The following is a 57,671-nucleotide window of genomic DNA, read 5'->3' as shown; positions in this document are numbered from 1 at the left end:
CCGCCAGCGCGCCACCGGCAATGCCGAAGGCGAGGGCCGTGTTGCTGATGCCGCTGTTCGCCACAGCCAGTCCGCTTAAACCTGTCGCCTGCTGGCTGCTCATCACCAGCGTATCGCTGCCACCATCGGTCAGCATCAGGAAGGCTTCACGGTTGCTGTTGCTCTCGACATAAGTGTGATAGCTGCCATCAGATGACATGCCGACTAATTCACCCTGATTATCGTAGAAACCATCAATAACCACTTCCGGCGTTTCATCACCTTGCTGGGTGAAAATCAGTAAATCTTTTCCTACACGTTTAACCACGATCTGTTGCGGTGCAGTTTGATGTTGATCGGCCACCAGCAGGTATTTCCCTGCGTGAACCGCTTTAATGTGCACCGCTTTACCTGCCGCTTGCGTAGGCAAATTCGCTGTATTAACAATGGTTTTGCCCTCAACGGTGAGGATACTGATCGCGTTAGTCATCTTTTATTTCCTGATTGAGCCAAGTCTTGTTGCCATTAAGCGCAGGCGGCCTAATGGGGATTTTTTGATTTTGTCAGTCAGAAAAACCTTGGTCTCCAGGCTGGGTCTTGGATTGTTATAAATAGAGGTTCCAGAAAATGAATGCAGCCAGAGTTTTTGGCAAAAATGCTAATTAAGTTATACTGTTATCGATGAATAAAAATATTGGAAAAAACGCGAATATTTCCGGAATACTTGTTATCTGGAAAAAATAAGCATAAGTAATTTCCTACAGACCGTTCTGTAAAAACGGGCTAGTGTAGCCGGCCCTGCGAACACATTGATAACCTGCTCAGCGTAGTCATCAGGACTCCATTTCCATGAAAAAAGTGATCATTGTTGATGACCATCCGGTTATCCGATTTGCAGTAAAAATGTTGCTGGAACGCAATGAGATGGAAGTTGTAGCAGAAACCAATAATGGCGTGGATGCCATTCAGAAAACGCGTGAATGCCTGCCTGATTTGGTGCTGTTGGATATTGGTTTACCGAAAATTGATGGATTTCAGGTGCTCGAACGTCTGCGAACCTTAAATCTCCCGCTCAAAATCCTGGTGCTCACTTCACAATCCAGTAGCCATTTTGCCCAACGTTGCAAGCAGGCGGGCGCGGACGGTTTTGTCACCAAATCCAATGATATGAGCGAATTGTTAGACGCGATCAAAATGGTGATGCGCGGTTACAGCTTTTTCCCACAGCCTAACCATCATTCCTATGATCAACCAATCAATGATCATGATGACGCTGGATTACTCGAACAACTCTCCGATCGTGAACTGAGTGTCTTGATCAGCATTGGCAAAGGATTGGGCAATAAGCAGATCGGCGAACAATTATTGCTGAGCGAGAAAACCATCAGTACTTATAAGCATCGCCTCAAACAAAAACTCAATGCGCAATCGCTGATCGATTTAATTGATTTTGCGCGCCGCAATAATTTGACCAAGTAATAAAGGCTATGCGTATCCTCCGTTATTTTTTGCTGCTACTGATCTTAACGCCATTGCTGACAGCACAGGCGAAAGAGCTGCGTTTGCTGACGCGTGCCGCTAATGTCGAAATGGCACCGCTGGCGATTTCTGCCGCAGAACGTGATTATCTGCATAACAAGAAACAGCTGGTTGTTGGTAGCTTTGCCAGCGAATCCCCGCCGTATGGCATGACCAACGTACGGGATGAATATGAAGGATTAAGCGCTGATTACGCCGGATTGCTGGCACGCGAGTTGGGGTTAACCCTGCGTATTGAGCAGTTCGACTCTCTCAATCAAGCGTTGGCCGCGCTGGAAAAAGGCACGGTTGATGTGGTGCCATCACTCAGCAAACAAGATGGTGGTGAGCTGTTTTATACCCAACCTTATGCCAGCGAGCAGCCGGTGCTCGGGATGCGCGCCAGTGATAACGATCCTTTCCCCAATGATTTAAGCAATGTCGATGTCGCAGTAGTTAAAAGCTATCTGCCACTCAGCGTGCTGCGTGAATATTATCCGCATGCCAATTTCCGCATGTACAACACCTATCAGGATGCGCTGAGCGCAGTCTCTTTTGGGCATGCACGGGTTTACCTCGGCAACAGTTATTCGTTAAGCCAAAACTTCCTCAATAATTTGCGCATGGTGCGTTTTAGCCAATTACCGCCGAAAGAGATCAGTTTCGTGCTTGCACCGGCTTCAAGCGAATTGCTGCAATTAATTGATCGGGCGATAGGTAATGTGCCGCAAAGCGAAAAAACCGAACTGTTGCGTATCTGGCAACCCGATCGTGTCGGCATCAATCAATCGCTAAGCGCGCCGATCTTCACTGAAGAAGAACGTAAATGGATGACAAAACATCCGATAGTCAAAATGGCGGCGTTTAGCAATGATTTGGCCGCGCCGGTCACTATCATTGACCAAAACGGCACTCTGCGCGGTTTAGTCAGCGATCTTATCGCGCTGGTGACACTAAAAACGGGTTTACATTTCAGTTTTGAAACGGCAGATAACGCACAAGAATTAGTCAATCGAGTTAATAGTGCTGACTTTGATATGTTTGCTTCGATGACGCCGAGCCCACAGCGCGAGCAGCAAATTCTGTTTACCCGCCCTTATCTGCGCAGCACCTTTGCATTGACTACGCGTGCAGATGATAAAGAGATAAATTCGCTGCCCGATCTACGCGGCAAACGTCTGGCGATGGTGGCAAACACCAGCGTTGAAGGTCTGGTGCGTGCGCGTTATCCCGAAATCACCATCATTACGGCGCAAAATGCCAACGATATGATGGAGATGGTGGAGCAGCGTCGTGCCGATGCTGGCGTGGGAATTTTGGTGATGGTGGATTACCAAATTAAAACCCATTTCCAGAACAAACTGAAGTTGGTTACCGCGCTCGGCAGCTCGCCGGCTTGGGTGTCTTTCGGTGTTGGGCGCGCCGATCCAGAACTTCGCAGCATCCTCGACAAAGTGTTGCTCAGTATTCCGCCCGCCGAGATTGAAGAGTTGGCGAACCGTTGGCGTCCCAGCGATTTAGTGGTGTATGACAGCTTTTGGCAGCGTTACGAAGATGTGTTGATCGCCGCGATCATCTTGATCGCACTGATCATCGCGTTAGTGGTGGGCTGGGCGCTGTATCAGCGCCAAATCATCCGGCGTAAAGCGGAACTGCGTCGCCAGTTGAATGTGCAGTTAGCCCAACTGCGCGCTTTAGTGACCAGCATGCCGTTCCCGGTTTCTCTGCGCGATCAGGAAGGACGCTTAACCTACTGCAATGAGCGCTATCTGGTGGAAACCGGCGTGCAGTATGAGGAAGCGTTGGGTAAAACCATGCGTGAACATCCCGGTTTGCGCACGCCAGAACAGGCGGCGTTTTATCACAATCAATTAATGGATGTAGTGAAAACCGGCGTGCCGATTGTTGAAGATCGGCGTTATGATCTATGGGATAACCCGGATTCGTCTATTGGCGTCACCGTGTATCAGTGGATTCAGCCATTTATGGACAGCGACGGCAAAGTGGTGGGTGTCATAGCGGGTTGGATGGATATCTCCGAACGCGAAGCGCTGTTTGCCGAATTGCGTGAAGCCAAAGAGCGGGCGGAAGATTCCAGCCGCGCAAAATCAGTATTCCTTTCTACCATGAGCCATGAAATTCGTACGCCGATGAACGCGATTATCGGCATGCTGGATATGGCGCTGAAAAAAGGGCGCAGCGGTGAGCAAGATATTCAAGCGCTGGAAGTGGCGTTTGAATCGGCGGAAAGCTTGGTCGGCCTGATCGGCGATATCCTCGATATTTCGCGCATTGAAGGTGGGCAACTGGAATATCACCCGGAAACGGTTCATCCGGGCAAATTGATCGATAACCTGATGAAAGTGTTCCAGGGATTGGCCATCGATAAAAACATCACGCTGAGCCAACACATTCCCGAAGAGGGATTGGAGCAGGTGCTGGCCGATCCGCTGCGTATCAAGCAGGTGCTGTCCAATCTGCTGAGCAACGCGATCAAATTTACCGATCACGGCGGTGTCTCGCTGACCTTAACCCAGCAAAAAGATCTGGCGGCGGGTCGGGTATATCTCACCATTGAAGTACAAGACAGCGGCATCGGTATCGATGAAAAACAGCAGGCGGCGCTGTTTAAACCGTTTAGTCAGGCCGACAATCGTCGCGCGGGCACCGGCTTGGGGCTGTATATCAGCCGTACCATCTGCGAAAAAATGGGCGGTACCTTAACGCTGACGAGTGAAAAGGGTGTTGGCACTTGCGCGCGCGCCACGTTGGCGTTGCCGATTGCGGAAAGCCTGGCATTTGAGCAGGAAGATAAGCACGAAGAGGGCGATAAACTGCCAATTCGCAATGTGTTGGTGGTGGATGATAACGCTGCCAACCGCATGTTGCTGGCACGCCAGTTAGATTGGTTGGCGCAGCAAGTCGATGTCGCGGCGGATGGACATGAAGCGTTGAGCATGTGGCAGCGCAGCCATTACGACGTGGTGATCACCGATTGCAATATGCCGGGTTTAAATGGTTATCAACTGACTGAAATTATCCGTGAATCGGAACAAGATTTGGGACGTACACCAGCCTGGATTATGGGCTTCACCGCCAACGCGATGCATGAAGTGATTGAGCGTTGCCTTGATGCGGGTATGAACACCTGCTTATTTAAGCCGTGTTCGATTGGCAGTTTGGCAGCGGCGTTACGCGCGATCTCTGCGGAACACGATGCTGAGGGCGATATTGTTGTTGAGGTTCCTGAACCGCCGGAAATGAGCGATGCCGATCGTGAAATGGAAGCGGCGATGCGCGATTTGATGGTGTCGACGTTGGCAGAAGATCTGATTGAATTGGATGGCCTCAATCTGACAATGCACCGCTATGAAATTGCCCATGTAGTGCATCGGATTGCCGGCAGTGTGCGTATCGCTCAACAACATAAACTGGCGGATGCCTGTCTGAAACTAGAGATTGCGTGCCGTGATGAGCATCAAGATGCTGCTGCGTTGCAGCCAGCCTTGAATCAATTAGTTGTGCGTTTACGCCAATATGAAATCAAGTTGGCAGACGTAGCTATATTGAGTGAAATTGCGGAAGAAGAGTAACCCGGTCACCATAAATGGCGCCCCTACAAAACGCGCCAATCCATTGTAAGGTCGCCATTGATGGTGACCGCTTAATAACTGCTGCGCCGCGCCAAATCCACCACATCACACACCTTACGCGTCTGCATCTTTTGCATAATGCTGCGCTTGTAGGTGCTAACCGTTTTGGCACTGAGTTTTAGCTCACCAGCGATCACACTATTGGTTTTACCGGCACCTAATTCATGCAAAATCTGACGTTCGCGATGGGTAAGCGCGGCAATCAAGTCGCTGTCCTGATGGTTGCGCGCGGCGGGATCGCTATAACGCACCATCACTTTCTTACCTTGTTCAACGTCATTCAATACCGAATGAAACAACTCCGGGCCGCAGCTTTTGTTGAGATAGCCTTGCACATCTAACTTCAAGCGCTGAATCGCGTGCCAACTGCTATCGCAACTGGCAAAAACCAACCATCTGCAAGCCGCCGTATGTTTACGACCTCGCTTCAACTGTTTGAGATGTTGTTCGCTCAAACCTTGCATATCCATAATCAGCAGCGAGGGGATATCTAACACCATGGCGCGCATCAATTCTTCCGGATCGGAGATCGCCCCGGCAATGGTATTACCGCGCTCAATCATCACTTGCGATAAACCCTCCACCATTAATGGATGATTATCATAAATAATCACGCGGTTGCGCATGCTAACTCCTCACACTTGAGGCATCGGTTTAAAATCTCACGCAGTTCGACAGGCGTTATTGGCTTGGTCAAACAGGCATCAATGCCTGCATTGATACAATCTTCAGCGGCATCAAAGCTGCTCATCGCGGTTAACGCGTAAATCGGCGTTGGCGTCAGTTGTTCCTTACTTTCTACTGCACGAATCGCGCGGCTCATTTCGAAACCATCCATTTCAGGCATGGTGCAATCGGTGATGATTAAGGCGATATCCTGCTGATGTTGTTGCCACAAGGTTAATCCATGGCGTCCGTGCACCGCGCTGATGGTTTCATAACCGGCTTTTTTCAGTTGTTGTGTTAATAGCAGGCGGGCAGGCGGATAATCATCCACGATAAGAACCTTCGCGGCACTTTTAACGCTGTGCTGCTCAACGCTTTGCACTGCATTCATCGGCACCGCCGAGAAGTGCAGGCTTACGGTATTGCTTTCGCCCGGCACGCTGGTCACTTGCAGCGATGCGCCGGCATCCTGTGACATGCGTTGGCAGGCCGCCATACTGAAGCCGCTATCCGCCCAAACACGCTGATCGTCTTCGGGTGTCGGCCTGTTTTGCAGCGCTTCCCAACGCGCAGCAAGTTTGCCGTCGCCGGGATTGTGCACCTCAATGGTCAGCGGCAAATGACCACTTTCCTGCGGCGCATCAACGCGCAACAGCACTTGAATCTCACCTTGATGGCTGTGTTTAATCGCATTGCGCAGCAAGCTGGAAACAATGCGAATAATTAACAGCGGATCAAATTCCACTCGCGGCGTGGCAGGATCAACCGTGACATTCACGCGCAAACCTTTCTCTTCCGCTTGCTGCTGGAACAGTGCCACCGTGCTGCGCAGCAACGAAGGCAGATTCACCACACGAATACGGCTCTGTTCGTCGCGCGCTTCAGCGCGGAAGATATCGAACACATCACCGGTAATGGAAAGCAGGGAACAAGCCGATTCGTACACGGTTTGCAGGTTTTCGTTGTGCTGATTGCGACTGTGCAGGCGTTCCAGCTCCAGCTCGAGCAAACCGGTAATCGCGTTCAACGGCGTGCGGATTTCGTGTCCCATGCTTTTCATAAACGTGTTGCGGGCTTCCAGTACGCGATCGTTCTCGGCTTTGGCTTCCTGCAACTGACGGATCAAGGTCTGATTGCTGTTCAGACGTTCGCGCAGGGATTCGAGTGACTTAATCAAGCGACCAATCCACCAGCCAATCAGCAGCACTAAAATCAGCGCGACTAACATGCTGATGGCAATGAGGGTTGGAGAAAAATAGCGTTCGGATTTTTGTTCCGGTGCCATTAAGGTGTCACGCCACGAACCGGCCAGTGTCATCAGGCGCTGCGGCTCAATCTGTTGCAGGGCTTTATTCACGATGGCGAGTGCGGGCACATCTTCACGCTGCGCCGCGAAACCAATGCTGTACGGTTTTACCGGCAGTGAAAGCGACTGATGCAGTTGCTGGAACGGGTAACGCTTGAGCTGATATTGCACCGCAAACTGCGAAGCAATCGCGCCGTGTGCTTCATTATTCTTCACCATCTGTAACGCCTGATTAACTGAATCAGCCAACGTCAATTGCAAGGTGGGATACCAGGTTTCCAGCCACGGAATTAACGGACTATCACGCTGGATGGCAATTTTCTCACCAGAAAGTTCATGCAACGAGGCGGGTTGGATGGTGTTGCGCTGCATTACCAGCACCGCAGGTGTCACTAACCAGGGATCGCTCTGCGCCAAAGTGGGCGCAGCCGCTTCAGTTTCGCCTGGCACGGCCAGGTTACTGGCAAGCAAAGCTTGCGGATGTTTGACCATCAATGCAGTCAGTTGGTCTTCATCGTTTGCGACTTCGTAGTGGAATTGCAAACCAAAGCGGTCGCTGATTTGTCGCAGTACATCAATCGCTAATCCCGTCAGTTCACCTTGTTGACTGACAAAACTTAATGGTTCACGGCGCGCATCGACCACCACTGTCATGCTCGGATGCTGTTGGAGCCAGGCGCTTTCGGCGGGCGTCAATGAGAGCGATGGATAGCCGGTTACCGCTTCGCTATCCATTCCCCATCCATGTGCAATGCGCAAGCGACTCACCAACGGTAAATGCGTCAGCACATTGTTGATGGCACTGAGCAGTTGCGGTTCGCCGCTCGGCACGCCAAAGGTCAGCTTAAATTCACCCAGCGAAGGGTGCGGCAACAGCCAGAGATTCTCCAGCTGATTGTTGCGCGCCAGATAGCTGGCGGTGGCATGACTAAAGCCTTTGGCGTTGGATTGGCCAAAGGCGACGGAATTGATGGCGTGATAATAATCTTCGAAGGCGTCGGGCGAATATTCGATGCCCGGCATGCTTTGGCTATCTAGCGCCAGCAGCGGCAAATTGCCGCCGGGTAAACGCTGCCCGGCACGTGTCACCACCACCGCGCGATCGTTCAGCCACGGCAAAGAAGCGTAAACCGAGGAGTGTGGCGTGAGTTCTGGCGTCCACACCGCCAGCATGCACACGTCGCCCTGATTCAGTGCCTTGATGGCTTCTTCGCGGCTGGAGTAGTGAATCAGATCAAAATGCACCTGTAAGGTGGATTCCAGCAGCGAAAGATAATCCGCATCAATACCGGCTAATTGCCCGCGCTCAATCCCCAGACTGACCGGCGGCTGTGAAGCGCCCCATACACCGACACGAATCACCGGATGAGTTTGCAGCCAGGCGCGCACCGGGGCGGCAAACGTGACTTGTGGTGGATTGACTTCGATGCGTGGTGCCAACGTCAATGCTTGTTCGCGCGCATGCAGCAGCGCTGGCAATAAAACCAGAGCCAGTAAAGAAAGCTGCAAGAAGCGAAGCAAAGCGTTTTTCATTGTCATCCATTCGGTAGCGAATCTGCCGAATATTCTGACGCACATCGTGAAATTAATAGACAGGACGGGTCTTGGATTGTGGAACTCAGCCCGCCAAAGAAGACCATAAGCATTTTCCTACATCCGCCTAAGTAATCGTTGATTAAGACATTTCTTGGATTTCCCTATCCTTGCGCCACGATTTCGACGAAATGCACATCCGGCTACAAGCTTGGTCTTGATTTTCGTCCTCCTGAACTTTTCACCCTGACCTGTTTACGGGCTAACCACGGGACGTCACTGATGAATGCAGGCTTAACCACCCAAGCAGAGCTGGAACAACTTGCTGGCAGCCACTCGCGTGTGGACGATACCTTGCTGCAAAGTGTCGCATGGATGTGCAAACACTATAAACGCGGCCGCAGCCAGGACGTGCTGGTTGCCGAATTACCCAAGGAAGCGCTGCTTTCTCCTTCGCTGGCATTGACGGCATTTGAACACGCTGGATTTTCCGCTGGATTGGTAGAACGCCCGTTGTGGGAACTGCCGATGCAGGTAACACCATTAATTTTGGTGCGCAAAGGATCCGGCGGGGCGATTCTGCTGGATCGTAAGTCACGCAAAAGTGACGACGGCAAAATGGCCGACTTTTACACGGTAATTTTGCCGGAAATCAGCCCGCAACCGGTTGAGTTGGCTGCCGCAGAAGTTGAAGCCTGGTACAGCGGCTTTGCCATTATGGCGAAACCCGGAGCCAAGCTTGATCGCCGCGTCGAAGAAGCCTTGCCAGAAAACCAAGCGCATTGGTTGTTCAGCACTTTGTGGCGTTATCGCCGCTATTACCGCAGCGCGGCTGTGGCTTCCGTGATCGTCAACATTCTGGCGCTGGCCAGCATCTTCTTTACCATGAACGTCTATGACCGTGTGATCCCTAATCAGGCCTTCACCACTTTGTGGTCGCTGGCGATTGGCGTCACCCTGGCGATGCTTTTCGAAGCGCTAACGCGCTTTATCCGCGCTCACTTATTAGATGGTGCCGGTAAAAAAGCCGATTTGATTGTCGGCTGCTTGTTATTCCGTAAAGCGCTGGCGGTGCGCATGGAGCACAAACCGGCTTCGTCCGGTACCTTTGCCAGCCAGCTGCGCGAATTTGAATCGGTACGTGATTTCGTCTCTTCCGCCACGCTGGCAACGCTCGCCGATCTGCCTTTTGTGGTGTTGTTCCTGTGTGTGATGTTCTCGATTGGCGGCGCGCTGGGTTGGGTACCGCTGCTGATGCTGCCGCTGATTCTGCTGGTGTGTATCGCCATTCAATGGCCGCTGGCGAAGATCATGAAAGCCAATCTGCAAGAAGCCGCCTTGAAGCAGGGCGTGCTGGTGGAATCGGTGGAAGGGATGGAAACCCTGAAAGCGGTCAACGGCCAGGCGCATATGCAACGCCGTTGGCAAAGTGCCAGCGCGTTGCAAGCTGCCAGTGCTTCCAAATCCAAACGTTATGCGTCGCTTGCTACCAACGCAGTGACGTTCCTGCAACAGTTTCAGGCAGTGATGTTGATTGTGGTTGGCGTGTACATGATTGACGCTGGCGTGCTCTCCATGGGCGGCCTGGTCGGCAGCGTGATGCTGGCGAGCCGTGCCACTGCGCCTTTAGGGCAGGTAATTGGCCTGGCGGTGCGCTATCAATCAGCCAAAGCGGCGTTGGCTTCGCTGAATAAATTGATGGCGATGCCGGTGGATCGTGATCCGCAGCAAGAGTACGTCGCCGAGCCGGAACTCAACGGCAACATGGCGCTGAAAGCGGTTGGATTTAGTTATCCTGCGCCGCCAATGCGCCCAAACCCGCCAGTTTTGAGCAACATCAATCTCAAGATCAGCAGCGGCGAGCGTATCGCGATTCTCGGCACTATCGGCAGCGGCAAATCCACCTTGTTGCGCATCCTTGCGCGCCTGTATATGCCTACCCAGGGCCAGATGTTCAGCAGTGGACTTGATGTTAACCAAATCGATCCTGCCGATTGGCGTCACGCCACCGGTTTTGTCAGCCAGGATGCACGCCTGTTCTACGGCAGCCTGCGCGAAAACGTGATGTTGGGCATGCCGGATGCCTCCGCCAGCGAATTTATGCGCGTGCTGAAACTCACCGGTTTAGACCAGATTGCCGCGCGACATCCGCAAGGCATCCATCTGCAAGTGGGTGAGCACGGCGGCAACCTTTCCGGCGGTCAGCGCCAGCTGGTTGCTCTGGCACGCACCTTGATCGCCCGTCCGCCGGTATTGCTGCTCGATGAGCCAACCAGCGCGATGGATGCTCAAACCGAACAGCAGTTCATCAAACACCTGCGCAGCGCCACTTCAGATCAAACGTTGGTGGTGGTTACGCACCGTCCTTCACTGCTGGCGCTGGTGGATCGTGTCATCGTGCTGGATGACGGCAAGGTAATCATGGATGGCGCGAAAGACCACGTTTTAGCCCGCTTACGTGGCGAACAGCCAATAACACCTAGGGAAGCCGCCAACCAGGCCGCTCCAGCCACACAGGAGCCCGCATAATGAAAAACAAAAAAGCCATCAGCGCCGGTGATGCCGCCTTTATGAATGATATTCAGGCATCGCTGCTCAGCCAGAAAACGCCGGGTTCGCATCTGGTGTTGATCATCCTCGCGACAATCATTGTGGTGTTCTTCACCTGGGCGCACTTCGCGCGCGTCGAAGAGATCACCAAAGGCGAAGCCAAGATCGTTTCTCGCAGCCACGAACAGGTTATTCAGAGCCTGGAGGGCGGCATTCTCTCGGCGATGGATGTCACTGAAGGCCAGGAAGTGAAGAAGGGCGAGGTGTTGTTAAGAATTGATGCCACGCGTGCTGAATCCAGCTATCGCGAAGCATTAAAGAAAGAGATTGGCTTGAAGGCCAGCATCGCACGTCTGCGTGCGGAAGCTTACAACAAGCCATTGGAGTTTGACGCGCAAGTCAGCGCTGATCCAAAAGTCGTGGAGCAAGAAACCGATGCCTATAACGCGCGTAAGAAAGCGCTAAACGATGCGGTCAACGCATTGCAGCACAGTTATGACTTATCGATGCGCGAAAACAATCTGGCGGAAAAACTTTCCGCGCGCGGCTTACTGTCTGAAGTGGAAATGTTACGTATGCGCCGTCAGGCCAACGATTTGCAGTCGCAGATTGTTGAACGTCGCAACCGCTTCCAGGCCGATGCCAACTCAGAGCTGAATAAACTGGAGCTAGAACTGGCGCAAACCACTGAAAACCTGGTGGGCCGCGCGGATATCCGCGATCGCACCATTATCACTGCACCGGTTAACGGCACGGTGAAAAACATCCGCGTCACCACGCTGGGCGGTGTGATTCAGCCCGGCGAACACATCCTGGAAATTGTGCCGAGCGAAGATCAGTTGTTGGTTGAAGCCAAAATTCGTCCTTCAGACGTGGCGTTCCTGCATCCGGGCTTACCGGCGACTGTCAAAATCACCGCTTACGATTACGGCATCTACGGTGGTTTGAAAGGCAAAGTTGAGTTGATCAGCCCGGATACTTTGAAGGATGAGAGCAAAACCGCCAGCGGCCGACCGGATGATACCTATTACCGCGTGATGGTGCTGACGGACAGCAGCACCTTAAACGTCGGGGCGAAAGCTCTGCCAATTATTCCAGGGATGATCGCTTCGGTCGAAATCCGTACCGGTGAAAAAACCATTCTTGATTATCTGCTTAAGCCGGTGTTCAAGGCGCGTGAAGCATTCCGTGAACGCTAACAGCAGATAGGAACAGAGTGATGAAACATAAAAAATTATTCCCGCGTCAGCTGGCGATGCTGGTGGCGATGCTGTTGCTCGCCCCGGCTGCATCAGCCGCCGACAGCGACTTTTACGCGTTGCCTGAAAACACCAGCACGGCGATGCAGGTGGATAAAAGCAGTGTCAGCAGCGAGCAACTACGCCAGATTTTTTCTGGCGCGGTACAGACGGCTTTGCAACGCAATCCACAATTACTCAGCGCGCAATACAGTGCCGAAGCGGCGCGCGAAGAGGTGAAAGCGGCTAAGGGCGCACGTTTGCCGCAGGTGGATGTCAGCACCGGATCGCGCCGCGTTGAGTTCGGCGGCGGTAATCGTGGTAAATACGGTGACAACAATACGCCTGCCGTAGCGGTCACGGCGTCCACCACGTTGTATGATTTCGGCCAGACCTCGAACACCATTCGCAGTAAAGAGCAGGGCGTGAAGGCAGCTGATTTCCAGTTTGCTTCGCAGCAGGAAGATCTTGCCTGGCAGGTGAGTAGCGCGCTGGTAGAAATTTCTAAGCAGCGATTGATCATTGAAGCCAGCGAAGAGTACGTGGCGCGCATGCAAAAGCTGGTCAACATGTTAAGCGCCACGGTGCAACTGGATGCCGGACGTCGTAGTGAACTGGCTCAAGCAAAGGGCCGCTTTTTGCAAGCGCAGTCAGCATTGGACAATGCACAATCGAACCTGCGCGATAGCGAAATTACGCTGCAACGCTTAGTCGGTGATAAGCGTATAAACTTGCCAAAAAGTCGCAGCTGGAATTTGCAGCCTGGTTCGGTGAATGTGTTGTTGAAACAAGCAGAAAGTCATCCAACACTCAATCAGGCCAGAGCGCAGGCCGCCGCTTCACTGGCGGATGCGGAGGCGCTAAAAGCGTCGAATCTGCCAAAAGTGAATTGGGTGGTGAGTAAAAGCACCGCTAAAGATTATTACGGGCGCGAAGATGCATGGCAAACCGGCGTTAACGTCAGTTGGGGCGTGTTCCGTGGCGGTTCCGCCAGCGCGTCTGAACGGGCAGCGGTGCAGCGTGCCGAAGCGTTACGTGAAGAAGCTGAAGAGAATCTTGATGATTTACAGCAGCGCGTACGCGCCGCCGATCAGGATGCACGTTCGCGTTTGGGTCGCGCCGATTTGTATCGCAATCTCGGTGTTGAATCCGACCAAATCCGTAAAGACTTTTTTGATCAGTGGTATCACTTAGGGAAACGCACGCTGCTGGATGTGCTCAGCGCGGAGTCGGATTATTACAACAATCGGGTGGAAGAGATCGCTAACCGTTATGACGGTTACAGCGCGATTTTCCGCGGTTATGCAGGTTCTGGTATGCTCCTGAATTGGCTAAATGGCCGTATCAAGTAATCCGGCAGATTGAGGTTGATGATGACGCTTTTGGACGATAAAAAAATTGCGGTGGTGATGCTCGATGATCATCCGATGATGCGCTTCTCTTTTGAAGTCGCCGCCACCCGTGAGCCGGATATCAGCATGCTTGCCACTTTTGGCAACAGCAAAGATTTGCTGGACTGGTTGCGCATCAACCATGCGGATGTGCTGGTGCTGGATTACATCCTCGGCAATGACGAGTTGGATGGCTTATCGCTGATTAAGCAGATCTTATCGCATCATCCGCAATTGAAAATTCTGCTCTCCTCTTCAATGGAGAGCGTGGCGGTGATTCACGCCGCGTTGCAATTGGGGATAAAAGGTTACATCACCAAACGCGAAGAGACGCCGCGCTATTTTGCCGCAATTCGAACCATTGCTGCCGGGCAACGTTCACTGCCGGACGACATTGCCAATGAGTTGGACCAGTTGCCGATTCGTAAGCGCGAACGTAATGCATTGTTGCAGCAGCAGAGTGAAGCCTCAACTGATGACGCGTCGCGCATGGCGCATTTAAGTAAGCGTCTGACACCGCGTGAAGCGGAAGTGATTCGTTGCTTTATCGATGGTATGCAGGTGGTGGAGATTGCGATTAAGCTGAAACGCAGCCGTAAAACCATCAGCGGACATAAGCAGACCGGTATGAAGAAATTAGGTCTGACGTCTGATTTGGAATTATTTAAATATCGCGACGATTTGTTTAAATAAAATATCGTGGTCACCATAAATGGTGACCTTCTTTTGCACAATCGCTGCGCAATTTTTCAATAAAATGTTTTACCGTGGTGCGCACCATAATCTGATTTCCTTCCTAACCGGCGCCATTGCTTAAATCCCCCATCTGGCACATTGCTTGCATTATTTATTATCCTCCAGCGGAAATATTTTCACAGTGTGATTATAAATAATGGGTCGCCAATGAGCCGTTTCACCCTTAAGCAGCTTAAATATTTTGTCACCGTGGTGGAAACTGAAAGTTTTGCCGAAGCCTCACGACAACTGCATATTGCCCAGCCGTCCATTTCTATCGCGATAAAAAATCTTGAAGAGACCTTCGAGCAGCAACTATTGCTGCGCCATCATGCTCAGGGCGTTTCATTAACACCGGGCGGCAGGCGTTTTTATGACAAAGCTAAAGAGCTGCTGCGGCTGTCGCATGAATTCGAACAAAACTCACGTGCCGACAATGAAATTACCTCCGGAACCATTGCTATCGGCTGCTTTGAATCTGCCGCACCGCTGTATATGCCGCGTTTGATCGCCGGGTTCAAAAAGTTGTACCCCGATATCACGCTGCAACTTTATGACGGCGAACAGCATGAAATCATGCACGGGCTGCATCGCGGCCGCTTTGATTTGGCCTTTCTTTATGACCTGGAACTGGACAATTCGATCTATAAAGAGAAACTCAACGCGCCACATAAACCTTATGCGTTACTGCCCGCGCGTCATCCGTTGGCACAGCAAACCAGCGTCACCTTGCAGCAATTAAGCCGCGAGCCGATGATTTTGCTGGATGCGGTGCCAAGCAAAAACTATTTCATCAGCATATTTAAAGCTAAAGGCTATCATCCTGAAGTGGCGTACAGTTCGCCATCAATAGAAATGGTGCGTTGTATGGTGGGGCAAGGATTAGGATTTTCTGTACTGGTAACTCGGCCCTTTACCCATTTCACTTATGACGGTGAACAAGTGGTGCAACTGGATATTGATGACGAAATGGAAGCCTCAACCTTAATCATGGCCTATCTGGAAAATAATGAACCGACGCAACCGGCCAAACTGTTTATGGAATATTGCCGGACGGTAGAATTAAGACCAGTTTAATTTTTATAGAAAAGCAATTGCCGCACCTATCGTAGCGGCGCGATTTATCGCGCAATAAATTGCGCCGCTACGACATATGCGAACAGTAATATTTTTTATATAGCTTGTGTCGTTTTTAAATATTGTAAAGCGTATTACGCATCGCATAGGCTCAAATTAACTTATCCGTTTTCTCTTAGAATTATTTCCAGGAGGATCTATGACGTTTTCGATTACCGCCCGCTGTCCGGAATCGGGTCAGCTTGGCGTGGCAATCAGCTCTTCAAGTATTGCTGTTGGTGCGCGCTGTCCGTGGTTGCTGGCCGGTGTGGGCGCAGTGTCCAGCCAGAACATTACCTTACCGCTATTGGGGCAACAGGTGCTGGCGCATTTAGAACAAGGACAATCCGCCGAGCAGGCGTTAGCACTCGCGATGGCGGAAGATCGTTTCAGTGATTATCGCCAGGTGACGGTGATTGATGCCGCCGGCGCAACGGCCCATTTCAGCGGCAGCCAAACCCTGGGGACATGGAACGTGGTGAGCGGGGAAAATTGCGTCGCCGCTGGCAATATGCTGGCCGACCGCGCGGTGATTGCGGCGATGGTGAAGACCTTTGAAGCCACATCCGGTGAATTAACCTCGCGCTTAGTGGCGGCATTGCAAGCGGGCGTTGTAGCTGGCGGTGAGCAAGGGCCGGTGCACTCTGCGGCAGTCAAAGTGGTGGATGATTATGCCTGGCCGCTGGTTGATCTGCGGGTAGATTGGTCGGAACAGGATCCGGTGCAGATCCTGGCGCAGTTGTGGCTGGACTACGAACCGCAGATGGAAGCGTACGTGACGCGCGCGCTCGATCCGCGTGAAGCGCCCAGCTACGGTGTACCCGGCGATGAGTAGCGCGGCAAAAACCTTATTGGTTAACTTTGTACCGCCGGATGAATTGCCGCAGTGGCGCGATTTTTTTGGTCGCGCGTTGCCCGATTTGCACGTGGCATTGTGGGACGATCACACGGTTGAACCCGAGTCGGTACAGTATGCATTGGTGTGGAAACCGGAACCGGGCAGGTTGGCGCGCTTCCCTAATTTGCGGGTGATTATCAGCGAAGGAGCCGGCGTTGATCACATCACTGGCGATCCGCTGATTCCACCGCATATCCCGGTAACACGCATGGTGACGCATGAAACTTCCGCGCGCATGGCGGATTACGTCACCATGGCGGCTTATATGCTGTTGCGCCAAATCCCCCAAATCATCGAAGCGCAGCGCCAGCGACAATGGGCCAATCATCTGACCGGACGACTGGCCAGTGACACGCGCATTGGCATTCTGGGTTTGGGTAACCTCGGCGCAGTGGTAGCGCAACGTTTGCTGGCGAATGGCTTTACGGTCAACGGCTGGTCGCGGCGCGAGAAGCGCGTGGCGGGTGTTCATGGTTTTAGCGGCGCGCAGCAACTCAATGCTTTTCTGCACAGCAGCGATATTTTGGTTAATTTGCTGCCCGATACCCATGAAACCCGCGGCCTGATTAACCATGAGGTGTTGAGCCAACTGCCGCGCGGTGCGGGGATGATCAATGCCGGGCGTGGCCCGCAGCTTGATAGCGATGCGTTGTTACGCGCGCTGGACAGCGGGCAAGTAGAGGCGGCGGTGCTTGATGTGTTTGTGCAGGAACCGTTACCGCCCGATCATCCACTGTGGCAGCATCCGCGCGTGATCGTCACCAGTCATGTCGCTTCTCTGATTTCCAGCCAGGCTAAAGCGCAACATGCGATTGCGGTGATTAATGCCGATCGCGCCGGATTGCCGTTGCCATTACTTTATAATCGTGAACAGGGATATTAATATTTTACTGTAATTAATCACTCTGCACGCAAATAATCCCTTTGCATCATTATGGCGCTTAAAATGCGCCATTTTAATGCATGAGATATTGCACGTTAATATCCGTTATTGAGGTGATAATATTTTTATATGTCGCACTTTTAACGCAAGACTTCATTCTATCCATATGTAATTAATGGATTTTACTAAGCATAGTTTTTTTAAATCAGCTGGCAACATAATAACTGGTTGCACGAAATTCGTTGCTGTATGCATAGTGACTTCACACAAAAACGGATGTCCAAATCCGTAATAACTATTCAACATCGCTATTAACGCTCGCGTTAAATAATAAAAGAGACGTTCAGTCCAATCACCTGCATCGGGAGTGCAACATGTCTTATTTCGCTCATCAGGATGAAATGCATTCTTCTGCGGTTGTGCCGGAAATTAAAATGCGCAGCGCAGGTTTAACCAAAAATTACGGTGCCACCACCGCGTTGCATCCGGTCGATCTTGAGGTGCGCAGCGGCGAATTACTGACGCTTTTAGGCCCGTCTGGCTCCGGCAAAACCACGCTGTTGCAGCTGATTTGTGGCCTGGCGGAACCGACTGGCGGCGAGCTTTATATTGATGGCGTCAATAAAACCCACGCGCCAACCCATCAACGGGATATCGGCGTGGTGTTCCAGAACTACGCGCTGTTCCCGCAAATGACAGTGCAAGAGAACGTGGCATTCCCGCTGCAAATGCGCCGCATCTCGCGTGCCGAAAGTCTGAAGCGTGTGACTCATGCGCTGGAAATGGTTGGCCTGGCACATTTTGGTCACCGTTTCCCGCGTGAACTCTCCGGCGGCCAGCAGCAACGTGTGGCGCTGGCGCGCTGCCTGGTTTATCAACCGTCGCTGATTCTGATGGATGAATCACTCTCCGCGCTCGACCGTAAATTGCGTGAAAGCATGCAGGTCGAGATCAAGCGCATCCACCGCGAAACCGGCGCCACCATCATCTTCGTCACCCACGATCAGGAAGAGGCGCTGGCGCTGTCCGATCGCGTCTGCCTGATGAACGCCGGTCGTATTGAGCAGATTGGCACGCCAGAAGAGATTTATGAGCGTCCGGCCAGCGCCTTTGTCGCCGACTTTATTGGTATCTCCAACATGATTTCCGGCGTGGTCAGTGCCAGCGGTGAGTTCACCAATGCCGATGGCGTGATGCCATTACCGACCGGTTTATCCGCCACGCAAAATCAGCAACAGGCCACGATGGTGATTCGCCCGGAATATATCGAACTGCACGACGCGCCAGGCGGTTATCTGCATGGTGAAGTGGTTGAGTCGATTTATGTCGGTTCCGAAACTCGCTTGCTGATCAAACTCGCCAGCGGCGCATTACTCACCGCCCGGCAAAGTGCCGGACAGAAAACGCGTCAGTTAGGGGAACGTGTTTCCCTAAAATGGCACACCGCACATGCGCGCCTGATTAGCGGCTAAACGCACGTTTCGCTTGATCCTGTCTTTATTATCAATTGCATAGGGAGTCATGAGTCATGTTTAAGAAACCAGCCAGTCGGCGAGACTTTATTAAAACCGTCGCCGTGACCGGTGCGGCATTGTCTGCCCCTTCGTTGTGGATCCCACGCGCCTTCTCCGCCGATAACACACTGATTGTTGCCGACAACGGCGGCGCGATTGCTCCTGCGCTGCGTGCGGCATTTTACGATCCGTTTGAGAAAGAAACCGGTATTCGCATCACCAACGTGGCGCATGAATCTGACCCGGTTACGCAATTCAAAGTGGCGGTGGATGCCGGTTCGCATATCTGGGATTTGGCGATGGTGACGCCAGACAACGTGCAACGTCTGACGCAAGACAAAAACTACGTCGCGCCGCTGGATATGGCGGAAAACAGTGATGTGCTGCCGGGCATGATCACCGACAACTGGTTTGGTTTCTCGGTGTGGGGAACGGTGATGGCGTATCGCACCGACAAGTTTAAAAACGGTGCGCCAACCGGTTGGGCGGATTACTGGGATACCGAGAAATTCCCAGGCCGTCGCGCGCTGTATCGCTCGCCAAGTGGCACGCTGGAAATGGCGTTGCTGGCTGATGGTGTTGCGCCGAAAGATCTCTATCCGCTGGATATCGAACGCGCCATGAAGTCGATGGACAAGATCCGCAAATCGGTCAACGTCTGGTGGTCGAACGGCGCGCAAAACACCCAACTGCTGCAAAGCGGCGAAGTGGATATGTCCGATACCTGGAACGCGCGTGCGATTGCGGCGATTAAGTCTGGCGCGCCAGTGAAGATTGATTGGTCAGGCACTTACAGCGTGGATGGTTGGTCGATTGTTGCTGGCACACCGAAGCTGAAAGAAGCGCAGCAGTTTGTGCGTTTCTGCATGCAGCCAGAGCGTCAGGCGGTGTACTCGGCGATGACCAGTAACGGCCCAAGCAACAACAACGCCCTGAAGATGATGGAGCAGAGCAAAGCCGAACTGCTCACTACCTATCCGAAAAACCTCGAAGGGCTGCAACGCCGTGATGAAGGTTGGTGGTCGAAAAACTACGACGCCGTTAACGAACGTTTCCAGGAATGGCTGCTTGAAGGCTAATCCCGTTATCACTCGCTGGAGAATTGCATGAGTAACCGACAAATTCATCTGGGCCTGTTGGCCCAGCCGCAGGGCGATCATCCGGCCTGCTGGCTGAAAAGCAGCGCGCCTCTGGATGCCGCCACCGATATCGATCATTACCGTTCTGTCGCGCAGTTGGCGGAAAAGGGCTTGTTTGACCTGTTCTTTATCGCCGATACACCCGCCACGCGTACCGATAATTTGCATGTGCACAGCCGCAATCCGGAATACAACAACCGTTTCGAACCGGTCACATTGCTGTCGGCAATTGCCGGTGCCACCAGCCGCATTGGCCTGGGCGCGACTGCATCAACCAGTTTCTATGAGCCGTACAACATTGCGCGCTTGTTTGCTTCGCTCGACCATATTTCGCATGGTCGCGCCGGTTGGAACATTGTGACTTCGGCCAACGATTACGCCGCGCGGAATTACGGCCTCGACAAACTGCCGCCTCACGACGAGCGTTACGTTCGCGCGCATGAATTCTACAAAGTGGTCGAAAGCCTGTGGGACACCTGGGAAGACGACGCGTTTATTTACGATCGCGAATCGGTGACCTATTACGATCCGGCCAAATATCACGTCACTGACCATGAAGGGAAATACTTCAAGCTGTTTGGTGGTCTGAACATACGCCGTACGCCGCAGGGACGCCCGGTGATCATCCAGGCCGGTTCGTCCGAAACCGGCAAAAACTTCGCGGCAGAAACCGCCGAAGTGGTGTTTGCTTCCGATCCAACCTTAGCGGCAGGCAAAAAGTTTTATGCCGATTTAAAAAGCCGTCTGCCGAAGTTTGGCCGCACGCCAGACGATCTGAAAATCCTCGCCGGCTTGTCGGTGATGATCGGCGAAAGCCAGGCTGAAGCGGAAGATAAATATCAGGAAATTCAGCGCCTGATCCATCCGGACGTCGGCATTATGCGTTTAAGCGCCGATCTGGAAACCGACCTCAGCGGTTTGCCGCTGGATGAACCGGTGCCGATCTCAATGATCCCGGCCAAAGCCAATTTCCACCAATCCTACTTCAACATGATCGCCGAGATGATCCGCGAGCAAAAACTGACGCTGCGCCAGCTGTATGCGGCTTATGAGCGCGGCAAAGTCACGCTGTGCGGCACGCCACAAACCATCGCCGATCACATGATGGAGTGGATGGAAAGCGATGCGGCCGATGGCTTCATGATGAGTTTCCATGTGGTGCCTGACGATCTCGCCGATTTCATCACCCATGTGGTGCCGGAGTTGCAACGTCGCGGCGTGTACCGCAAAGCCTACAGCGGCAGCACCTTACGTGACCATCTTGGGTTAGCGCGTCCGGCTAACCGTCATAGCCGTTAAGTTGGGAGGATGAAACCCGTGACCAGCCTGATTGAAATCAGTAAAAAAGAACGCAGAACGCTGCAATGGCCGCGCTTCGGTGCGTTATGGCTGGCGCTGCCCGGCGTGTTATTTCTGCTGCTGTTTCTGATCTGGCCGTCGCTGCGCATCTTCAGCCTGAGCCTGTTTGATCGCAGCGGCCAGCTGTCGTTTGCCGCGTTTGCGCGCTTTTTTGGTACTGGCGTGTATAACCGCGTACTGCTCAACACCTTCAATATCGCTTTCTGGACGACCGCGTGGTGCTTGCTACTGGGTTATCCGCTGGCGTATTGGCTGGCGGGATTGTCGAAACGCACGCAGCAAGTGGTGTCGCTGCTGGTGCTGCTGTCGTTCTGGAGCAGCACCTTGGTGAAAAACTTCACCTGGCTGATCCTGTTGGGGCGCAACGGTTTTGCGGAAAACATCATGCAGGCGCTGGGTTTCTCCAGCCTGCATTTCCTGTTCAATCGCGACATTGTGATTTTCGCCATGGTGCACACGCTGCTGCCGCTGGCGGTGGTGACGATGTTGCCGGTGATGAATCAGCTGGATCGCCGCTTAACACTGGCAGCGGCTACCTTGGGTGCTGACCGCGCGCAGGCCTTCTGGCGCGTCTATTTCACCCAATCGATGCGCGGCGTGGCGGCGGCGGGATTGCTGGTGTTTATCAGCAGCCTCGGTTTCTTTATTACGCCCACTTTCCTCGGTAGCCCGCGTGAAATGATGCTGGGCCAGATGATCATCATGCAGATTAATGAGCTGCAAAACTGGCAGCTTGGCAGCGCGCTGGCGGTGGTGCTGGTGTTGGCGGCGCTGATCAGTTGCGCGGTGTATAACCTGATTTTTGGCTTGTCGTCGCTGGCCGGTGAAAGCCAACCTTCGCGTTCCTCACACAGCCGCGTGTTGCGCTTGATGGGATTAGCGCTGGTGAAAACCATCGCCGGAATCTCATCGCTGATCGTCAGGATCTATGACGCATCGCTAGGCCGCGTACTGCGCGTAAATTTGCTGGGGGTTTACGCCTGCCTCGCCATTTTTGTGCTGTTGTTCCCGGTATTGGCGGTGATTCCGATGTCCTTCACCAGCGGCAGTTTTCTGACGTTTCCGCCGCAGGGCTTCAGCCTGAAGTGGTTTGACGTGTGGTTCAACTCGCCATTGTGGGTTGGCGCGACGCTGCGATCCTTCGGCATTGGCATCGTGGTCGGGCTGATTACCTGCGTGCTGGGTACGCTGGCAGCACTCAGCGTGGTGCGCTCAAACAGCAGGGCGCGCGGCTGGTTGTTCTTCCTCTTCCTACTACCGATGATGATTCCGTCGATTGTGATTGCCATCGCACTGTTCTATTTCGCGGCTCAGCTCGGCTTGGTGGCGACCAATACCGGCATTGCCATTGGTCACGTGGTGATTGCGCTGCCGATGGTGTTTGTCATCCTGCTGACCACATTCCAGGGCCACGACTGGCGACTTGATCATGCAGCGGCCACGCTCGGTGCCAACAAATTGCAGGTGCTGTGGCGTGTGACGTTGCCGTCGATCAAAGGTGGCTTAGCCGCGGCATTTGTCATCGGTTTCCTGACTTCCTTTGAGGAATTAACCGTGGCGCTGTTTATGGGCGGCGGCATGAAAACCACCATTCCGAAACAAATGTGGGACGACATCCTGCTGCAAGTCAGCCCAACGCTGGCTGCGGCGTCCACCATGGTGTTGCTGGTGGTTGTGGTGTTGTTTGCCGCGATGCAAGCCGTGAAACCGCGCACCAAGCGCGTCTCTAATTAAGGTGATTGTGATGAGTGAAAAACAGATTCGTATCGATTTGGCCGCGTCATTTCGCATGTTTGCTCGCCTCGGCATGCATGAAGCGGTAGCGAATCACTTTAGTGCGGCGGTATCAGCCGATGGACGTCGCTTCCTGATGAACCGCAAATGGCAGCATTTCTCCACCATCCGCGCCAGCGATCTGATTTTGCTGGATGCCGACGACGCCAGCAGCATTGACGGCGGCGCGGTCGATCCCACCGCGTGGGCGATTCATGGTCAGTTGCATCGCCGCGCGCCGCATATTCGTGTGGCGATGCATCTGCATCCGATTTATGCCACCACGCTGTCAACCTTGGCCGATCCGACCATTGTGCCGATTGAACAAAACACCGCGCGTTACTTCAATCGCGTGGCGGTGGACAGCGATTTCGGTGGCATGGCCGATACCGAAGATGAAGGTGCGCGTTTAGTGGCGATGATGGGCGACAAATCGCGTTTGATGATGGGCAATCACGGCGTCATGGTGACGTCTGAAACCATCGGTGAAGCCTTTGATGACATGTACACGCTGGAGCGCGCCTGCCAGATTTTGGTTCAGGCTTACGCCACGCAGCAGCCGCTGAAAGTGTTGTCGGCGGAAGTGGCGGAAAAAACCGCGCGTGATTGGGAAGGCATCCGTGATTTCTCCATCGCCCATTTTGACGAGATGAAGCGCATTCTGGATCGCGAGGAACCTGATTATGCCGAGTGAGAGCGTGATGCTGGACGTTGAAGCGTTGAGTGCACAGCAACGGTTCCGTAATGCGATGGCACAACTGGCAGCGGCGGTACACGTCGTTACCACCGATGGCCCGCACGGCAAAGCCGGATTTGCCGCATCGGCGGTTTGCAGCGTGACTGATTCACCGCCCACGGTGTTGGTATGCCTCAATCGTGCGTCTTCCGCGTGGCAAACCACGGTGGAAAATGGGCATGTGTGTATCAACACCTTGAGTGCCGGGCAGCAGGCGATTTCTGCGGCGTTCGGCGGTAAAACCGCGATGGCCGATCGCTTCAGTAAGATCGATTGGATCGAACGTGAGGGTTTAGCTCCGGCATTAGCGGGCGCGGCGATGACGTTGGATTGCCGCATCGTCAATAGCACGCAGGTTGGCAGCCACGATGTGTTGTTCTGCGAAGTGCTGGATATTATTGATAATCAGACCGGCAGCAATCTGCTCTATTTTAATCGCCAATATCACTCGCTCTAAAAACTAATTGATTAATGACCTTCGCGCTGAATAACCCGCGCGAAGCGCGATGCCGCTTTTTTTGAGGATGTGACAATGTCAGAGGTAATAACTGAAATCGATACTGTAGTGGTCGGCGCGGGGCAGGCGGGCATCGCCATGAGTGAACATCTTACGGCGTTAAATATCCCGCATCTGGTGCTGGAAAAAAATCGTATTGCAGAAGCGTGGCGGAGCGGGCGTTGGGATTCATTGGTGGCGAATGGTCCCGCATGGCACGACCGTTTTCCCAATAGGCATTTTGATGCGCATCCCGATAGTTTTATTAATAAAGAGGGCGTGGCGGATTATTTCGAAAAATATGCTCAACAATTTAATGCGCCGATTCGTACTGGCGTCACGGTAAATAAAGTCACGCGTAATCGTGGACGTGCTGGATATACGGTGGAAACCAGCGACGGTATTATTCAGGCGCAACGTGTAGTGGCGGCATCCGGGCCATTTCATCGACCCATCATTCCGGCCATTGCGCCCACCACCGAGAGTATTCACCAACTGCATTCGGCGCATTATCGTAATCCGCAACAGTTACCAGAAGGCGGGGTGCTGGTGGTTGGCGCCGGTTCCTCGGGCGTACAAATTGCCGATGAATTGCAGCGTGCTGGACGTGACGTGTGGCTGTCGGTAGGCGCGCACGATCGTCCGCCACGTGCCTATCGCGGCCGCGATTATTGTTGGTGGCTCGGCGTATTGGGTTTGTGGGATGCGGTGACCAAAGAAGCGCACAAAGAACACGTGACGATTGCGGTGAGCGGCGCGCGCGGCGGGGAAACCATTGATTTCCGACGCCTGGCACATCAGGGCATTCATCTCACCGGCGTTGCGCGTGATTTTGACGGCGTTAATGCCTATTTCGCCGACGATCTGCAAAACAATGTGCGTCTCGGTGATGAAAACTATCTATCAGTGCTGGACGCGGCAGATGCGTGGATTGACGCCAACGGCGCGGATTTGCCGCCTGAACCGGCGGCGCGTGAGTTTATGGCCGATCCGGATTGCCTGCTCAATCCGACGCTTTCACTCAATCTGGCTGAGCAGCGCATTCGCACCATCATTTGGGCGACCGGCTACGCCACCGATTACCGCTGGCTGGAGGTGGATTGCTTTGATGAACAGCAGCGCCCAGTGCATTCTCGCGGCGTAGCGAAAGAAAATGGCATCTATTTCCTCGGCTTGCCGTGGCAATCACGTCGCGGCTCGACCTTTATCTGGGGCGTTTGGCATGATGCCAAATACATCGCCGATCAGATTGCCATCCAGCGCAGCTATGCGGCTTATGGAGAACCGGCCGAATGATGTTGAATTGGCATGATTTACGCCAACGTGCTCAGCGGGTGCTGCCCGCTTTTGCCTTCAGCTACGTGGAGGGTGGCGCGGACGATGAGAAAACCCTGGCGCACAACATGGCGGTGTTTGATCGCTGGCAGTTTGCGCCTCCAGTGCTGAAAGATAGCAGTCAGCGCGATCTACGCTGCACACTCGGCAATAGCGCGTTAAGCGCGCCGCTGTTGGTGGCGCCAACCGGTTACAACGGCATGTTGCGTTATCAAGCCGATCAGATGCTGGCGCGTGCCGCCGCTAAACACGGCATCGGCCATATTCAAAGTACCGTTTCGACCGCCTCGATTGAGCAATTGGCTGTGGAAGGAAATGGGCCGCGCTGGTTTCAGCTGTATGTGTTGAAAGACCGCGATGTGACGCTGAACCTGATCGAACGTGCGAAAAAAGCCGGCTGCGAAGCGTTGGTGGTGTCAGTGGATGCGGTGCATTTCGGTAACCGCGAACGCGATAAACGCCATTATCTCCGTCCAATGAAACTGTCGCTGAAAGCCATGGCCAACATTGCCTGTCATCCTGGCTGGCTGCGCCGCACCTTGATTCCACACGGCATGCCGGGCTTCGGCAATTTAACGCCGTATCTGCCCGCGGAGTATCAAAAAGGCATGGGCGCAGCGGCCTATTTCGCCAGCCAGATGGATCAAACGCTGAACTGGCAAACGCTGGCGTGGATACGCCAACAGTGGCACGGCCCGCTGTACATCAAAGGGATTATGACGGTGGAGGATACGCTGTTAGCGCAACAGCTGGGCGCGGATGGCGTGGTGTTATCTAATCATGGCGGGCGACAACTGGATGGCAGCATCAGCCCAATGTTGATGCTGGCGGCGACACGTCAGGCGGTGGGTGAGGATTTCACCTTGCTGATTGATAGCGGTTTCCGGCGAGGCACCGACGTGGTGAAGGCGCTGGCGCTGGGAGCCAATGCGGTGTTGTTGGGACGTCCGTTATTGTATGCGGTAGCGTGCGGCGGCGAAGCGCAGGTTGAACGTACGCTTGCGACGATGATTCAGGAGATTGATCGTACGCTGGCACAGTTGGGATGTTGTTCGCTGCAGGAGTTGCATGCAGAACTCCTTAGAAGCCGACACTAAAAGGCACGTACTGTAGCGGCGCAATTTATTGCGTTATGTTGACCTTAAAAATCAACTGAACGCGATAAATCGCGCCGCTACGGAATGTGCGCTTATGCACTTACTGGTTATTGCTGAGTTTGTTGCTTTTTGCTGTCTTCTTCTTTCTGCTTCTTGTTCGCCATATGATGACCAACCGCACAACCCGCCGCTGCACCAGCAACGCCGTGATGCGCCAGGTGACCGGCCGCGCCGCCGACCACCGCGCCTTTAATACATCCCTTGGCTTCAACTTGTGAAGTGACTGACAACAACAAACCTGCCGTTAATACGATAAATGAAAGTTTACGCACTGGGGTCGTTCCTTATTAGTAACCAGAACTCATTGTAGCGATGCACATAAATCCAGGCGTTAACAACTGTAAACAAAGGTGTTTTTACCTTTATCGTGCAAGGTTTTTTATATTCTCGTCGATTCGCATTTGCACCAGTCGCAGCGTTTTAGCGGTGATTTGATCGGGAAAGCTATCGGCTGCTTTAGTGGCAAAATCAGCCGCAACGGAACAGTATTTATCGACAATCTCACCCGCTTGTGCGGCGGTGAGATTAGCTTCTTGTTGCGCCAACGCCATGATGTGTTTGCGCTTAATATCTAAAGCCTCGCCCATTACATCCATCTGGTGATAACCACCGGGGCCTTCACAAAAAGTGACGTCATACGCAGGGGCGAGTTGCCACTGTCCATTTGCCGACATGATCCAGGCAAAGTTTTTCGGATGGTCGTCGCGATTATTGAAAACAATGTTAAACACCACCCGTTCAAAGGCGCGGACTTTCTCGCGGACATCATTAGTGCAGTGCTGCGTTGCGCGTAGAAAATTGGTGTAATCCAGCGCACCTGGCGTTTGATAATTGGCACCGGTATAGGCCGCGAGACTTTGCATCGGCACGCGCATGCCGTTTTGTCGATCAAATCGACGCGATGCAAAGGCCGCTTGTCCGTTCGGCAGGGCAAAATACGCGGTGTCTGGCGTTGCTATCTCGCACTCACGTAGGCACTGCGCGTAAGCCGCTTCAATGGCACACATTTCGGGATGTTCATGGCGCGCGGGAAATTTAATCAACCATGCTTCTCGCTCGCTTGAAGCCACCGTGCTGAAAACGCCGCTGTCGCCATCGCGATAGAGCAGCGCTTTTGGCCTGGCACCTTGCGGTGATCCGCCCATCTGCAACAACCGTTGCAAAAATTCGCCGCCTTCGCCGTCGAGCACTTCCTGAACTTCTGCGGCGAGTTGGTCTAATGCAATCTCCTCTGAAGCTTCATCTGCATCGGGTTGAGAAGGTTCAAACGACATCGCGCCCATCGCATTATCGCCAATGTAGGTTAAGCGTTCTAAGGGGCCGATGCGCGCGGCGTTGAGTCCGCGTTGGCGGAACAAGCGATCCATCAATAACATTCCCCAGCCGTCGGGTAGCGCATCATAAACCGGGCCGGGCAGGCCAAGTTGATGAGCGGGGAAGTCTCTGCGTAAACGCGGTCCTTGCAACGGTAAAGTTAAGGCGGAAAGTTCCAGCCCACGACGAATCGCCGCATCGCTGTATTCGAACATGATCACCGGGCGTCCGGTCAGCGCGGTGGACGAAACCAGCGTTCCCCAGTGCAGGCGCTCACCCCAGCCTTCGTACCAAACATCGACTTTATTTACCATGATGATTTCCCTTTTTAACCCGCTGGCGAGTGGCGCTTTCTTCATAACGCAGCAGATCATCCAGGCTATCTACTTTGGGGGCAAACAGCGCTTCCAGCTCGTTGATTCGGCCTAGCACCATCGCCACTTTGACCAGGCTTTCAAAGCCGACATTGCGACCTGATTCCAGATTCGAAACCGTATTCACTCCAATTCCGGCTCTGGCGGCCACTTCGGCTTGCGTCATCTGCTGCGCGAGACGCTCCTTGCGCAATCGGCTGCACAATAATTTAACGATTTCATCCGGTTTACTGAGGGTTAAATCCATCATAATGGGGCTTATCGCGCGAAAGTGAAGTTAATACCCAATATTATAGAGTTAAACGGAAAAAGGTGTGAGGGGGTAACACCATTATTTTGGGTGTTAAGTCTGGATTATGGACTTAAGCCACAAAATAATGGATTTAAACAAATCGATTAGTGAGATGCGTTATAAACGCGCAGTGGAATCACAGCGCTAAATTTTTCTCGTTCATACAGCGGAATGCCGGTTTGGCTGGCGATCAAAATCATGCCTTTGGCTCCGGCGCGTTGCGCGGCGGCGGCAATAGTGTGTATCAGCGCCGATGCCAAACCCTTACGGCGATGATCGGGATAGGTCAGGACATCATCAACAATAAACCAATCATCCTGATGAATAGCCCGAGCGTAAGATGACATCTGCGCATGATGGCGGGTATAAAAATCATACATTCTGGCGTCGGTGAGATGCTCAGCGCGAATAACGTTAAAGCCTCTCTGCCGGTTATACCATTCCGCCTCTTCCGCCGTTTGCACGCGCTGCACCGGGATCGTCGTGGTGTATGATTCTGTTCCAATCGCGCGATACATCAGCAATTCTTGCAGGCAAAATTGATAGCCCGCTTGGGTTAACTGCGGCTCTGGCAACGCATCTGTGCTGAGAATACTGAGATAGTGATGTTTGCCTTTGTGAAACTTGCGCACCGACGCAATATTATCACCGTCATGCCAGTAGAAAGATTCACGATCGCGCGAACGCACACCAATCGGCAATTTAAATACGCAGTGGCTGCGTCCTGGTTGATGCGTGACGCTGACATCATTGCCGCCGCGCGATTTCGCCCAGCCGCTGATCAGCGCCTGAAGCATGGCATCATCAATAAGGGAAGCTGACGGTGATTGACTATTCATCAATGTGTGGCCCTGGCGTTATCGAGTTTCTAATCTTTAACTCACCGCAAATTAACGGCAGCGGCGTGACGTCATGACCTTCTAACATCTGTGATAACTGCATTAATGCGCTGGAGACCATTTCAGCCATTGGTACATGCACAGACGTTAAAGCGGGAATGAAATAAGAAGCGATGGGAATATCATCAAAACTCAGCAGGGAAACCTCTTCCGGTAGGCGTTTTCCCGCTTGATGCAGCGCAGAAGCCGCGCCAATCGCCATATCGTCATTGCTGGCAACAATCGCCGAGAAGGTGACCTGGCGTGCCAGTAATAACTTCGCCGCTTCACTGCCGCTTTCACTGGTCCAACTGCCATCCAATATTAACGATTCAGCCTGCACGATATTATGGTGTGCCAATGCGGCGCGAAATCCTTTTAAGCGGCTAATGCCGGTATGCGATCCGTCCATACCTTTAATAAACGCGATATCGCGATGTCCTTGCTGGATGAGATAATTCACTGCATCGAAGGTGTCTTTTTCATGATCGACACACACTGAATATTGCGGGAATTTTTTTAACCGGCGATTGAGGATTATCAGCGGCTTACTGAGCGTTGGGATCAGATCATCGATTTCATCCACGCTCAAATAGCGTGGGTAGATGATCACGGCATCGCAGCGGCTGTCTATCAGGAAATGAATGGCATCGCGCTCCTGCTGCGCGTTGTGTTTGCCGTCCGCCAGCATTAACTGCGAGCCCAATTGCTCGGTTAATGTCGCCACCTGGAACATCAACTCACTGAAGTAGGGGCCTTTATATAAGGTATTCGGCACCATTAAACCTATGCTGTGCGAACGATTGGTTGCCAGATTACGAGCAACCAGATTAGGTCGATATCCCATCTCATTGATCGCGCTCATCACCTTGTCACGTGCGGTCTTCGACACATAACTGTGGCCAGCCAACACGCGCGAAACCGTGGCTTTTGACACGCCGGCGCGTTTTGCCACATCTAGCATAGTAATCATTCTGTTTCCTTTTAAGTCTCCGGGCACATTGTAACTAATAATCATGCCAAAAGAAGTAGGCCGAATTCTCATGATAACGAATCCTCCAATTGCGGCTTAACACTATCCTTATAAAAATTAAAGGTATCACTAACAGAATAATATGAAACCGGTTGCAGATTATTTTAATGTTAAGGGTTAAATATGAAAAACTCACAGATGAGTTGTGGATCACAAAAGAGATAAAATGAATCTGTAACCGGTTGCAGAGAATCCCATGACGCGCAAGAATTCAAAAAAAAGGAGGATGTCATGGTTAAAATTTTATTGTGTTGTTCGGCAGGAATGTCCACCAGCATGGTGGTGCAAAAAATGCAGAAAGCCGCGTCGCAGCAAGGTCTGGACGCGCGTATTGATGCGGTGGGCATGGAAGAGTTTAATGAAAAAATAGCAGAATATGACTGCTGCCTGCTTGGGCCACAAATTAAATACAAGCTGGCTGATTTCCAAAAACAAGCAACCGAATACAACAAGCCCGTAACCGTTATTAATACTATGGATTACGGCATGCTCAATGGTGAAAAAATTCTTAAGGCCGCGCTGGCCTTAATTGAATCACACAAGGAGTCATAATGAGTACATTGGCTGATTCATTATTTGGGGTGATCGAGAATAAAATAAGTCCGATTGCGGCTCGATTATCATCGCAACGTCATGTGGTCGCGATTAAGGATGGTTTTATTGCCTCAATGCCATTCTTAATTGTCGGCTCTTTTATGCTGTTGTTCTCGCATCCCCCATTTAGTGCAACCAGCCAATGGGGATTTGCACAGTGGTGGTTGGGCATCGTTAACAAATACAACGATCAGTTGATGATGCCGTACAACATGACGATGGGCATCATGGCGGTATTTATTACCGCGGCCATCGCTTATAACCTGGCACAAAGTTACAAGCTCAATGGCTTGATGGCCGCGCTGCTGTCATTGATGACCTTCTTAGTCGTCGCGGCGCCGCAGAAGGATGGCGCGCTGGCGGTCTCTTCGCTGGGCGGCGAGGGCATTTTCACTGCCATTCTAATCAGTTTGTACTGTACCGAAGTGATGCACCTGCTGGTGAAATACAACATCGGCTTCAAGCTACCGGAGCAAGTGCCGCCGAAAATTCGCCAGTCGTTCGACTTGCTGATTCCGATCCTGGTGATCTTTCTGACGCTTTATCCACTCAATCTGTTCATGCAGAGCCACTTTGGCATGCTGATCCCGCAAGCGATTATGTCGGTGTTCGCGCCGATCATTTCCGCCGCCGATTCCCTGCCTGCGGTGCTGATCGCGGTATTGCTCTGTCATCTGCTGTGGTTTGCCGGCATTCATGGCGCGGCGATTGTTGGCGGCATTTTGCAAGCGTTTTGGCTGAGCAACCTTGGGTTGAATCAGGAAGCATTAACCGCCGGTGAAGCGATCCCTAAGATCTTTATTGAACCGTTCTGGCAGTTCTTTATCACCGTTGGCGGTTCCGGCGCGACCATGGGTTTGGTGATTTTGTACCTGCGCAGTCGCTCGGCGCATCTGCGTTCGATTGGTCGTCTCGGCATGGTTCCCAGCATGTTCAACATCAATGAACCGATCATTTTCGGTTCTCCGGTGGTGATGAACCCGCTGCTGTTCATTCCTTTCATCACCACGCCATTGATCAACGCGGTTATAGCCTGGACGGCGACGCGCACCAACCTGGTTAACCATGTGATTTCGCTGGCACCGTGGACCACGCCTGGCCCGATTGGTGCAGCCTGGTCAACCGGTTGGGATTGGCGTGCGGTGGTGCTGGTGGCCTTCCTGATTGGGCTATCGACCTTGATTTACTACCCGTTTTTCAAAATGTACGAGCGCCAGCTTTTGCAGCAAGAAGCGGAAATGGTGCAAGAATCCCTGGCTGAGGAGATGAAGTCATGAGTGAGGTTCTGGAGATGGAAACCACGGTGATGGAGCTGATCATCCACGCCGGTGAAGCACGCTCAGCAGCAATGCAGGCGCTACAGGAAGCGAGAAAGCAAGATTGGGCCGCCGCCGATGCCTTGTTGCAAGACGCACAACGCGCAGCCCGAGAAGCGCACAAAATCCAGACGCAGTTGATTGGTGCCGATGAAGGCTGCGGCAAAGTGCCGGTCAATCTCATCCTGGTACATGCACAAGATCATCTAATGAACGCCATGTTGTGCCGTGACTTAGTGGAAGAACTGATTTATCTGCATCGTGAAGTGCAGGGACTGCGTAAAAGTCATGGGCAATAACGCCAAGAGAAACGTTAAATTGAGGTAAAAGGAAAGATTATGTCTGACAAATTACCAGCAGATTTTTTATGGGGTGGCGCGGTTGCAGCGCATCAGGTTGAAGGCGGCTGGAACGAAGGTGGCAAGGGGCCAAGCATTGTTGATGTGCTGACCGGCGGCGCGCATGGCGTTGATCGTGAAATCACCGATGGCATCATTCCCGGCAAACATTATCCGAATCATCAAGCCACCGACTTTTATCACCATTATAAAGACGACATCGCGCTGTTCGCCGAGATGGGTTTTAAATGCTTCCGGACTTCGATTGCGTGGACGCGTATCTTCCCGAAGGGTGATGAACTGACGCCCAACGAAGCAGGCTTGAAGTTTTACGATGATATGTTTGATGAGTTGCTCAAACACGGCATCGAACCGGTGATTACGCTGTCGCACTTTGAAATGCCGCTGCATCTGGTGAAGCAATATGGCGGCTGGCTCAATCGTGAGTTGATCGATCTGTTTGTGCGCTATAGCGAAGTGGTGCTGAAACGCTACAAACACAAAGTTAAATACTGGATGACGTTCAACGAGATCAATAACCAGCGTAACTGGCGTAAACCGCTGTACGGCTACAGCAATTCCGGGGTGATCTTTACCGATCATGAGAAGCCGGAAGAGGTGATGTACCAGGTGCTGCATCACCAATTTGTTGCCAGTGCACGGGTGGTGAAGCTGGGACACCAAATCAATCCTGACTTCAAAATTGGCTGCATGTTGGCGATGGTGCCGCTCTATCCGTGGTCATGCCATCCGGATGATGTGATGTATGCGCAAAAAGCCATGCAGGAACGCTATCTGTTCGGTGATGTACACATGCGCGGCGCGTATCCGTCCTACATCAAAAAAGAGTGGCAACGCCGTGGATTCAATATCGAAATGCAGCCAGGCGATGAGCAAATTCTGCGCGAAGGTTGCACCGATTACCTCGGCTTCAGCTACTACATGAGTAATGCGGTGGAATACGCCACGGCGACGCAAACCGCAGGAACCGCGTTAGAAGCTTTCCCTGGCAGTCGTAAAAACCCGCACGTGCAGGCGTCGGATTGGGGTTGGCAGATCGATCCGGTTGGGCTGCGCTATACGCTCAATGCGCTGTATGAACGCTATCAGAAACCGTTGTTCATTGTTGAAAACGGTTTTGGCGCGGTGGATAAGGTGGAAGCCAACGGCGAGATCAATGATGACTATCGCATCCGCTATTTAAGCGAGCACATTGCGCAGATGAAGAAAGCGGTGCTGGAAGATGGTGTCGATTTGATGGGCTTCACGCCGTGGGGATGTCTGGATTGCGTGTCGTTTGGCACCGGACAGTACAGCAAACGTTACGGCTTCATTTATGTCGATCGCAATGATGATGAAACCGGCAACTTTGCGCGCAGTAAAAAGAAGAGTTTCGATTGGTATAAGCAGGTGATTGCCAGCAATGGTGAGCAGCTGTAATTCTGGTCATTCGGTCGCCAGCAATGGCGACCTTACTTACAAAATCAAACTGACAAAATGTTCGATGTCCGCCAATGCAATTCGGCACTCTTCGGGCGCAGGGCGAATAATCAACAAATCGGCATAACCGTTCAGCATTGCACCCAATTGACGCGCGGCGCGTGCGGTATCCGTTTCCTTAAACGTGCCGTTTTTAATACCTTGTTCAATAATTCCCGCAATCACGGCAATCCATTTCTGTGTGACTAACACGGCTAAATCCGCGTAAGCATCATCATGTGCCGCTTGTTGCCACAGCGAACCATACAACTGCCATGATGCGTCAGCGGCTTCCGGCAAAAAGCTCACGATTAACGCATTAAGCTGATCGCGCGAAGAGAGCGCTTGGGTCTGCTGCTCAAACTCTTCCAGTTCACGATGGATGAAGCGTTCCAACGCCTCAATACACAGCGCCTGCCAATCGCTGAAGTAGTGATAGATATGGCTGCGCGAAATGCCGACGTGTTCGGTAAGATCGCGCGTGCTGGTTTTATCAATGCCTTTCTCGATAAACAGCACGATGGCCGCGTCGAGGATCTTTGCTCGTAAAATCTCTTTTGATTCTTTCATCCATTCTCTCGCGTTGACTTTGAGCAAGTGCTCAAATACACTCGCCGAGTTTGAGCAACCGCTCAAAATCCAATTTTAACAGAACAAAAGATAATGGAAACTTCAAATATTGGCGTGGCAATTCCGCCACATTCCGCTTTAATCACGCTGAAACAGCTGGGCTATCGCCACAGAAAAAAGCTCGCGTTAACATTTTTGTTGGTCATCGCCGAGAACCTGACCTATCTGCTTTACCCGCTGCTGGCCGGGTTTGCCATCAATGCCATTATGTCTGGCCAAGCGCTGCACGCGGTTTTATATGCAGTAATGGTATTCGTGATGTGGGTGATTGGCGCAGCACGCCGCAGTGTGGATACACGCACCTTTGCACGCATTTATGCAGAATTGGCGGTGCCGGTGATCGTCGCGCAGCGCAAAGAAAATCACAGTCATTCCACCGTCGCCGCACGCGTGGCGCTTTCGCGTGAGTTTGTCGATTTCTTCGAGCAACATCTGCCGCTGCTGATCACTTCGGTGGCTTCAATTACCGGCGCGGCGGTGATGCTGTTAATCATCGAGTTTTGGACCGGCATGGCGTGCGTGGGAATTTTGATCGCCTTTGGCATTTTCTTGCCCGGTTTTATGCGCAAGAACGAAGCGCTGTTCCGACGTCTCAACGATCGGCTGGAAAAAGAGGTGGCGTTTGTCAGCAGCGCATCGCCGTTTTCACTCACCAAGCATTATGGCGTATTGGCGCGCCTGCGCATTGGGCTTTCGGACCGCGAAGCGGCGGGATATCTGATTATTGGTACGGTTGCAGCATTGCTGTTCGCGATGACTATTCTCACCATGTCCTGGTACGGGGTTTCCGATGCCGGTCATATTTATTCGGTGATGACTTACATGTGGATGTTTGCGATGAGCCTCGACGATGGCCCGCAACTGCTGGAAAAATACTCGCAGTTGCGGGATATCGGCAGGCGCGTTAACACTGGTTTAGTTGAATAGATGGTTCACCGCTAAATTCACGGCTGCGCCACCAACAATTAACCACACGAACAATATCAACCCTAGCAAGAATGGGCGCACGCCGGTGCTGGCGAGTTGGCTGATGCGAGTGCTCAACCCTAATGCCGCCATTGCCATCGCCAGAATCACGTTGTCGAAAAGGTTGATGGCAGCAACGGCAGACGCAGGCAGCCAGTGGAACGAGTTAAAAATCGCCACCACAATGAACCACAGCGCAAACCACGGGAAAACGATGGCTTGTTTGGCGCTGCCTGATGCATCGCTGCGACGGCTAATCATCATGCTGAGCAGCAACAAAAACGGCGCCAGCATCATCACGCGCAGCATCTTCGCAATTACCGCTGCACTTTCGGTTTCTGGACTAACAGCATGTCCTGCCGCTACCACTTGCGCTACTTCATGCATGGTTGAGCCGGTATAAACGCCGAATTGACTGAGTGAAACGCCCGGAATCATTGGTGCCAGCTCATGCCAAATGATCGGATATAAAAAGATGCCGAGCGTACCGAAGATCACCACGGTGGCGACGGCAACCGACACTTTCGACGATTCTGCTTTAACCACCGGCGCAGTCGCCAGTACGGCGGCGGCACCGCAAATGCTGCTGCCCGCGCCAATCAGCCACGCGGTTTGACGATCAAGCTTCAACAACCGTGCGCCTAAAACGCAGGCAAGGGCGAAAGTGCTACTCAGCATAATCACATCGATGATCACCCCGCTGAGGCCGACATCCATTACTTGCTGAAATGTCAGGCGGAAACCGTAAAGGATGATGCCGAGACGCAGCAACTTCTGTTTAGCGAACTGCACGCCTTCATCGCAGTGCTGCTGAATCCCCGGATACAGCGTGTTGCCAATCACGATACCCGCGATGATCGCCAGCGTCAGGGCGCCCAAACCCAGCCCCATCATGGCGGGCTGATTGCCCAACCACGCGGTCACGAAGGCAATAGCGGCGGTAAGCAATACGCCAGGAATGTAACGTTTTACATCGTGGTGATAGCGAGAAATTGAAATGTCAGCCATGCGATTCTCCTCCTGTATAGGATTAAGAGTGCCGCACCCGCCTTATAAAGAAAAATTCATTATAACGTTATGCTTAATCGGAATATCAGTTAACCAACATGCTGCCGGTTATGGATTCGCAATTTAACTAATTATAATCAATAAGATAAATATAAATCGTTCTGTTCGTCTATCTCGGCTGTTCATACTGCATCTTCAGCTCTACTTGGGATATTTCGCGAGGCAACTCACAAAACCTAGAAAAGAGTGATGCGAATCCAGCATTTTACCCAGCAGACAGGCTCGCCACTCCTCTATATGTCATAGTAATCTTCAGGCAGTTTTTTCTGGGTGTTTGTTGCAGGAGTGAAATATGAATTCTGAAATCTCTGCATCTGCGGAAGTGAAGTCTGCGATCTTTCAGCCGCTCTATCTGCAAATCAGTCAGCTATTGTTGGAACGCATTGCTTCAGGCGAATGGCCAGCGGGAACCTACATTCCCAGCGAAGCCAGTCTGGCGGAAACCTATAACGTCAGCATCGGCACCTTGCGCAAGGCGTTGAATGAATTGGTCAGCAACAACGTGGTAATCCGTTATCAGGGTAAAGGTACGGTGGTGGCGGCACATGATTCCGATAGCGCACTGTTTCGCTTTTTCAATGTATTGCGTGACAGCGGCGAGCGTTCATTACCGCTTTCACGCGTATTGGCACGTCATCTACGTTCCGCCTCGGCAGAAGAGGCGAACGCGCTGGATATCGCGCCGGGCAGTAAAGTGATTCACATTTGGCGAGTACGCGATTTGGATGGTGCACCGGCGATTTTGGAGCACGTTTACGTTGACGCCGCGCGCTTCGCTGGCCTGGATCGCGATCCCGAAATTCTGCCGAATACACTTTATCAGCTGTATCAACAGAAATACGCTTGCACTGTCGCCAATGCGCATGAGCAGATCAAAGCCATCAATGCTGGGCCAGATGAAGTGCTGCATCTTGAAGCAACAGAAGGCGAAGCGCTGCTGCGGATTCATCGCATCGCCCGCGATTTTCAGGACAAACCGGTAGAGTACCGCGTATCAACCGTGATGACGCGGCATCATGCTTATTTTAATCAGCTTTGAAGTGGGATTTGTTCAGGAATTTATCAGGGATGAAAAAACGCCCGCCGCAAGCAGCGGGCACCAACTCAAGCACTTTCAAAAATACGCGTCAGCACGAACTCGCGATGACCCAGCGCTTCGGCGGCAGTCAGTCGGCCATTGGCGGTGCGCAATAGAGATTCCAGCAGCGCGTCACCGGCACCATCCAAATTCATTTCGCGGCGCAGCACGGCGGAAACATCCACATCAATGTGTTCTGACATGGTACGCACGGTACGTGGATTGGCGCAGACTTTGATCACCGGCAAAATCGGGTTGCCGATAACGTTGCCTTGTCCGGTTGGGAAGAAGTGTGCGACATAACCGCCCGCCGCGCACAGCGTGACCATTTCAGCCGCCGCGGATGAGGAATCCATAAACCATAATCCCGGACCGCTTGGCATTTCCGCTTTATCCAGCACGCCATCAACCCGGCATTTTTTGCCGATCTTCTGGATATTACCCAACGCTTTTTCTTCGATGGTAGTCAGGCCACCTTCGATGTTGCCTTTGGTCGGTTGCGACTCCGAGAGATCGCTGGTTTTCCAGCGGTCGATCATCGCGCTGTAGCGATCAAACATAAATTGGAACTTCTGGCGCACATCATCGTTAGCGCAGCGTGCCGCCACCAAATGTTCGCCGCCGGTCAGTTCTGAGGTTTCGCCGAACAACAGGGTGTTGCCGTTTTCATACAGGCGGTCAAACAAATTGCCAACCGAAGGATTGGCGCCGCAACCGGAGGTGGTATCCGATTCGCCGCATTTGGTAGAAACCCACAACTCGCTGATATCACAGCTTTCACGTTGCAACTCAGAGGCATATTGCGAGAATTCACGTGCTTTACGTGAGGCTGCGCAGATAGTGTTGTGATCGCCGTTTTGTTCTATCCAGAAACCGGCAACTGGCTTGCCAGTGGCTTTGATGCCGTCGACCACGCGTTGCGTCCAGCCGGGCTCGATGCCAATCACGATCACCGCCGCGACATTCGGATTGCAGCCGGTGCCAATCAGCGTGCGGAAATGCAGCTCCAGATCTTCACCGAACTGCAAACGTCCATACGGATGTGGCAGGGCGATGGTGCCTTTAATGTTGTTGGCAACCGCTTCGGCGGCGGCATTGGAGATATCATCCACTGGCAGCACAATCACGTGGTTACGAATACCGACTCGGCCATTTTCACGACGATAGCCAGCAAATTTGCGTCCGTTGATTTCCATTGTTACCACCTTTTCGTTTTAACGTTATGTACGTGCAGATGCTCGCCTTGCTTGATTGCTGCTACCACGCGACCAATGTCTTGACCGTATTTGATCACGGTGTCATTCACATTCAGATCGCGGATTGCCAGTTTGTGGCCAATCGGAATGGCATCTTTCACTGCAAATTCAATGGTTTTGTTCTGATCCATGATCCAGCCGGTGAGGGTTTGGCCAGCTTCAATTCCTTCCACCACCACGACTCCCACTGAGTCGCCGTCATCGTGTACGACAAAATCAATACTCATCACTGCCTCCGCTTATCGTTCAACAATTGAACTCATATATATGACATATGATAGATAAATGCAGATGGCAAAAATTATTTGATATGCGCAGATGGTTTTGCGATCCGCTTCACGATCGTCATGGCAAAGCGCGCAAATTAAAGGATGAAACGGCTAATCACTAAAAACGATGAGGGATAATGGTTTAATTTATAAGGATTATCTGGAGGTAATCAAAATGTGATCGCCCTAGTAATTCTGCATATCGAATACGATCCTGATCACTTTTTGTTCACATTGCTTTTGCAGTTACACCCGCCGCTCACTATAGATAACGATAGTCATGTATATGACACAGGAATCCCATCCCTTACTTCTGGAGTGACGTATGTCTGTAAGCTGGTTAAAAAAAGCGATTAAAACGCCGGATTCCAATACGGCAGAGGCGCGGCAGGTAGTTGAAGAGATGCTTGCCACCATTAAAGATCAGGGCGAAGCGGCGGTGCGCCATTACGCTCAAAAACTCGATAGCTGGACTGGCGACATCATTCTTTCGCCGGAACAGATCGCCACGCAAATTCGTGAGGTTCCGGCCGATGTCCGTCGCGATATCGATTACGCCATCGATCAGGTTTATGCCTTTGCCTGTGCGCAACGCCAATCGGTACAAGATTTTGCAATCACGCTGCCATCCGGATTAGTCGCCGGGCAAAAAGTACTGCCGGTTTCTACCGTCGGTTGCTACGCGCCAGCCGGACGATATGCGCACATCGCCTCGGCGTATATGGGTGTTGCCACGGCTCGCGCGGCGGGAGTGAAGAACATCATCGCCTGTTCCGGCCCGTATTTGGGGCAGAGCATTCATCCCTGCGTGCTTTACGCGTTTCATCGCGCTGGCGCTCACACCATTATGACGTTGGGCGGAGTGCAGGCGATTGCCAGCATGGCGTGGGGATTGTTTACCGGCAAAGCCGCTGATGTAGTGGTTGGGCCGGGTAATAAATTTGTTGCCGAAGCCAAACGTACCTTGTTCGGCCAGGTCGGGATTGATGTGTTTGCCGGGCCATCTGAAGTGGCGGTGATTGCGGATGAACATGCCGATGCGGATATCGTCGCCAGCGATTTAGTTGGCCAGGCTGAACACGGCCACGAATCGCCGGCGTGGTTATTCACCAATTCGCGCGAGTTGGCTGAACAAGTGATGCAAAAAGTGCCGCAATTGATTGATCAACTGCCGCCAGTGGCGCGCGATGCGGCGAGTTGCGCCTGGCGTGATTACGGCGAAGTGATTGTTTGCGACAGCCGCGAAGAGATGGTTGAGATTTCTGATCGTTATGCCTCTGAACATCTGGAAGTACATGCAGCGGATTTGGACTGGTGGCGCGATAACCTCAGTTGCTACGGCTCGCTGTTCCTTGGCGAAGAGACCACGGTGGCGTTTGGCGACAAATGTAGCGGCCCCAATCATGTACTGCCAACCAAAGGTGCCGCGCGCTATTCCGGCGGATTATCGGTGCACAAATTCCTGAAAACCCTCACCTGGCAACAGATGTCACGCGATGCGGTGCCGCAGATTGCGCAAACCACCGCACGTATTTCGCGCATGGAAGGGATGGAAGCCCACGCGCGGACCGCTGAGGTGCGACTGGAAAAATACTTCGCTGGGCAGAGTTTCCAGCTTGGATCACCGGTTACGCGCTGAGGAGAACGCTATGCATCCCGCAACGTTATTTGATTTAAGCGGTAAAACCGCGCTGATCACCGGCGGCGGCAGTGGCATCGGTTTTGCCATGGCGCAAACGCTGGCCGCTGCCGGTGCGCAGGTAATTCTGGCGGCGCGTCGTGAAGCGCCTTTGATTGAGGCGGTAGGGCAACTAACGCAACAGGGCGGCGTTGCGCGTTATTTATGCGCGGATATCGCTCAACAGGCTGAATTGCAGGCGTTAGCCGCTGAATGTCGCGCTGTCGACATTCTGATCAATGCGGCCGGCGTCAATCTGCGGCAGCCGTTTGACGAGGTTACTGAAGCGGCGTGGGATCAGCAGTTGGCGCTGCATCTGAAAGCGCCATTTTTCCTGACGCAGGCGCTGGCACCGGCGATGGCGCAGCGCGGCTGGGGTCGAATCATCAACATCGCCTCGCTGCAATCGCAACGCGCATTTGATAACAGCGCGCCGTATGGCGCCGGTAAAGGCGGCATTGTGCAATTAACGCGCGCCATCGCCCAACGCTGGGGGCGCGACGGCATTACCTGCAACGCCATCGGCCCCGGCTTTTTCCCCACCGCGTTAACCGGGCCGGTGTTCAACGATCCGCAACTACGTGATCGTCACGCCGACCGCACCTGTTTAGGGCGCAACGGCGAAATGCACGACTTACAGGGCGCGACTTTGCTGCTTGCCAGCAACGCCAGCGCCTATATCACCGGGCAAACCTTAATGATTGATGGTGGCTATAGCGCTATCTGATCGCAGAGGAATACATCATGCAAAAACCTGCTGCCGGCAACTTGCGACGCGTCACGCTGTCGAGCCTGTTCGGTTCGACTATCGAATGGTATGACTTTTTCCTGTACGGCACCGTCGCTGGAATGGTGTTCAACAAACTGTACTTCCCGGAAGGCGATCCCTTTATCACCACGCTGCTTTCTTATGGCGTGTTTGCGATTGGCTTTCTAACCCGACCGTTAGGCGCGATCATTTTTGGTCATTTCGGCGATACGCTGGGGCGCAAAAAGATGCTGATCCTGACGTTAGTGATCATGGGCGGTGCGACGGTGTTTATCGGCCTGATACCCAGTTATCACCAGATTGGTTTGTGGGCACCTTGTCTGCTGATTCTCTGTCGCTTGATTCAAGGCATTGGACTCGGTGGCGAATGGGGCGGCGCGGTGCTGATGACCTTTGAATCCGCGCCGGAAAAACATCGCGCCTTCTTCGCCAGTATTCCGCAGGTCGGTATGTCGCTGGGCTTATTGCTGGCGGCCGGTGCGATTGGTTTGGCCTCGTTCCTGCTGCCTGATGAAGCGTTTATGTCGTGGGGCTGGCGCGTGCCGTTCCTGCTCAGTGGCGTATTCGTGATTATCGGCACTTATATCCGTAAAAATGTGGCGGAAACCGAGGACTTCCTCAAAGCCCAGGAAGCGCAGAAACATGCGCCGAAACGCATTCCGTTGGTAGAACTGTTCCGTAAACACACCAAGCTGGTGTTCACCTGCATGGGCATGCGTTTAATCGATGGCGTGTTCTTTAATATCTTCGGCGTGTTTTCGCTCACCTACCTGACGCAAACACTCAATATTCCGCGCGATCAGGCAATTGTGGCAATTCTCGCCAGCGCATTTGTCATGAGCTTCTTTATTCCGTTCTGGGGATACATGGCAGACCGCTACGGACGTGCGCGCATCTTCGCCATGGGCGCAACGCTTTCGGCGCTGTCAGCGTTTCCGTCGTTTGCTTTGATGCATAACCATCCCGACAACATCTGGATTGTCTGGACGGCGATTGTCATTCCGTTCGGCATCTTCCATGCCGCGGTGTTTGGCACGCTCTCCTCGGTGTATTCAGAGTGCTTTGACGCTTCCGTTCGCTATACCGGTATCTCGTTCGCTTACCAGATTTCCGGCGTGTTTGCCGGTGGCTTGACGCCGGTGCTGGCGACCATTTTCTCCGATATGTTGGGCGGACGTCCGTGGCTGATCTGCGCTTATGTGCTGGTTATCGGCCTGACAAGTGCCGCTTGCGCCGTGTATCTGTGGCGACAAACGCATGGCGCTGGCCGCATACCGGTTAACGGTTCTGTGCTGATTAAGTGAGGAATTATGAAAACGCTGGTGTATAGCCGTCCGTATGAGATGGCCATTGAGGAGCGTCCTTATCCGCAGCTAAAAACCGGAAGTGATCAGGTGGTGATTCGTATTGGCGCAGCCGGGATTTGTGGTTCGGATATGCACGCGTTTCACGGCCAGGATCCGCGCCGTCAACCAGGTTTGGTGCTGGGGCATGAGTTGGCCGGGGAAATTGTCGAAAGCCAGTCGCCACGCTTCAAGCCGGGCGATCGCGTTACCGCCAATCCGCTGATTACCTGTGGAGCTTGCGAATATTGCCGCCAGGGACGCGATAATTTGTGCAGCGATCGTCACATGGTAGGCATGGATTGGCCGGGTGCGTTTGCTGAATACATGGTGATCCCAGCTCGATCGGTGGTGCCGCTGCCAACGGGAATTTCGGTGAATCACGCGGCTCTGACTGAGCCAGCTGCCACCGTGGTGCACGCGATGCGCTTAACCCAGCGAGCACTGACGCAGCCGCTGGCAGAAACGCGGGCGTTGGTGATCGGCGGCGGTGCGATCGGCATGTTAACGGTCTTAGTGCTGCGGGCTTGGGGATGTCGCCACATCACGCTGGCGGAAACCAATGCCTTGCGCGCGCAAGCAGCGGAGCGCCATACCGGTTGCATCAGCATTAATCCGCTGACAACCACGCTCGACGAATCCAGCTATCAAGTGGTGATTGATGCGGTTGGCGCCGCACCTACGCGACAATCGGCGATTCAGGCGGTGAAACCGGGTGGCGTGATTATGCATATTGGTTTGCAAGCGTGGGCCAGTGAAATCGATATGCGCAAAATCACCTTGGGCGAGATCACGCTATTGGGCACTTATACCTACAACATGGACGATTTTTGCCTGACGTTGGCGATGCTGGAACAGGGCGCGTTGGGCGATCTTGCCTGGGTTGAAACCCGCCCGTTAAGTGAAGGAGGACAGGCGTTTGCCGATTTGGAGTCGCAGCAGGTTTCGGCGGCCAAGATATTGTTGATCCCATAAACAATCGTAGGGTCGCCATTTATGGCGACCACTTTTTCAACACGACGCGCATAAATGCGCATCCTACGGTGAAACGCATTCTGACACGCCGTGCTTTCTCACCTGCTTCACCGTTGCGTTAATCTTCCATACGCAGACAAATGAAATCAGCGACACCAGCATCATAAACATCCCCACCAACCACGGCTTGCCGTTGCCGAGCAACAACAATGTCGCGGCAATAAACGGGCTCATGCCGCCGAGAATCGATGAAAACTGATAGGCAAATGACAATCCGGTGTAACGCACGTGCGTACCAAATAAACTGGCAAACAGCGTCGGTTGCACCGCGAACATCATGGTTGGGCCAAGGTTATAACCGAGCACCATGCTGAGCGTGATGATGAATGCGTCCTGCGTATTCAACAGCATAAAGAACGGTAGGGCGTAGATGACGCAGAATCCGGCGCTGATCAGATAAACGCGCCGTTGCCCAATACGATCCGACAACCAGCCCATCAGCGGGCAAGACACAATGCCCACCGCCGAGGCCACCATCATGCCAGTCAGCGGCACATCGCGCGACAGCATCAACTGAGTTGAAACATAGACGATACCAAAAGCATTGATCACGTTAGACGACACGCTTTCTGCCAAACGCGCACCAAACGCCAGCCAAATGGTGCGCGGATGTTCGCGGAACAAGGTCACGATCGGCAACGGCGTTTTCTTCGTATCGAGCTGCGGACGGTTGCGTTGGAAATCCAGCGTTTCATCGGTATGCAGGCGGATAAACAGCCCGACGATCAGCATCACGGCAGATAACCAAAACGGAATGCGCCAGCCCCAGGACATGAATTGCTCAGGCGTCAGCAAATGGGTGCAGAGCGCAAACACGCCGGTAGCCAGCATCAATCCCACCGATGCTGCGGCTTGCGGCAGCGAACCAAAAAATCCGCGCCGGGTTGGCGGTGCGGATTCAATGGTCATCAGCGCCGCACCACCGTATTCGCCACCGAGGCCAAAGCCCTGAATCAAGCGCAGCACCATCAGAATGATCGGTGCCCAGATGCCAATGCTATGCCAACTGGGAATGCAACCAATCAAAAAGGTTGAGGTGCCAACGATAATTAGCGTCCAAATCAGCGTCACTTTACGGCCAATTTTGTCACCAAAGTGACCAAACACCATGCCGCCGAGTGGTCGGGCGAAGAAACCCACGCCGAAGGTGGCAAACGCTGCAATGATGCCGGTATTCGGCGCGCTTTCCGGGAAAAACAACGGGGCGAAAATCAGTCCGGCGGCGGTGCCGAAAATAAAGAAGTCATACCATTCCAGCAGCGCACCCGCAAAGCTGCCCATGACCACACGGCGCATCGGTTTTCCGCGCAGGCCGTGTTGCGTAGATGATGCAGAGTCAGACATAACGCTTCCTCTCCAGATGTGAGAAAGCTGCGGGAACGCCCGCAGCAGGGTACGGTAAGACGGCGTCGGTGCGTGCCGACGCCTGGTTTTTATCTTTTTAGACTATTGAGAACTTCGGCATCTTCGGCATCAACGTTGGCACCCAACGGTTCCCATTTGATCAACAAACAGGTCAGGAAACCAATGAACGGCACCAGCGCCATCCAGTAAAACGCGTCCGTTTTCAGTGCGCCCCACAGCATTGGCCAGAAGATCAGCCCGGCAATCGCGCCAGTGCGCATAATCGCACGTGCAAAACCGACGCCAGAAGGGCGAATGCTTGGCGGATATGACAACGTGGCAATGGTCATGCCTAATCCGCCCGGTCCCGCTGAGTGGAAGAAAATAATGGTGCCGAGCAAGCCGAGCGACAGCCACGGATTGGTGGTTGCCAGCGCACCTAACGCCAGCAGCGCCAGCGCCACCACCGCAAAGCCATACATCGACTGACGACGCGTGCCGAAGCGTTGCAACAGCAGCGAACCAATCAATCCACCGGTAATGCCGCAAGCGGCGTTAACAATGGCCGAACCGGTTAACGCGCCGCTTAATCCGCCACTGAGAATACCGGCCAACGTCAGCGGCAGATACACGCCGACCGCGTTGTATTGCCAGGCTTGCATGGTCGCAACAATACAGCCCAGCAGCGTGCGGCGGCGATAACGTGCGTTGAAAAGCACGCCATAGCCGGCTTGCACGGTGTTTTCTGTTTCCTGGTTTCGCTGTGCCGGTGTTTCTGGCGCCACGCTGGCATGCACGTTGTAGCGGTTACGCAGAATCTTACAGGCTTGATCGTAATGTCCGGCGCGCGCCGCCCACATTGCAGATTCGCCGATAAACACATAGCGCAGCACCATGATCAGCACCGCAAACAGCGCGCCAATAAAGATGCCGTAGCGCCACAGTTGCGCTTCCTCAACGCCGGAAAATAACAACGGCAACAGCACCAAATAAACCACGGTAGTTGAGACATACCACGCCATTTGCCACAGGTTGACCGAGGTGCCGGTTTTCTTTGATTTCGATCCGCGCAACTCGGCAACCGCGTTGGTGGCGAGCGGGAAATCAATGCCAAGGCCAAAGCCCATTACGATGCGGCAAACCAGCACCCACCAGATATTCGGGGCGATGGCGACAGCGGCGGCACCGAGGGTGCACAGCGCCATGCCGATGAGAAAGGCTTTGCGCTGACCAAAACGGTTGATCACCCGGTTCGCCAGCAAACCGCCAATCAACGCAGCGATCAGCACCGATGCGTTGACGGTGGCCGCGAGCCCCGGCGAGATACCAAATTGCATGGCGATATATTTGTTGCCAAAACCGACCATCGCCGCCTGGTAAGCATCAATCAAGATGCCGCCCAGCGCGATAAAGACAATCCAGGTGTTGGCACGCACCGCCGAATTTTCATTAACAATGTCAATGACATCCTGCGGGCGGCGAATAGTGTAGGGGGTTGGAGAGATAATCTGCGCCATCACGTTATCCTTTTTCTTTGTTATCAATCAGGGGCATTACATGCCCCACGGATATTGATTGTTGTTAGGCGTCTGCGAACTGAAGCAAGACTTTGATGGAGTCATTTTGTTGCGCCCGCACAAAGGCTTGGTCGGCTTCGCTTACCGGGAACAGATCGCTGATCAATTCGCGGGTATCGAAACGGCCATCGGCCAGCCAGGCGATCACCTCATCGAAATCTTCCGGGATGTACATGCCTGAACTGAGCAGGTCACGCTCGAAACGTTGCATCATCGGCAACGGAATCTCGCGCGGGCCGCCGGGTACGCCCATGCACATCACCGTGCCGCCTGCGTAAACCCGCTGGAAGGCTTCGTTGAGTGTGGCCTGCGCGGCGACCACATCGATTACGCCGCTAAAGCGCATCTCTGCGGGTAACTCGCCCGGTGCGAAGGCACGCGCTGCGCCCAATTTGACCGCCAGCTTGCGTTTGGCGCCATCCGGTTCAACCACCGTGACATCGCCGGCACCCATAATGCGCAACGCCTGCACAATCGACAGACCAATCGTGCCCGCGCCAATCACCAGAACCTGTTCCAGCGAGGTTTGTGGCATACGGCTAACGCAGTGACGCGCGCAGGCTGCCGGTTCGGCAAACGCCAGGGTTTGCAGCGGCAACGATGCCGGAGCGACATGGCAATTGCGCGCTGGGACAATGTGCTGTGAACGGGCAAAACCCGGTGCGCGGAAACCTGCCACCTGCGGCGGTTCGCAGTGGTTAAACTGTCCGGCTTTGCAGGCGCGGCATTCCATACACGCCATGATCGGATCGACCACCACGTGATCGCCGACGTTAATGCCGGTCACGGCGCTGCCCACTTCCAGCACGCGCGCGGCAATTTCATGCCCCGGCACCAACGGTGGTTTGGCAAACGGATGGTGACCCTGTAACACGTGCAGGTCAGAACCACAGATGCCAAAGAACGCTGGTGCAATGCGCACTTCAGATGGACTTAACTCACGCCAGTCTTGCTCAACCGTTTCGGTTTGAACCTGGTTAATATCGGAAAAAACAACCTGAGTAATCTGCATATTGTTCTCCATGATGCTGGACGCGAATTAGCGTTGAGCAATGCCTTCATCAACAATTTCGGCCAGACGTTGCAGGCGAGGCACTGACACGTCGCGCAACATGGTGTTGGCATCTTGAGCGCCAATCACCGAAGCCCACACCGCGCGACCCGCAAGGAAACCTGAAGCACCGGCCTGCATCGCCACGCTCACCGCGCGGCCAAAGATGTTGGCATCTACGCCAGAAGAGAGAATCACCCATGGCATGTTCATCTGATCGTTAAGACGTTGGCAGGCGCTGAGCAGCGCTTGTTTGTCACCTTTGCCGCCCAGTGGCATTTCAACTTTGTACAAGTCAGACCCCGTATCGCCCAGCTCCGCCGCGGCTTGCACAATCGCTGCTTCACGGTCAAAGTGCCAGCCACGACGCGGTGGACGGACTACTGGCTCAATGATGCTGACCAGTCCGGCGCTACTACACAGCTGATTGAACTCCGCCACCATTGCCAGACGCTGTTCGGCAGGCTCATCTTCACGCCACAGCACCAGCAGTTTCAGTGCGCGGCCACCCATCGCTCGCACCGCATGCGGATCGATATTGCGGTCAATCTCAACGCTATCGACCGGAATGCCGTTGCCTGGCAGGAAGTTATCCGCGGCAACAATCAAACCGCAATTATCTGCAACGGCTTGTTGCTTGACGATTTCATCCAGGCAGAACTGTTTATCGACCAAAACCGCCGAGGCATAAGGCGTTAAGGTGCGCGCGGCGGCCACTTTGAACTCGGTTAATACACTATCGTCAATCGGCGCAGGCTGGCCAGCAGCCGCAAACATCAGACGCATCGCTTCACGCTGATCCACCGCCAGCATGGCAAAACCGCCGTTTGGACGGGCAATATCTTGAAGGGTAAAAGCAGGTTGGCTAGACATAGATCTCTCCTGGCAAAACAGTTAAGGATTAAAGGGAATCGGGACGATTAGCGAGCTGGCGAACGTGGGAAAGCAGGGCGCTCCAGTCTTGGCGGCCACGGCCTTGTTCACTGGCGGCGCGATAATAGACTTCGGCCTTGGCACCCATTTCCAGCGGCGCTTGAGTTTGTTGCGCGACATCCAACGCGATACGCAGATCCTTGAGCGCCAGATCGACCATAAAGGCCGGCGAGAGATCGCCTTTGAGCACTTTGTTTGGCCAGGTGGTGGTGAAATGGCCTTTGCCCGCTGCGGTGCCGCTCATCACTTTGATGGCAACATCAAGGCTTAGGCCGAGGGATTCGCACAATACCGCCGCTTCTGCCGACAGCGCGTTAAGCGCGATACTCATATAGTTGTTGATCAGCTTGACGCGAATCCCCATGCCAGGGCCGCCCGCGGCAATCAACTCATTGCCCATGCACAGCAGTACCGGTTTAGCACGTTCAACTTGCTCTGCTGTGCCGCCCGCCAGAATCAGTAAGGTGCCATCTTTGGCGTTATCAGAGGTGCGGCCGACCGGCGCATCCATCATGCTGAAGCCGTGTTGCGCTAATTCGCTAATTAATTCATCGCATTGCAGTGGATGAATGGTGGACATATCGACCATTAATGCATCGCGAGAAAGCTGTTCGCATACGCCATCTTTGCCCAGCAGAACATCGCGTACGATGTCGCCATTTGGCAGCATGGTTATGACAAATTCGGCATCACGTGCTGCATCGGCTGGACTGTGCGCCGCCACCGCGCCGAGTGTGACTAACTGCTGAATCGTCTTTTCAGAGTGATCAAAAACGCGCACTGTATGACCGTGCTTAACCAGATTGCTGGCCATGGGGTAACCCATTTGTCCCAGCCCAATAAAACCGATGGTGGACATAACATTCTCCTGGTGTGGCGTGATTAGAAATGGCAATTTCTGTCTGTTTTTGAGCATATTTGTAATTCAGGCAACATAACGGGACGAGGATCACTTTTTTGATCATTTATGTCATTACAATGCGCATTAAACGACAACATTAATCACTTGGTGACAAAAATGATCAAAATAGCCTGTGTTGGCATTGCTGTTCTCGACCGTCTCTATTTCCTGCCGCGTTTGCCTAATGAAGGTGGCAAATATGAAGCACAGCGCTACCAAGAGTGCGGCGGCGGGCCTGCGGCAACAGCGGCGGTGACTATTGCGCGGCTGGGCGCGCAGGTCGATTTTATCGGTCGTGTTGGCGATGACGCGGCGGGGGAAACCTTGATAGCGGAGTTGCAAAGCTGGGGAGTTAACACACAGTTTTGTCGCAAAGTGGTCAATGCCGAATCGACGCATTCCACTATTTTGGTCGACGAGCAGGGCGAACGGATGATCGTCAATTATCCCAGCAAAGATCTGCCCGCTGATGCCGACTGGCTTAAGGCGATTGATTTCACACAATATGATTTGGTGCTGGGTGATGTGCGCTGGCATCAAGGTACGCACGCTGCGTTTAGCCAGGCGGCGCGCGCTGGAGTGCCAACTTTGCTGGATGGTGATGTGACGACACAGGACATCACCGATTTGGTGGCGTCAAGCACTCATGCGGTATTCTCAACGCCGGGGTTAGCACGCTTCGCCGCGACTGAGTTTGCCGATGCGGGATTAGCGTTTGCCGATGCCATCGCCCCAGGAATCGTTTATGTGACACAAGGCAGTGATGGGATAAAGTGGCGCGAGGATGATCGTTTGTGTCATATTTCTGCCTTCAAGACAGATGTGGTGGATACCACAGGCGCCGGCGATGTATTTCATGGTGCGCTGGCATTAGCATTGGCAGAAGGACAAGCGAAACTAGACGCGATCCGCTTTGCCAGCGCCGTTGCAGCGCTAAAATGCACCCAACCGGGCGGGCGTGCAGGTATTCCTGACCGCCAACAAACCCGCACATTTTTGTCACAGTTTGAGTAAATCTGTCGATTATGGCGATCGGAGGGACAATGAGCGCAATTGAGATGACAGGCAATCCCCGCCACGATCAGTTAATCAGCCTGATTGCTGAACGCGGCTACATGAATATTGAAGAACTGGCGCAACTGCTGGATGTTTCCACGCAAACCGTGCGCCGCGACATCCGCAAACTGAGCGAACAGGGACTGATTACACGCCATCACGGCGGTGCAGGGCGCGTTTCCAGCGTGATGAATGTCGCCTTCGAACAGCGCGAGTTGTCACTGACGCGTGAAAAACAGTTGATGGCAGAAGCCGTCGCGGATTTTCTGCCTGAACGCTGTACGGTATTTATCACCATTGGCACTACGGTTGAAGCCGTGGCGCGCGCGCTGGTTTATCGCAACGATCTGCGCATCATCACTAATAGCCTGCGTGTTGCCGACATTCTGTATAAGAATCCCGATCTTGAGGTGATGGTACCCGGCGGCACGCTGCGACCGCACAATGGCGGCATTGTCGGCCCGAATACGGTGAGTTTCGTCGAGGGTTTTCGCGCGGATTATCTGATCACCAGCATCGGCGCAATCGACAACGATGGCACGCTGCTGGAATTTGATGTCAATGAAGCCACCGTAGCGCGCACCATGATGTCTCACGCGCGGCAAACATTATTGATTGCCGATCACACAAAATTCTCCGCCTCTGCCGCCGTTGCGGTGAATAACGTACGCTCTGTGCATGCGTTCTTTACCGATATCACACCACCGGAAGGTTTCGAACAATTGTTGCTGGAAGAGCGGATTGAGATGTTTCGGGTTGATGCTGGGTGAAGTGTGCCTGCCGCTCTGAAGCACTTTTTTATATAAGTCGTGGAATTGAAGATGATTGAAATTGTCAGCGGAGCAAGAACTTTAAGGCTTTCACCTTTCGAACGGGACATCACGCCAGAAGCCCCAGAATATGACTGGATCAGGACCTATATTGAGTACCAACTCCCTGCATTAAAAACGCAATTTCAAGCTTCTTTCAAGATAGGAGAATTAGCCGATTTAAAGGATTCCCTCAATACACTGTATCAATGTTTACGTGATGGAACCGACCATAGTAATGTGTTTTTTGAGAGTATGGAAAACCAGCTTACGATTCACTTTATAAACATGCGTTATGGATCTGTTGCTATCGAATTGACTCTTCGACCAGAGAATCCAGCTGAAAGTGTGACAGTGAAAGATTCGTTTGGAATCGACCAAAGTTATTTTCCATCGTTGCTTTCCGGTCTGGATGAGATGATTAACTGGGGAAAGTAAGCAAGTTTTCTTATTTTGAGTGATCAAGGAATTATCCAGTGCGTACCCGTGATTCAGCCCGCTTGCTTATTATCAACTCCCACAACCAGGTTTTATTATTCAGGTTCAGGCATGAAAATGATGCGCTGGCGGGTAGAACATACTGGGCGACTCCTGGTGGAGGCGTGAAATCAGGAGAGACTTTTGAGCAGGCAGCAATCCGAGAACTCAGAGAAGAAACCGGCATTTATGTTAACGATGTGGGCCAGTCGTTAACGACGAGAACTTTTGAAATGACACTCCCTAGCGGTGAGGTAGTTCTGGCGAATGAGCGATTTTATTTAATTAAAATTGGTGATGAAGATATAAACAACCACGAGTGGACTGAATATGAAAAATCAGTCATTGATAACTATCACTGGTGGAATCTCAATGAATTGCGAAATACTGACGACGTAGTTTACCCCTCAAATATTCCTGATATCTGCTCAATACTGGATTAATGACCAAAATTAATTTAGGGCTAATCTCTGTCCAATCATGGTGAGAACCCGTATCGACTGTCGGAGTTAAATTTTCGGAGGGAATACCGAAGGGTAATGATAAATATCTAATGTGAATGTGATTGATGCCGATAACGAAAACTTATTGGCTACGAAACACGCATGACTCATGGAGAACATAATGAAAAAGGCAATGCTAACATTAGCTATTTTTGCTTTGGTCGGTTGTGCAAGACCTTACGGACCGACAACTTCAATAATTAACGATCAAGCTGTCACGCCCAATCCGAGCAAGAAACAAACCAAAATCAAAGTTTTTAGGATGAAGCAGTTTAGGGAGAGCATTCTCAGTTCTTGCCAGTTTATGATCGAAGTCGACGGTAAGATGGTCGCAATGCTAAAACAAAACCAATATGTCACAGCGTATGTAGATAACGGCACGCATTACCTTGGCTTCAGCGACACATGTTATTCAACGGAGATAACAGGGCGTAAAGTGCTCGAAGTCATCGCGGATGGAGCTCCACAAGAATACTCAACTAAGATTGGTGCTTATGGCGCATTTCTCATGTGGCGCACGCAGTAATTAATTGCTGATATCGGCATGACGCTGCTACAGCTAATCTGCGATAAACGTGGATCCGGTTAACTTCGTTCATCGTGAAAAACTCCGCACCAGAAGCCGCCATATCAGGATCCTCAGCAGGTAGCCCTGGAAAAAGGACGATAAAGCGGACATCTCAATATAGCCAGAGGGGAGTGCGGATGTTTTCCTGGACCTTCAGGAGATGATTTATGCATTCTTATGAGGACCGGATTCGCGCTGTTGAACTCTATTATCGATATGGCAGAAAAGCGTCCGTAGTAGTCAGGGAATTAGGTTACCCTTCCATAAAACAGCTCGGCCGCTGGGTCCGTATTTATGAAGAGAAGGGTGATTTACCGAGAGAATTAAGGCCAAGGTAACGCTACACGCATGCGCAGAAAGTCGCCGCTGTTGAGCATTATCTTACGCATGGTGGATGCCTGGCTTTCACTTGCCGCGCCATCGGATATCCCAGCAGCGAAGTGCTTAAACGCTGGGTCACAGAGATTTATCCGGGACGACGTCCGCTGATTATTCGCTCGAATACCAACAAATGCTTCAGTCCGGATGAAAGAACCCAGGCTGTTCGCGCACTATGCAACCGGCGCGGAACGGCTCTTAAAATTGCACAAAATATAGGCGTCAGCGTTCCGGTTCTGTACAAGTGGAAGAAAGACTTAATCGACGATGAGGCTTATCAATCCATGCGTAAACGTAAATCAGGCTCTCCGGATAAAAACCAGGATGCACTGCATGAAGAAGTCGCACGGCTCAAACAGCAGGTCCATCAGCTGCAGCTTGAACGTGACATTCTGACTAAAGCGAATGAACTGATAAAAAAAGACATGGGCATCAGCTTCCAGACCCTGAAGAACAGGGAGAAAACCCAGGTCGTTGATGCCCTTAAGGAAATGTATGCTTTAGCTGAGCTGCTTAATGCATTGCGACTTGCGCGCAGTTGCTATTTCTATCACAAAGCAAAGCTGCGTCGGCACGATAAGTACGCTGAAATACGCGTGGCGATGACAAAACTCTTTGACGGGAATTACCGTTGCTACGGCTACCGGCGTCTGCACGCGATGCTGCGTGAAAATAACACTTATATCTCCGAGAAGGTCGTCCGCAGGTTGATGACTGAAGAGCAGCTTGTTGTTAAACGAGCCGGAAGGCGTCGTTACAGCTCTTACTGCGGAGAAATCAGTCCGGCACCTGAAAATCTTCTCGCCAGAAATTTTCGATCCTGCAGGCCAAATGAAAAGTGGCTGACCGATATAACCGAGTTCCAGATCCCAGCAGGCAAAGTCTATCTATCACCAGTTATTGACTGCTTTGACGGCAAAGTGGTGAGCTGGACGATCGGAACGCGTCGGGACTAATAAGGTCCATGTCGCGCAAAGGTTGCTCATCTGATAACGCAGCGTGCGAAGGCTTCTTCGGGCGGATCAAAAATGAAATGTACTACGGCAGAAACTGGGCGGGTGCAACGCTGGAAAATTTTATGTGCTTCCTGGACAGGTACATACGCTGGTATAACGAGGAGCGTATTAAAATCTCATTAGGTGCAATGAGCCCGGTGAAGTACCGGCAGCATCTAAGGATCTCAACATAACCAGTCCAACAAAATATCCGCATCTCCCCCGTACGACATTAGCGCTTTGGAGTAACAATTAGTGTTGAAGCTAAGCAGAGATGGCCGGGTTCAGGCAAAACTGAGATGTCCAATATATAAAATGTAGATGCTCAATGAATTTATGTTAAATAAAGTTTTTTTCAGTGCTGTGCCATTTGCAATATGTGTGGCAGTCCACAATTATTATCGCTGGTAATCAGCCTGCGAGGTAGCCGTGTCTGTAATGAAAATTGACCATGTTCATCTCTATGTGAATAATTTAGAAGTGGCCGAGGTCTGGTACAAAGAAGTGCTGGGATTTGTTCGTGATGAGTCCTTGTTATTCTGGTTTACTCAGGGGGGACCTTTAGTTCTGAAGAATAATGAAGCGGCGCTTTCACTTTTTGAAAGACGGCACCAGTCTCCAGGGCATACGGTGGCCTTCACTATTAAACCTTGTTATTTCAGTGAGCTGATGAAAACGCTGTCGTCTCGTGCAATTCCCTTTACCGTCAGCGATCATCAGGTCTCAATGTCTGTTTATTTTGAGGATTTAGCGGAAAATAAAATTGAAATGACGTCTTATGAATATCATGAGGCCCGCAAGAATATACAGAGTTATTACGGCAAGGCATTCATCTGAATGCTGCGGAAATATATCATGACTTCGAGACTGTAAATCAATCAGCGCTTCAACCAAATCATCTTCATTAACCGCACGTTGCCGCTTTTTAGCTGGATCTTTCTTCGCAATCCTGCGGCTTGGTCCATGACCTTCCGGAAGTGCCTGAGACCGCGTGTTATCACGTTTGTCCTGCATCAGCTTAGCCACGGCCAGCGCATGGCCAAGCCGCTTGTTATCTACGATCGCACCCTGATCAACTTCAGACATCCGGTCGTAGGCAGAGTAGGGAAGAACAGTGCCGTTGCTTCTGAGTTCAACGCGGCCATCCGGGTACTGCCAGGCATCCAGATATTTTCCCATCGCGCGGCGGCTGTCATCGTTATCCTCAAGCAGCAACAGCATTTTATCGTAGCGGACCGTCAGCGCCTTCGAAACCTTACGCGGTTCGCGCCAGGTAAATATCTGGTTCAGGTTGTCGTCAGCATCGAGCGGACGGTGCACGTCAAAATCATGCCTCGGTGCCTTCGCGAAACGCCGGTTGTAGTCCGCTATAAACTCTGCGGCAAAGGCGTTAGCCGCGTCAGGCGTACTGATATCACGCAACCTGAGTTCCTTAACCAGCCGGTCCTGCAACGTAAGATGCGCACGCTCCACGCGGCCCTTGGCAGAGCTGGTGTTGGCGCAGATGCCCGTTATGTTCAGCTCGTTCATCGCACGCCCGAACTGCGTCTGACCGTCGCCGCCAGCCGCATTTTTGTTGTTGATGCGGAAAACGCTGGCCTTGTCGCTGTAAAATGCCAGCGGCTTGCCGTGCTGTTCAAGATAGCCGCGCGTGGCTTCAAAGTAGGTGAACGTGGACTCGGAGCGGACGAAGTGAAGCTGCATCAGGCGGCTGGTCGCGTCATCCACGTAGACCAGCAACGTGCAGGCCGGGCCGCGTTCCTCGAACCAGCGGTGATCGCAGCCGTCAATCTGTATCAGCTCGCCAACGCAGGCGCGCCGGTAGCGAGGTTGCTGAATTTTAGGGGCGCGATGCCTGCGCGGGATCCAGAGGCCTGACAACATCATCAGCTTGCGTACAGTCTCTTTAGACAGCGTCACGCCGTGCAGCTCGGCCAGCTTCTCGCAGGCGAGCGTCGGGCCAAAATCAGCGTAGCGTTCGCGGATGATCTGAATCGCACGTTCAGCGAGGCCAGCAGGCAGCTGGTAGTTGCTGGGCTTACCGCGCCGCCGATCGGCCATACCCAACGGGCCGCCTGCGCGGTAGCGCTGGAGCAGGCGGCGACAGTGCCGGTCGGAAATGCCAAGACGCTCAGCTGCGAGATGTGTTGTCAGCCGCCGGTCGACGACGTCCTGGATAACTTTAAGCCGGTTAACTTCGTTCATCGTGAAAAACTCCGCACCAGAAGCCGCCATAACAGGTTCCTCAGCAGGTAGCCCGAAGCGGCCAGGTCAGCTTAGCTCATAACGGCCAGGTCAGCTTTGCCTCTATAATTAGTGTCTATCCATTATTAAGATGTCGTCTTCATAGCTAAGTTAAAGTGTCATCCTTTACATGGACAGAGTCTGGTTATC

The 57,671-nt window shown here is 52.7% G+C and carries 50 protein-coding genes and 2 pseudogenes (1 of these 52 running past the window's edge); 34 read left to right on the top strand and 18 right to left on the bottom strand.

What is annotated here, in order from left to right; genetic code table 11:
- Window positions 1-469 carry part of the coding region annotated (locus tag ABDW13_RS14740) for an Ig-like domain-containing protein (protein WP_343553311.1) on the bottom strand (this coding region is incomplete at its 3' end). Its footprint begins 1,623 nt before the window's first position, so 469 of the 2,092 annotated nt are shown.
- A gap of 359 nt (window positions 470-828) precedes the next feature.
- Here ABDW13_RS14740 and ABDW13_RS14735 point away from each other — a divergent pair.
- Complete coding sequence (locus ABDW13_RS14735; RefSeq protein WP_343553310.1) at window positions 829-1,458, top strand: response regulator transcription factor; 630 nt, start codon at window positions 829-831, stop codon at window positions 1,456-1,458.
- 8 nt (window positions 1,459-1,466) lie between these two features.
- Window positions 1,467-5,090 carry a transporter substrate-binding domain-containing protein gene (locus ABDW13_RS14730; RefSeq protein WP_343553309.1) on the top strand — a complete coding sequence of 1,208 codons (3,624 nt, stop codon included), beginning with the start codon at window positions 1,467-1,469 and terminating at the stop codon, window positions 5,088-5,090.
- A gap of 71 nt (window positions 5,091-5,161) precedes the next feature.
- Here the strand turns inward: ABDW13_RS14730 and ABDW13_RS14725 are convergent, their stop codons facing one another.
- Window positions 5,162-5,776, bottom strand: coding sequence for a response regulator transcription factor (locus tag ABDW13_RS14725; protein WP_343553308.1), 615 nt, complete (start codon window positions 5,774-5,776; stop codon window positions 5,162-5,164).
- On the bottom strand, window positions 5,761-8,655 hold the full coding sequence (locus tag ABDW13_RS14720) for a transporter substrate-binding domain-containing protein (protein WP_343553307.1): 2,895 nt from the start codon (window positions 8,653-8,655) through the stop codon (window positions 5,761-5,763). The genes ABDW13_RS14725 and ABDW13_RS14720 overlap by 16 nt, the downstream gene beginning before the upstream one ends.
- A 282-nt stretch (window positions 8,656-8,937) precedes the next feature.
- Between ABDW13_RS14720 and ABDW13_RS14715 the strand changes: the two genes are divergently transcribed.
- The 15 genes from ABDW13_RS14715 to ABDW13_RS14645 all read left to right on the top strand — a co-directional run bounded on the left by ABDW13_RS14715 (window position 8,938) and on the right by ABDW13_RS14645 (window position 26,915).
- Complete coding sequence (locus ABDW13_RS14715; RefSeq protein WP_343553306.1) at window positions 8,938-11,184, top strand: type I secretion system permease/ATPase; 2,247 nt, start codon at window positions 8,938-8,940, stop codon at window positions 11,182-11,184.
- Entirely contained in the window at window positions 11,184-12,404 is a 1,221-nt protein-coding gene (locus tag ABDW13_RS14710; protein ID WP_343553305.1) for an HlyD family type I secretion periplasmic adaptor subunit, read from the top strand. The genes ABDW13_RS14715 and ABDW13_RS14710 overlap by 1 nt, the downstream gene beginning before the upstream one ends.
- Window positions 12,405-12,424: 20 nt before the next feature.
- Window positions 12,425-13,795: a TolC family protein gene (locus ABDW13_RS14705; protein WP_343553304.1), complete on the top strand. Its 1,371-nt coding sequence runs from the start codon at window positions 12,425-12,427 to the stop codon at window positions 13,793-13,795.
- Between the two features lie 18 nt (window positions 13,796-13,813).
- Window positions 13,814-14,527, top strand: coding sequence for a response regulator transcription factor (locus tag ABDW13_RS14700; RefSeq protein WP_343553303.1), 714 nt, complete (start codon window positions 13,814-13,816; stop codon window positions 14,525-14,527).
- 210 nt (window positions 14,528-14,737) lie between these two features.
- Complete coding sequence (locus ABDW13_RS14695) at window positions 14,738-15,646, top strand: LysR family transcriptional regulator (RefSeq protein ID WP_343553302.1); 909 nt, start codon at window positions 14,738-14,740, stop codon at window positions 15,644-15,646.
- Window positions 15,647-15,845: 199 nt separating this feature from the next.
- Window positions 15,846-16,520, top strand: coding sequence for a DUF1028 domain-containing protein (locus ABDW13_RS14690; protein ID WP_343553301.1), 675 nt, complete (start codon window positions 15,846-15,848; stop codon window positions 16,518-16,520).
- On the top strand, window positions 16,513-17,466 hold the full coding sequence (locus ABDW13_RS14685) for a glyoxylate/hydroxypyruvate reductase A (RefSeq protein WP_343553300.1): 954 nt from the start codon (window positions 16,513-16,515) through the stop codon (window positions 17,464-17,466). The genes ABDW13_RS14690 and ABDW13_RS14685 overlap by 8 nt, the downstream gene beginning before the upstream one ends.
- 374 nt (window positions 17,467-17,840) lie before the next feature.
- The gene (locus tag ABDW13_RS14680; RefSeq protein WP_343553299.1) at window positions 17,841-18,938 is read left to right on the top strand and encodes an ABC transporter ATP-binding protein; all 1,098 of its coding nucleotides are present in this window, start codon (window positions 17,841-17,843) and stop codon (window positions 18,936-18,938) included.
- Window positions 18,939-18,994: 56 nt separating this feature from the next.
- Entirely contained in the window at window positions 18,995-20,059 is a 1,065-nt protein-coding gene (locus ABDW13_RS14675) for an extracellular solute-binding protein (protein ID WP_343553298.1), read from the top strand.
- Between the two features lie 27 nt (window positions 20,060-20,086).
- Window positions 20,087-21,418: an LLM class flavin-dependent oxidoreductase gene (locus tag ABDW13_RS14670; RefSeq protein WP_343553297.1), complete on the top strand. Its 1,332-nt coding sequence runs from the start codon at window positions 20,087-20,089 to the stop codon at window positions 21,416-21,418.
- A gap of 18 nt (window positions 21,419-21,436) precedes the next feature.
- Window positions 21,437-23,212, top strand: a complete 1,776-nt coding sequence (locus ABDW13_RS14665; RefSeq protein WP_343553296.1) for an ABC transporter permease subunit — start codon at window positions 21,437-21,439, stop codon at window positions 23,210-23,212.
- Window positions 23,213-23,222: 10 nt separating this feature from the next.
- A complete protein-coding gene (locus ABDW13_RS14660) occupies window positions 23,223-23,945 on the top strand; it encodes a class II aldolase and adducin N-terminal domain-containing protein (protein WP_343553295.1) in 723 nt (240 codons plus the stop codon).
- Window positions 23,935-24,444, top strand: coding sequence for a flavin reductase (locus tag ABDW13_RS14655; protein ID WP_343553294.1), 510 nt, complete (start codon window positions 23,935-23,937; stop codon window positions 24,442-24,444). Before ABDW13_RS14660 ends, ABDW13_RS14655 begins: the two co-directional genes overlap by 11 nt.
- Before the next feature lie 75 nt (window positions 24,445-24,519).
- Window positions 24,520-25,779, top strand: a complete 1,260-nt coding sequence (locus ABDW13_RS14650; RefSeq protein WP_343553293.1) for an NAD(P)/FAD-dependent oxidoreductase — start codon at window positions 24,520-24,522, stop codon at window positions 25,777-25,779.
- Entirely contained in the window at window positions 25,776-26,915 is a 1,140-nt protein-coding gene (locus tag ABDW13_RS14645) for an alpha-hydroxy acid oxidase (RefSeq protein WP_343553292.1), read from the top strand. The genes ABDW13_RS14650 and ABDW13_RS14645 overlap by 4 nt, the downstream gene beginning before the upstream one ends.
- A gap of 107 nt (window positions 26,916-27,022) precedes the next feature.
- Here ABDW13_RS14645 and ABDW13_RS14640 read toward each other — a convergent pair whose 3' ends face one another.
- The 5 genes from ABDW13_RS14640 to ABDW13_RS14620 all read right to left on the bottom strand — a co-directional run bounded on the left by ABDW13_RS14640 (window position 27,023) and on the right by ABDW13_RS14620 (window position 30,806).
- Window positions 27,023-27,247 (bottom strand): hypothetical protein, encoded by a 225-nt coding sequence (locus ABDW13_RS14640; protein WP_343553291.1) that lies wholly within the window; start codon window positions 27,245-27,247, stop codon window positions 27,023-27,025.
- 90 nt (window positions 27,248-27,337) lie between these two features.
- On the bottom strand, window positions 27,338-28,603 hold the full coding sequence (locus tag ABDW13_RS14635) for a type II toxin-antitoxin system HipA family toxin (RefSeq protein ID WP_343553290.1): 1,266 nt from the start codon (window positions 28,601-28,603) through the stop codon (window positions 27,338-27,340).
- Window positions 28,593-28,910: a helix-turn-helix transcriptional regulator gene (locus ABDW13_RS14630; RefSeq protein ID WP_343553313.1), complete on the bottom strand. Its 318-nt coding sequence runs from the start codon at window positions 28,908-28,910 to the stop codon at window positions 28,593-28,595. Before ABDW13_RS14630 ends, ABDW13_RS14635 begins: the two co-directional genes overlap by 11 nt.
- A 149-nt stretch (window positions 28,911-29,059) precedes the next feature.
- Window positions 29,060-29,794 carry a GNAT family N-acetyltransferase gene (locus tag ABDW13_RS14625; RefSeq protein WP_343553289.1) on the bottom strand — a complete coding sequence of 245 codons (735 nt, stop codon included), beginning with the start codon at window positions 29,792-29,794 and terminating at the stop codon, window positions 29,060-29,062.
- Window positions 29,787-30,806: a LacI family DNA-binding transcriptional regulator gene (locus ABDW13_RS14620; RefSeq protein WP_343553288.1), complete on the bottom strand. Its 1,020-nt coding sequence runs from the start codon at window positions 30,804-30,806 to the stop codon at window positions 29,787-29,789. The genes ABDW13_RS14625 and ABDW13_RS14620 overlap by 8 nt, the downstream gene beginning before the upstream one ends.
- Before the next feature lie 291 nt (window positions 30,807-31,097).
- Here ABDW13_RS14620 and ABDW13_RS14615 point away from each other — a divergent pair, with 291 nt between their 5' ends.
- From ABDW13_RS14615 to ABDW13_RS14600, 4 genes are read left to right on the top strand one after another with little or no spacing between them, the layout of a single operon-like run.
- Window positions 31,098-31,418 (top strand): PTS sugar transporter subunit IIB, encoded by a 321-nt coding sequence (locus ABDW13_RS14615; RefSeq protein WP_343553287.1) that lies wholly within the window; start codon window positions 31,098-31,100, stop codon window positions 31,416-31,418.
- The gene (locus tag ABDW13_RS14610; protein ID WP_343553286.1) at window positions 31,418-32,737 is read left to right on the top strand and encodes a PTS sugar transporter subunit IIC; all 1,320 of its coding nucleotides are present in this window, start codon (window positions 31,418-31,420) and stop codon (window positions 32,735-32,737) included. Before ABDW13_RS14615 ends, ABDW13_RS14610 begins: the two co-directional genes overlap by 1 nt.
- Window positions 32,738-32,745: 8 nt before the next feature.
- Window positions 32,746-33,075 (top strand): PTS lactose/cellobiose transporter subunit IIA, encoded by a 330-nt coding sequence (locus ABDW13_RS14605; protein WP_343553312.1) that lies wholly within the window; start codon window positions 32,746-32,748, stop codon window positions 33,073-33,075.
- Between the two features lie 39 nt (window positions 33,076-33,114).
- A complete protein-coding gene (locus tag ABDW13_RS14600; RefSeq protein WP_343553285.1) occupies window positions 33,115-34,554 on the top strand; it encodes a 6-phospho-beta-glucosidase in 1,440 nt (479 codons plus the stop codon).
- A gap of 36 nt (window positions 34,555-34,590) precedes the next feature.
- Here the strand turns inward: ABDW13_RS14600 and ABDW13_RS14595 are convergent, their stop codons facing one another.
- Window positions 34,591-35,163, bottom strand: coding sequence for a TetR/AcrR family transcriptional regulator (locus ABDW13_RS14595; RefSeq protein WP_343553284.1), 573 nt, complete (start codon window positions 35,161-35,163; stop codon window positions 34,591-34,593).
- A gap of 93 nt (window positions 35,164-35,256) precedes the next feature.
- On the opposite strand from ABDW13_RS14595, the gene ABDW13_RS14590 reads away from it, so the two are divergent.
- Window positions 35,257-36,150, top strand: a complete 894-nt coding sequence (locus tag ABDW13_RS14590) for an ABC transporter six-transmembrane domain-containing protein (RefSeq protein WP_343553283.1) — start codon at window positions 35,257-35,259, stop codon at window positions 36,148-36,150.
- On the opposite strand, the gene ABDW13_RS14585 is transcribed toward ABDW13_RS14590, so the two are convergent.
- On the bottom strand, window positions 36,139-37,197 hold the full coding sequence (locus ABDW13_RS14585) for a YeiH family protein (RefSeq protein ID WP_343553282.1): 1,059 nt from the start codon (window positions 37,195-37,197) through the stop codon (window positions 36,139-36,141). The two genes, ABDW13_RS14590 and ABDW13_RS14585, sit on opposite strands and share 12 nt — an antisense overlap.
- A gap of 352 nt (window positions 37,198-37,549) precedes the next feature.
- Between ABDW13_RS14585 and ABDW13_RS14580 the strand changes: the two genes are divergently transcribed.
- Entirely contained in the window at window positions 37,550-38,296 is a 747-nt protein-coding gene (locus ABDW13_RS14580; protein ID WP_343553281.1) for a GntR family transcriptional regulator, read from the top strand.
- Window positions 38,297-38,361: 65 nt separating this feature from the next.
- On the opposite strand, the gene ABDW13_RS14575 is transcribed toward ABDW13_RS14580, so the two are convergent.
- Window positions 38,362-39,531: a UxaA family hydrolase gene (locus tag ABDW13_RS14575; RefSeq protein ID WP_343553280.1), complete on the bottom strand. Its 1,170-nt coding sequence runs from the start codon at window positions 39,529-39,531 to the stop codon at window positions 38,362-38,364.
- Window positions 39,532-39,533: 2 nt separating this feature from the next.
- Window positions 39,534-39,818 (bottom strand): UxaA family hydrolase, encoded by a 285-nt coding sequence (locus ABDW13_RS14570; protein ID WP_343553279.1) that lies wholly within the window; start codon window positions 39,816-39,818, stop codon window positions 39,534-39,536.
- Between the two features lie 367 nt (window positions 39,819-40,185).
- On the opposite strand from ABDW13_RS14570, the gene hisD reads away from it, so the two are divergent.
- The 4 genes from hisD to ABDW13_RS14550 are packed head-to-tail and all read left to right on the top strand — an operon-like array spanning window position 40,186 to window position 44,625.
- Window positions 40,186-41,499 (top strand): histidinol dehydrogenase, encoded by a 1,314-nt coding sequence (gene hisD, locus ABDW13_RS14565; RefSeq protein WP_343553278.1) that lies wholly within the window; start codon window positions 40,186-40,188, stop codon window positions 41,497-41,499.
- A gap of 10 nt (window positions 41,500-41,509) precedes the next feature.
- On the top strand, window positions 41,510-42,265 hold the full coding sequence (locus ABDW13_RS14560; protein ID WP_343553277.1) for an SDR family oxidoreductase: 756 nt from the start codon (window positions 41,510-41,512) through the stop codon (window positions 42,263-42,265).
- 17 nt (window positions 42,266-42,282) lie between these two features.
- Window positions 42,283-43,611 (top strand): MFS transporter, encoded by a 1,329-nt coding sequence (locus tag ABDW13_RS14555; protein WP_343553276.1) that lies wholly within the window; start codon window positions 42,283-42,285, stop codon window positions 43,609-43,611.
- A gap of 6 nt (window positions 43,612-43,617) precedes the next feature.
- Window positions 43,618-44,625, top strand: coding sequence for an alcohol dehydrogenase catalytic domain-containing protein (locus ABDW13_RS14550; RefSeq protein WP_343553275.1), 1,008 nt, complete (start codon window positions 43,618-43,620; stop codon window positions 44,623-44,625).
- A gap of 63 nt (window positions 44,626-44,688) precedes the next feature.
- Here ABDW13_RS14550 and ABDW13_RS14545 read toward each other — a convergent pair whose 3' ends face one another.
- The 5 genes from ABDW13_RS14545 to yihU all read right to left on the bottom strand — a co-directional run bounded on the left by ABDW13_RS14545 (window position 44,689) and on the right by yihU (window position 50,449).
- On the bottom strand, window positions 44,689-46,029 hold the full coding sequence (locus tag ABDW13_RS14545) for an MFS transporter (RefSeq protein ID WP_343553274.1): 1,341 nt from the start codon (window positions 46,027-46,029) through the stop codon (window positions 44,689-44,691).
- A gap of 89 nt (window positions 46,030-46,118) precedes the next feature.
- Window positions 46,119-47,546 carry an MFS transporter gene (locus tag ABDW13_RS14540; protein WP_343553273.1) on the bottom strand — a complete coding sequence of 476 codons (1,428 nt, stop codon included), beginning with the start codon at window positions 47,544-47,546 and terminating at the stop codon, window positions 46,119-46,121.
- Window positions 47,547-47,610: 64 nt separating this feature from the next.
- A complete protein-coding gene (locus tag ABDW13_RS14535; protein ID WP_343553272.1) occupies window positions 47,611-48,618 on the bottom strand; it encodes an alcohol dehydrogenase catalytic domain-containing protein in 1,008 nt (335 codons plus the stop codon).
- A 27-nt stretch (window positions 48,619-48,645) separates the two neighbouring features.
- The gene (locus ABDW13_RS14530; protein ID WP_343553271.1) at window positions 48,646-49,530 is read right to left on the bottom strand and encodes an aldolase; all 885 of its coding nucleotides are present in this window, start codon (window positions 49,528-49,530) and stop codon (window positions 48,646-48,648) included.
- A gap of 28 nt (window positions 49,531-49,558) precedes the next feature.
- Entirely contained in the window at window positions 49,559-50,449 is an 891-nt protein-coding gene (gene yihU / locus ABDW13_RS14525) for a sulfolactaldehyde 3-reductase (RefSeq protein WP_343553270.1), read from the bottom strand.
- Between the two features lie 159 nt (window positions 50,450-50,608).
- On the opposite strand from yihU, the gene ABDW13_RS14520 reads away from it, so the two are divergent.
- From ABDW13_RS14520 to ABDW13_RS14490, 7 genes and pseudogenes are all read left to right on the top strand, one after another.
- Window positions 50,609-51,505 (top strand): sugar kinase, encoded by an 897-nt coding sequence (locus ABDW13_RS14520; RefSeq protein WP_343553269.1) that lies wholly within the window; start codon window positions 50,609-50,611, stop codon window positions 51,503-51,505.
- A 29-nt stretch (window positions 51,506-51,534) separates the two neighbouring features.
- Window positions 51,535-52,317: a DeoR/GlpR family DNA-binding transcription regulator gene (locus ABDW13_RS14515; RefSeq protein WP_343553268.1), complete on the top strand. Its 783-nt coding sequence runs from the start codon at window positions 51,535-51,537 to the stop codon at window positions 52,315-52,317.
- Window positions 52,318-52,368: 51 nt separating this feature from the next.
- Window positions 52,369-52,794 carry a hypothetical protein gene (locus tag ABDW13_RS14510; RefSeq protein WP_343553267.1) on the top strand — a complete coding sequence of 142 codons (426 nt, stop codon included), beginning with the start codon at window positions 52,369-52,371 and terminating at the stop codon, window positions 52,792-52,794.
- Window positions 52,795-52,832: 38 nt separating this feature from the next.
- Window positions 52,833-53,276, top strand: a complete 444-nt coding sequence (locus ABDW13_RS14505) for an NUDIX domain-containing protein (RefSeq protein WP_343553266.1) — start codon at window positions 52,833-52,835, stop codon at window positions 53,274-53,276.
- Between the two features lie 181 nt (window positions 53,277-53,457).
- Window positions 53,458-53,862 carry a hypothetical protein gene (locus ABDW13_RS14500; protein WP_343553265.1) on the top strand — a complete coding sequence of 135 codons (405 nt, stop codon included), beginning with the start codon at window positions 53,458-53,460 and terminating at the stop codon, window positions 53,860-53,862.
- 209 nt (window positions 53,863-54,071) lie between these two features.
- A pseudogene (locus ABDW13_RS14495) lies at window positions 54,072-55,471 on the top strand (IS3 family transposase).
- 244 nt (window positions 55,472-55,715) lie between these two features.
- Window positions 55,716-56,114, top strand: a complete 399-nt coding sequence (locus ABDW13_RS14490; RefSeq protein ID WP_343553264.1) for a VOC family protein — start codon at window positions 55,716-55,718, stop codon at window positions 56,112-56,114.
- On the opposite strand, the pseudogene ABDW13_RS14485 reads toward ABDW13_RS14490, so the two are convergent.
- Window positions 56,112-57,512: pseudogene (locus ABDW13_RS14485) on the bottom strand (ISNCY family transposase); the annotation flags it as partial. The gene ABDW13_RS14490 and the pseudogene ABDW13_RS14485 sit on opposite strands and share 3 nt — an antisense overlap.
- Window positions 57,513-57,671: the final 159 nt, after the last annotated feature.

It is taken from the genome of Pantoea sp. (genome assembly GCF_039594315.1).
GTDB lineage: Bacteria > Pseudomonadota > Gammaproteobacteria > Enterobacterales > Enterobacteriaceae > Pantoea.
The sequence above is the reverse complement of the archived record's forward strand: the minus strand, read 5'-3'. Positions and strand labels throughout refer to the sequence as shown.

What these genes read in the sequence shown, in the direction of transcription:
- ABDW13_RS14515 (WP_343553268.1), top strand. Translation starts at nt 51,535, where the DNA reads ATGAGCGCAATTGAGATGACAGGCAATCCCCGCCACGATCAGTTAATC.
- ABDW13_RS14555 (WP_343553276.1), top strand. Translation starts at nt 42,283, where the DNA reads ATGCAAAAACCTGCTGCCGGCAACTTGCGACGCGTCACGCTGTCGAGC.
- ABDW13_RS14735 (WP_343553310.1), top strand. Translation starts at nt 829, where the DNA reads ATGAAAAAAGTGATCATTGTTGATGACCATCCGGTTATCCGATTTGCA.
- ABDW13_RS14655 (WP_343553294.1), top strand. Translation starts at nt 23,935, where the DNA reads ATGCCGAGTGAGAGCGTGATGCTGGACGTTGAAGCGTTGAGTGCACAG.
- ABDW13_RS14710 (WP_343553305.1), top strand. Translation starts at nt 11,184, where the DNA reads ATGAAAAACAAAAAAGCCATCAGCGCCGGTGATGCCGCCTTTATGAAT.
- ABDW13_RS14630 (WP_343553313.1), bottom strand. Translation starts at nt 28,910, where the DNA reads ATGGATTTAACCCTCAGTAAACCGGATGAAATCGTTAAATTATTGTGC.
- ABDW13_RS14680 (WP_343553299.1), top strand. Translation starts at nt 17,841, where the DNA reads ATGTCTTATTTCGCTCATCAGGATGAAATGCATTCTTCTGCGGTTGTG.
- ABDW13_RS14720 (WP_343553307.1), bottom strand. Translation starts at nt 8,655, where the DNA reads ATGAAAAACGCTTTGCTTCGCTTCTTGCAGCTTTCTTTACTGGCTCTG.
- hisD (WP_343553278.1), top strand. Translation starts at nt 40,186, where the DNA reads ATGTCTGTAAGCTGGTTAAAAAAAGCGATTAAAACGCCGGATTCCAAT.
- ABDW13_RS14530 (WP_343553271.1), bottom strand. Translation starts at nt 49,530, where the DNA reads ATGTCTAGCCAACCTGCTTTTACCCTTCAAGATATTGCCCGTCCAAAC.
- ABDW13_RS14560 (WP_343553277.1), top strand. Translation starts at nt 41,510, where the DNA reads ATGCATCCCGCAACGTTATTTGATTTAAGCGGTAAAACCGCGCTGATC.
- ABDW13_RS14520 (WP_343553269.1), top strand. Translation starts at nt 50,609, where the DNA reads ATGATCAAAATAGCCTGTGTTGGCATTGCTGTTCTCGACCGTCTCTAT.
- ABDW13_RS14725 (WP_343553308.1), bottom strand. Translation starts at nt 5,776, where the DNA reads ATGCGCAACCGCGTGATTATTTATGATAATCATCCATTAATGGTGGAG.
- ABDW13_RS14670 (WP_343553297.1), top strand. Translation starts at nt 20,087, where the DNA reads ATGAGTAACCGACAAATTCATCTGGGCCTGTTGGCCCAGCCGCAGGGC.
- ABDW13_RS14620 (WP_343553288.1), bottom strand. Translation starts at nt 30,806, where the DNA reads ATGATTACTATGCTAGATGTGGCAAAACGCGCCGGCGTGTCAAAAGCC.
- ABDW13_RS14730 (WP_343553309.1), top strand. Translation starts at nt 1,467, where the DNA reads ATGCGTATCCTCCGTTATTTTTTGCTGCTACTGATCTTAACGCCATTG.
- yihU (WP_343553270.1), bottom strand. Translation starts at nt 50,449, where the DNA reads ATGTCCACCATCGGTTTTATTGGGCTGGGACAAATGGGTTACCCCATG.
- ABDW13_RS14585 (WP_343553282.1), bottom strand. Translation starts at nt 37,197, where the DNA reads ATGGCTGACATTTCAATTTCTCGCTATCACCACGATGTAAAACGTTAC.
- ABDW13_RS14590 (WP_343553283.1), top strand. Translation starts at nt 35,257, where the DNA reads ATGGAAACTTCAAATATTGGCGTGGCAATTCCGCCACATTCCGCTTTA.
- ABDW13_RS14685 (WP_343553300.1), top strand. Translation starts at nt 16,513, where the DNA reads ATGAGTAGCGCGGCAAAAACCTTATTGGTTAACTTTGTACCGCCGGAT.
- ABDW13_RS14645 (WP_343553292.1), top strand. Translation starts at nt 25,776, where the DNA reads ATGATGTTGAATTGGCATGATTTACGCCAACGTGCTCAGCGGGTGCTG.
- ABDW13_RS14580 (WP_343553281.1), top strand. Translation starts at nt 37,550, where the DNA reads ATGAATTCTGAAATCTCTGCATCTGCGGAAGTGAAGTCTGCGATCTTT.
- ABDW13_RS14625 (WP_343553289.1), bottom strand. Translation starts at nt 29,794, where the DNA reads ATGAATAGTCAATCACCGTCAGCTTCCCTTATTGATGATGCCATGCTT.
- ABDW13_RS14705 (WP_343553304.1), top strand. Translation starts at nt 12,425, where the DNA reads ATGAAACATAAAAAATTATTCCCGCGTCAGCTGGCGATGCTGGTGGCG.
- ABDW13_RS14535 (WP_343553272.1), bottom strand. Translation starts at nt 48,618, where the DNA reads ATGCAGATTACTCAGGTTGTTTTTTCCGATATTAACCAGGTTCAAACC.
- ABDW13_RS14500 (WP_343553265.1), top strand. Translation starts at nt 53,458, where the DNA reads ATGAAAAAGGCAATGCTAACATTAGCTATTTTTGCTTTGGTCGGTTGT.
- ABDW13_RS14650 (WP_343553293.1), top strand. Translation starts at nt 24,520, where the DNA reads ATGTCAGAGGTAATAACTGAAATCGATACTGTAGTGGTCGGCGCGGGG.
- ABDW13_RS14595 (WP_343553284.1), bottom strand. Translation starts at nt 35,163, where the DNA reads ATGAAAGAATCAAAAGAGATTTTACGAGCAAAGATCCTCGACGCGGCC.
- ABDW13_RS14700 (WP_343553303.1), top strand. Translation starts at nt 13,814, where the DNA reads ATGATGACGCTTTTGGACGATAAAAAAATTGCGGTGGTGATGCTCGAT.
- ABDW13_RS14695 (WP_343553302.1), top strand. Translation starts at nt 14,738, where the DNA reads ATGAGCCGTTTCACCCTTAAGCAGCTTAAATATTTTGTCACCGTGGTG.
- ABDW13_RS14510 (WP_343553267.1), top strand. Translation starts at nt 52,369, where the DNA reads ATGATTGAAATTGTCAGCGGAGCAAGAACTTTAAGGCTTTCACCTTTC.
- ABDW13_RS14575 (WP_343553280.1), bottom strand. Translation starts at nt 39,531, where the DNA reads ATGGAAATCAACGGACGCAAATTTGCTGGCTATCGTCGTGAAAATGGC.
- ABDW13_RS14660 (WP_343553295.1), top strand. Translation starts at nt 23,223, where the DNA reads ATGAGTGAAAAACAGATTCGTATCGATTTGGCCGCGTCATTTCGCATG.
- ABDW13_RS14615 (WP_343553287.1), top strand. Translation starts at nt 31,098, where the DNA reads ATGGTTAAAATTTTATTGTGTTGTTCGGCAGGAATGTCCACCAGCATG.
- ABDW13_RS14490 (WP_343553264.1), top strand. Translation starts at nt 55,716, where the DNA reads ATGAAAATTGACCATGTTCATCTCTATGTGAATAATTTAGAAGTGGCC.
- ABDW13_RS14550 (WP_343553275.1), top strand. Translation starts at nt 43,618, where the DNA reads ATGAAAACGCTGGTGTATAGCCGTCCGTATGAGATGGCCATTGAGGAG.
- ABDW13_RS14635 (WP_343553290.1), bottom strand. Translation starts at nt 28,603, where the DNA reads ATGGTAAATAAAGTCGATGTTTGGTACGAAGGCTGGGGTGAGCGCCTG.
- ABDW13_RS14715 (WP_343553306.1), top strand. Translation starts at nt 8,938, where the DNA reads ATGAATGCAGGCTTAACCACCCAAGCAGAGCTGGAACAACTTGCTGGC.
- ABDW13_RS14545 (WP_343553274.1), bottom strand. Translation starts at nt 46,029, where the DNA reads ATGTCTGACTCTGCATCATCTACGCAACACGGCCTGCGCGGAAAACCG.
- ABDW13_RS14540 (WP_343553273.1), bottom strand. Translation starts at nt 47,546, where the DNA reads ATGGCGCAGATTATCTCTCCAACCCCCTACACTATTCGCCGCCCGCAG.
- ABDW13_RS14570 (WP_343553279.1), bottom strand. Translation starts at nt 39,818, where the DNA reads ATGAGTATTGATTTTGTCGTACACGATGACGGCGACTCAGTGGGAGTC.
- ABDW13_RS14690 (WP_343553301.1), top strand. Translation starts at nt 15,846, where the DNA reads ATGACGTTTTCGATTACCGCCCGCTGTCCGGAATCGGGTCAGCTTGGC.
- ABDW13_RS14675 (WP_343553298.1), top strand. Translation starts at nt 18,995, where the DNA reads ATGTTTAAGAAACCAGCCAGTCGGCGAGACTTTATTAAAACCGTCGCC.
- ABDW13_RS14600 (WP_343553285.1), top strand. Translation starts at nt 33,115, where the DNA reads ATGTCTGACAAATTACCAGCAGATTTTTTATGGGGTGGCGCGGTTGCA.
- ABDW13_RS14610 (WP_343553286.1), top strand. Translation starts at nt 31,418, where the DNA reads ATGAGTACATTGGCTGATTCATTATTTGGGGTGATCGAGAATAAAATA.